Here is a 57,671-nt window from a genome sequence, read left to right as displayed (position 1 = left end):
TCTGGCGATCTGGTTTATTTTAACCACCCTCAAACCTGACTGGGCCAATAATGCCTTGAATAATAGTCACGTGCCAGGCCTGTCACCCACTCTAAACCTCAAAGAAGCGCCTGCAAACAACATTGCAGCGCAAAGTAGTTATCGCAAGGCAGCACAAAAAGCGATGCCTTCCGTGGTGAATATCTACACTTCAAAAGAAGTCCAGCGTTCGCGCAACCCGTTATTGAATGATCCTAGTCTACGACGCTTTTTCGGCGACCAAGGTCAGAAATCAGAACGCCAGTCCAGTCTGGGCTCGGGGGTCATTGTCAGCTCGGAAGGCTATATCCTGACCAACAACCATGTGGTTGAATCCGCAGATGAAATTGATGTTGCCCTCGCCGACGGACGTTCAGCGGCAGCAAAAGTCGTCGGAACGGATCCGGAAACTGATCTGGCAGTCATCAAAATTAATCTTCCTGATCTGCCAGCAATCACTCTGGGGCATCCTGACGACGCCCAGGTCGGCGATGTGGTTCTTGCCATCGGTAACCCATTTGGCGTCGGTCAGACCGTGACGATGGGTATAGTTTCAGCGTTAGGACGTAACAATCTGACTGAAAATGCGTTTCAGAATTTTATTCAGACAGATGCAGCGATCAATCCTGGTAACTCGGGTGGTGCTTTGGTCGATATTAACGGTAACTTACTCGGCATCAATACCGCAATTTATTCACAAACAGGTGGCTCGGTAGGCATAGGCTTTGCAACACCGATTTCCACGGTGAAATCGGTGATGGAATCGATCATTAGCCAGGGTCAGGTGGTACGCGGCTGGATCGGTGTAGAACCACAGGAAATCACGCCTGAATTAGCTGAAAGTTTTGGCATCAAACAAAAATCTGGCGCGATCATCGCTGGCGTAATCCGTGGTGGCCCAGCAGATAAAGCAGGCATGAAGCCTGGTGACATTCTGGTCTCCATCGATGGTAAGCCGGTCAATGGAACGCTGGAGATGTTTAATTTAGTGGCGCAACTCACGCCTGGCAATAAAGCCAAAATTACTGTTTTAAGAAACAATCAAGAACCTACCTTGCAAGTATTGATAGGCAAACGTCCACCATCACGTCGTGAAGAATAAAACAAAATGCATCTGATTGATCTGCAAGCGTTCTTGTCGGAGCTATCCGAAAACAATAATCGTGCGTGGTTTGTGATGAACAAACCACGTTACGATATTTTGCGTGCCGAATTTTTGCAACTGGTGACAGAGCTAATCACCGGTATTCAAAAATTTGATGCTGCTATTACCGGCTGCGAACCTAAAAAAGCGCTGTTTCGAATTAATCGTGATGTGCGTTTTGGGCACGACAAATCGCCATACAAAACCACGTTTTCCTCCTCGATTCTGCCTAGCGGTCGCAAAAAACCCAGTGAAGGCGGCGGCCCGGCCTACTACTTTCAACTGGATGCCAACGGCAGACTATTCTTTGCCTGCGGCGAATATATGCCGCCTGCTGACCGTTTAAAAGCGATCCGTGAACAAATCATCAATGATGAAGCTGGCTTTGAAAAACTGCTCAAAGATAAAAAGTTAAAGCAAACGTTTGGTGAACTACAAGAAGAAGGTAAGCTCAAACGCCCACCAAAAGGCTATGACGCCGATCTTAAGCACATTGAATACCTGAAGCTCAAAAACTTCATGGTGTGGACTGAATGCCCTTATCAAGGTCTGGGCAGCGATGAGGTTAAGCAGACTTTGCTCAAAGCGTATCAAAGCGCTCTGCCGCTCGTACAATGGTTGCGCGGTGCTTAAGTTCATCAGCGATCAAATATAAAAAAGAGGCGGGATGTCCGATGACACCCCGCCTCTTTTTTATTCACTGAAACCTGTCAAACAATGGCTTTTAGTCGACCGTATCTGGCGCCTGCGTCACGCGCACGAAGAGCGGCGCAATCACCAAACCCAGCTCATACAACAGCCACATCGGCAGCGCCAGTGAGAACTGACTGACCAGATCGGGTGGCGTCACAATCGCGGCGATCACAAATGCGCCAACGATTACATACGGACGAATCGCCTTGAGCTTCTCAACAGAAACGATGCCCATACGAACCAGTACCACCACCACCACTGGTACTTCAAACGTCACGCCAAAGGCGAGACACATGGACATAATAAAATCCAGATAATTTTCGATATCCGGTGCCATGTGGATAGAGGTTGGTGAAAACGCATTGATAAACTTAAAAACGCGGCTGAAAACGATGAAATAACAAAATGCCACACCAGTCAAAAATAGTATCGATGACGAAATCACCAGCGGGGCGATTAGACGCTTTTCATGCGCATACAAGCCCGGCGCAATGAACGCCCACACTTGATACAGTATCCACGGCAATGCCAGTAAAACCGCCAGCAACATGGTAACTTTCATTGGCACCATAAAAGGCGAAATCACACCAGTTGCAATCATTTGCGAACCGACCGGTAAAGAGTCGACCATAGGCTGCGCCAGAAAATCATAAATCGCAGAAGGCCCTGGCCATAACATCAACAATGCGGTGGCAATGGCCAAGCCATAGCAGGCCTTGACCAGACGATCACGCAATTCAACCAGGTGGGAAATAAAACTTTCCTCAACGCCGGGTTCAATTTTATCGCTCATGCGAATACCACCCAAAAAAGAGAACGCTGGGACATAGACTGTGACATCAAATGGAATTAATAGAAACTGACAGGCGCGCGCGATTTAGCGCGGTGGCGCGCCATGCGTGCGGAACCTGAAACAATGTGATTGCGCTGACCGTGGCGATTTTTGTACCAGCTTGGAATGGCAGAAGTTTTAGCCAGTTTTTTGCGGCGAAACTCTTTTGCCTTACGCGCCAGTTGCTCGGTACTGACACAGGAATTGCTATAGGTCGAAGACGAAATAGAATTTTCTTGTCCTATCGTACGCAATTCATCGGTCGTTTCATTCCATGATTGCGACACCGATTGTTCAACATTGTGCGCAGCTTCCTGCACGTCTTTTTGCATCTTGCGCAATTCGTCGAGCTCTATTTCTTTACTGACTTCTGCTTTGACATCGTTGATGTAGCGTTGCGCGCGCCCCAGCAACGTGCCTGCCATGCGGGCAACGCGCGGCAGTTTTTCCGGACCGATCACGATTAAGGCAACCACACCAATCAGGGCGAGTTTGCTGATACCTAAATCAATCATCGTGTTTATCCGCTAGATAAGCACCGGGAACACTGAAAAGCACCTTTGAACAAATCACTGTTTGGATTTTTCTTTGGCGTCAACATCAATGGTTTTTTCAGCATTGGCTTGCGCAACAGGTGCTTTTTCTTCTTCACCCTTAATGCCGTCCTTAAAGCCTTTGACTGCTTTGCCAAGATCGCTACCGATATTGCCCAACTTTTTGGTGCCGAATACCAAAATCACAATGACCAGAACCACCAGCCAATGCAAACCACTAAATGAACCCATGATGTACTCCTGTTGATGCTAATGAAAGCAATGCTCTCATCAAAATTTAATTAGCGTTGTCCACGCCACGGTTGAGAGCCGCCAATGACGTGCATATGCAAATGATACACCTCTTGTCCACCGTCCGCGCCCGTATTAATCAAGGTTTTGTAGCCGCCGTTATAGCGACCATCCGCCTGCTGAATGGGTGCACAACCGTGATCTGACGCCAATTTGGGGGCGAGCGCCAGCATTTTTCCTAAAACCGCCTGATGTTCAGCTTGTGCAGAAGACAAGGTATCCAGATGGATTTTCGGGATTACCAGTAAATGCACAGGCGCTGCCGGATTAATATCTTTAAACGCCAGCAATTCATCATCTTCGTAAACAATAGACGAAGGAATTTGCTTAGCCGCAATTTTACAGAAAATGCAATTATCCACGTTTTATCCGTTTTCAATAAGCAAAGAAACAACTCATTTAGCTTGGCTCAGGCTGCTATTCTGATCGAGAGGCTTTTTCTTCCAGACCAGAAAGGCCTTCACGTCGCGCTAACTCATCCAATACTTGCTGCGGGCGCAGATCATACTGGGCTAACATGACAAGCGAATGAAACCACAAATCAGCACATTCGTACAAGACCTTAGAATGATCACCCGAGACGCGTGCGTCTTTAGCAGCCATCACGGTTTCGGTTGCTTCTTCGCCGATTTTTTTCAGAATCGCATCATCGCCTTTGGCAAATAAGCGCGCGACATACGATTTGTCTGGGTCACCACCATTGGCGAGCTTGCGACTTTCGATGATTTCTGCCAGTCGCTGCAAAACTTGTTCTTGAGTAGCGCTCATTTATAAATGCTTTCCGGGTCTTTCAGCACGGGGTCAACGGCTTGCCAATCACCATCATTGAGGCTACCTTCAAATTTTTGAAAAAAACACGAATGGCGACCTGTGTGACAAGCGATGCTGTCGGTTTGCTCTATTTTCAGCAAAACGACATCCTCATCGCAATCGAGGCGAATTTCTTTGACCTTTTGTACGTGACCGGATTCTTCGCCTTTGTGCCACAATTTCTTGCGCGAACGGCTCCAGTACACGGCTTCACCCAATTCCACTGTTCTGGACAGGGCTTCGCGATTCATCCAGGCAAACATTAACACATCGTTGCTACTGGCCTCTTGTGCGATCACAGGCACCAGACCTTGATCGTCCCACTTCACTTTATTTAACCACTTAGCGGCACTCATACCAACCTCATAGGAATATGTTGCGCTGCCATAAATTGCTTTGCTTCGCCAACCGTATGTTGACCATAATGAAAAATACTGGCCGCCAAGACAGCGTCAGCCCCACCTATTTTTATCCCATCGGCCAAATCTTGCAAACTACCAACGCCGCCTGATGCAATAACCGGAATAGACACGGCGTCTGAGATCGCACGTGTAAGTCCTAAATCAAAACCAGAACGGGTGCCATCTTTGTCCATGCTGGTCAGCAAAATCTCGCCAGCGCCAAGGCGGGCCATGTTTTGCGCCCATTCAACGGCATCCAAACCTGTTGCATTACGTCCACCATGGGTAAAGACTTCCCATTTTCCTGGTGCGACATTTTTGGCATCAATGGCAACCACAATGCATTGTGAACCGTATTTCGATGCAGCGTCCGCGACCAGTTGTGGATTGGTCACGGCAGACGTATTGATACCCACTTTGTCGGCACCTGCATTCAATAAGCGGCGCACATCAGCCACGGTGCGAACACCGCCACCGACCGTCAATGGAATAAATACCTGCGAAGCGACCGCTTCAATGATCGGCAAAATCAGATCGCGTCCATCGGATGAGGCGGTGATATCCAAAAATGTGATTTCATCGGCACCTTGCGCATCGTAACGACGCGCAATTTCGACAGGATCACCAGCATCGCGCAATTCTTGAAAATTTATTCCCTTCACCACGCGACCAGCCGTTACATCAAGGCAAGGAATAATGCGTTTAGCTAAACTCATTCGGCTTCTTCTTCGGAATAGTACTCGGTAGCGTCGTCGCTCAGTTCGTCTGCACGATCTTGCGCCGTCAACAGGTCCAGTGTGCCTTCATAAATTGAACGACCGCAGATCACGCCTTCGATGCCTTCACCTTGTACTTCACACAAGGCTTCAACGTCGGCCAAATTATGCACACCGCCAGAAGCAATCACGGGAATACTGACCGCTTGCGCCAATTTGACAGTCGCCTCAATATTCACGCCACCCATCATGCCGTCGCGGCCAATATCAGTATAAATAATTGCCTCAACGCCATAACCTTCAAATTTTTGCGCGAGGTCGATCACTTCATGGCCGGACAATTTGCTCCAACCATCGGTCGCTACTTTGCCATCTTTGGCATCAATACCGACGATGATCTGACCAGGAAATGCGCTACATGCATCTGCCAGGAAGCCTGGGTTTTTGACCGCGGCTGTACCAATAATGATGTATGACAAGCCGTCATCCAGATAACGCTCGATAGTATCAAGATCACGAATCCCACCACCTAACTGCACCGGAATTTCTTCGGTATCAGTTTCTTCGGCGTAGTCACGCACAGCCTGAATAATTGCCTTCACTGCCGCTTCATTTTTTGGCTTGCCAGCAAATGCGCCATTCAGATCAACCAGATGCAGGCGACGTGCGCCTTGCTTGAGCCAATGGCGAGCGGTTTCAGCCGGATCTTCAGAAAACACGGTGGCTTGGTCCATATCACCTTGTTTGAGGCGTACGCAGTGACCATCTTTCAGGTCGATAGCAGGGATGAGCAACATGATGTAAAAGAAATATAAGCGTCTAAAAGACAGTAAAAAATCAAAAAAGCCAAATGTGATTCAAAAAAATACAAATGCTGCGCCAGCTAAGGCGCAAAACTTCGATCAGGGATTCCAGTGTACAAAGTTTTTATACAGTTGCAAGCCAGCCTGGGCACTCTTTTCAGGATGGAATTGCGTGGCAAAAATATTGTCGCGCGCCACTGCACAAGCGAATGGATGACCGTAATCGGTGATGCCTACCGTATGCTGCGCATTTTCAGACTGCGCAAAGTAGCTATGCACAAAGTAAAAATACGCCTCGTCAGGTATATCTTGCCACAAAGCGTGAGACCGCGATTGTTGCACGCGGTTCCATCCCATTTGCGGGACTTTAAAACGTGAGCCATCGGCCTGCAGCTGACCATCGAGTCTGAAACGCACTACCTTACCAGGCAATAAGCCTAAGCCTGGTGTATTGCCTTCTTCACTCAGATCAAACAACATTTGCTCACCGACACACACGCCAAACAGTGGTTTGTTCCGCGCAGCATCCAAAACCGCTTCTTGGACACCGGAGTCGCGCAAACTGCTCATGCAATCTGGCATTGCACCCTGACCAGGCAAAACAATGCGATCAGCGCTTTGAATGTCGGCGACTTCGCCGGAAATCAGTACATTGGCCTCAGGCGCGACGGCGCGCAGGGCTTGCGCTACTGAGCGCAAATTTCCCATACCGTAATCAACAACAACAATTTTATTCATCATAATTTACCCCGCATCAACCTTACCATCCAAGCTTCATGATTATGTTGTGACAGAGTCTGAAAACACAAATTAAAGACTACCCTTAGTAGATGGAATAGTACCAGCAGCGCGGGCATCAAGCTCTGTTGCCATGCGCAAAGCACGGCCAAAGGCTTTAAACACGGTTTCGCATTGATGGTGGGCGTTGTCGCCACGCAAATTATCGATGTGCAATGTCACCAATGCGTGATTCACAAAGCCCTGAAAGAATTCGCGCGTCAAATCAACGTCAAAACCACCAATCATGGCGCGGGTAAATGGAATATGGTATTCAAGACCAGGGCGACCAGAAAAATCGACAACGACGCGCGACAGCGCTTCATCCAAAGGAACATACGCATGACCATAGCGACGTATGCCTTTTTTATCACCCATGGCTTTGGCAAACGCTTGTCCCAAGGTAATACCAACGTCCTCTACCGTATGGTGCGCATCAATATGCAAATCACCGACGGCTTCGATATCAAGGTCAATCAGACCATGACGGGCAATCTGATCCAGCATGTGATCCAGAAATGGCACGCCAGTATTGAGCTTTTGTTGACCGGTGCCATCCAGATTGATGGCAACACGAATTTGTGTTTCGTTGGTATTGCGGGTAACCGCCGCAATGCGTTGAGTTGAGTTATTCATTTTGATGACATAGAAGCTGCAAACGCAGCAAGAAATAAATCATTCTCTTCCTGAGTACTGACGGTGATACGGAGACAGTTCTCTAGCAGAGTATGCATTTTACCCACATTTTTAACTAAAATTTTGTGATTCAACAATTTGACAAAGACTTGTTCAGCGTTTGCAACACGTATCAGCAAAAAATTTGCTGCCGAGGGAAATACTTGCACGCCAGACATCGCGCTCAAGGCTGCTGCTAACTGACTACGCTGCGCGCGTAATGCGGCTGCCTGTGCATCCAGCACTTCAACTCTTTGTAAAACAAATTCTGCCGCTGCTTGTGTTAAGACATTGATATTGTAGGGTGGGCGCACTTTTTCAAATTCATTCATCAAAGCATTGTTGCCCGCCATATAACCCAAACGTATTCCTGCCAGCCCAAGCTTGGACACGGTGCGCATCACGACAAGATTATCAAACTCTGCCAGTCGTGACATAAAACTCGTTTGCGCAAACGGTTGGTAAGCTTCATCAACGACCACAACGCCGGTATTGCCTACGGCGTGCAAAATCTCAACCATGTCATCCGCATCATACAAGGTGCCGGTTGGATTGTTCGGATAGGCAAGATAGGTGATCGCAGGCTGATGTTCGGCAATCGCTGCCAGCATGGCGTTTTTATTGAGTGTGAAATCCGCATTCAAAGGAACGCCGATAAATTCCAGCCCCGCAAATTTGGCAGACATCGCATACATCACAAAACCCGGCACAGGCGCGAGTACTTTGGCACCTGGCTTTGCGCAAGCGACCGAGATCATGGCGATCAATTCGTCGGAACCATTACCGACAATAATTTCATGTCCGGCTGGTACGCCTAACTTTTCAGCAATGATGCTTTTGAGATTCGTATAAGAAGGAACAGGGTAGCGATTCATCGCGACCTGTGCCAAATGATGCGCTAAGTCTTGCTGCAATTCTGATGGCAACACAAAAGGGTTTTCCATTGCGTCGAGTTTCACAAAACCGGCAGAATCCGGCACGTGATACGCCGACAGACTGGCGATTTCAGGGCGAATAATATTCGTTAGCGTCGTTAAATTCGTTACGTTGCTGCTACTCATTCCATATACTCCAGGCAGTACGGCATATCAAAAACGGAAAGCCTATAAGTTTAGCTGGCGATATGCAGTCAACACTGCATACTCCCCCCCTACATTGTTTTATGCAAGCGCCACTGCTGGCGCAATATTTGGGTGCAAACTCAGGCGTTTCTCTATCATCGCGCAATAATCGGGATTTAACTCAAAACCGACAAAATCACGCCCACAACGTTTTGCTGCGACGGCGGTGGTTCCGCTGCCCATAAAGGGATCAAGTACCACGCCGCCTGGTGGGCAAGAGGCCTTGATCATACGTTCGATAATTTCGAGCGGTTTTTGGGTTGGGTGTTCTTCACGTTCGGCATGCTCTCGATGCAAGCGTGAAACACTCCAGACATCTTTAGGGTTGAAGCCTAGCTCCAACCATTTTGCGCCTTCAAAAATTTTCCGGCTGCGCGCTTTTTTAGTAGCGGCATCATACGGAATCCGTATCGCATCCAGATCAAAATAATAATCTTTGGCTTTGACAAAAAAACCTATCGTGTCATGCACCGAAGAATACTTACGCACGCTGCCCCCCATCGACGGTACGCGCCTGTCCCAGATAATTTCGTTCATCATCGTCATGCGCTGTTTGAGCAAAACGAATACCTCAGGTGAATAGCGCCAGGTCAAAAAGATATACAGGCTGCCGTTTGCTTTGAGCTTAGGTAAAGCAGCATCTATCCATTGCGCCATCCATTCCAGATAGGCTGCTGACTCCATTTTATCGGAATCATTGCCATAATCTTTGCCCAGTCCATACGGTGGATCAGCAAGCAATAAATCGATGCTGGCATCAGGCAACCGCGCTAAGCCATTTAACGCATCTTCGCAAAAAATCTGATTGCGCCAATCTGCATTCATGCGCATGGACTCATAGAAATTTTCATTTCAGCGTATTCATTTCAGGCGCAGTTCAGCGCTACGGGCATGGGCTTGCAAACCTTCGCCGTACGCCAGCTCGGCAGCGACTTTACCTAAAGTTTGCGCACCTTGTTCACTGACAAAAATCATCGATGAGCGCTTTTGGAAATCATACACACCAAGCGGTGAAGAAAATCTTGCAGTACGTGAGGTTGGCAAAACATGATTAGGGCCGGCGCAGTAGTCACCCAGCGCTTCGGATGAATAGCGGCCTAAAAACATCGCACCTGCATGACGAATTTTATCTGCCCATTGCTGTGGATTTTCAGCAGAGATTTCTAAATGTTCAGCAGCGATACTATTGGCGATTTCGCAGGCTTCATCCATATCGCGCACCTTGATCAAGGCACCGCGGTTAGCCAACGAGGTACGTATTACTTCATGACGTGGCATGGCTGGCAACAGTTTAATGATGCTGGCGTGAACCGCTTCCAGATAAGCCTCATCAGGGCATAATAAAATGGATTGCGCCAATTCATCGTGCTCAGCTTGCGAGAACAAATCCATCGCTACCCAATCAGGATCGGTGGTGCCATCGCACAACACCAGAATCTCTGAAGGTCCGGCAATCATATCGATACCGACCGTACCAAACACGCGGCGCTTAGAAGCAGCCACATAAGCATTGCCCGGGCCAACAATTTTATCGACTTGCGGGATCGTTGCAGTGCCGTAGGCCAAAGCACCCACTGCTTGCGCACCGCCGATAGTAAATACACGATCAACGCCAGCAATTGCGGCAGCAGCCAATACCAATGGATTTTTAACACCATCCGGTGTCGGCACCACCATGATGATTTCTTGCACGCCAGCGACTTTCGCCGGAATCGCGTTCATCAATACCGATGAAGGATAAGCCGCCTTGCCACCAGGCACATAGATACCAACACGATCTAAAGGTGTGACTTTTTGTCCCAAGACCGTGCCATCGGCTTCGGTATAACTAAAACCACCGGAACCGCATTCTCGTTTTTGCACTTCGTGATAAGCACGCACACGCTGCGCCGCGGTTTCTAATGCGGCACGACGTTCAGGACTTAAGGATTGCAACGCTACCTGCATTTCGGATTGCGACAATTCAAGCTCAGCGATACTGGCCGCTTGCAGACGATCAAAACGGTTAGTCGCTTCCAGTACGGCGGTATCGCCGTTGGCTTTGACGCTGGCCAATATCTGTGCAGCGGCGCGATCGATGGCTTCATCTTCGCTCGCTTCAAATGCCAGCAATGACGACAATCTGGTAGAAAAATCTGCATCTGCAGAATCGAGGCGGGTAATCAGTGAAGCCATGCTTATCTCTAGAAATTAGGTATTCAGTTTGGAGGCGCGATCAAATGCTTCCAGAATCGGTTGCAGACGCTCACGCTTTAATTTCAATGCTGCCTGATTCACGACCAGACGCGAAGAAATATCCATGATGTGTTCGACTTCGACCAGATTATTCGCCTTGAGCGTATTGCCAGTACTAACCAGATCGACGATGGCATCCGACAAACCGACCAACGGAGCCAATTCCATTGAACCATACAATTTGATCAAGTCAACGTGTACACCTTTGCTGGCGAAATGCTGACGTGCAGTTTCGGTGTACTTGGTTGCGACGCGCAAGCGCGCGCCTTGACGCACGGCTTTGGCATAATCAAAGCCAGCGGAGACAGCCACTGACATACGGCATCGGGCGATATTCAAATCAATAGGCTGATACAAACCTTCGCCACCATGCTCATGCAATACGTCTTTACCCGCTACGCCAAAATCAGCCGCGCCGTATTGCACGTAAGTTGGCACATCTGACGCACGCACGATGATCACCCGTACTGCAGGATCATTGGTTGCCAGAATCAGCTTACGCGATTTCTCCGGATCTTCGGTCACGCGTATGCCTGCAGCTTCCAGCAATGGCAAGGTTTCTTCAAAAATACGGCCTTTGGATAATGCCAATGTCAGTTGTGTCGTCATTATTTTACTCGTTGAATATTGGCACCCACTGCCGACAACTTGAGTTCGATACGATCGTATCCGCGATCTAAATGATAGATACGATCAATCAGTGTTTCACCCTCAGCCACCATGCCTGCAATCACCAAGGATGCTGACGCGCGCAAATCTGTCGCCATTACTGGTGCACCGACCAATTTTTCCACGCCATTAACAATCGCAGTGTGACCATCGATTTCAATTTTAGCGCCGAGGCGATTCATTTCCTGGACATGCATGAACCGATTTTCAAAGATCGTTTCGGTAACGCGGCTATTGCCTTGGGCAATACAGTTCATCGCCATGAATTGCGCTTGCATATCGGTTGGAAAACCTGGGTATTCAGTGGTGCGGAAACCCACAGCTTTTGGACGTGCACTCATTTGCGCGCGGATCCAGTCTGGTCCGGTGGTCAGCACCACGCCAGCTTCGCGCAGCTTATCCAAAGCGACATCCAGAATATCGGTGCGTGTGTGGGTCACACGAACGTCACCGCCCGTCGCCGCAACGGCACACAAAAAGGTGGCGGTTTCAATCCGGTCAGAGATCACGGTGTGAGTAGCGCCATGGAGACGTTCAACACCTTGAATCACCAAACGGTCAGTACCTATGCCTTCAATCTTGGCACCCATGGCAACCAGCAAATTAGCAAGATCAGTCACTTCTGGTTCGCGTGCCGCGTTTTCCAGAATGGTCTCACCGTCCGCTAGCGTCGCTGCCATCAGCAAGTTTTCAGTACCAGTTACAGTAATCATATCGGTAACGACTCGCGTACCTTTGAGACGAGTCGCTTTAGCATGGATATAGCCAGCTTCAATGCTGATTTCTGCACCCATGGCTTGCAAGCCTTTGATGTGCTGATCAACCGGACGCGAACCAATACCGCAACCACCTGGCAAAGACACTCTGGCTTCGCCAAAACGTGCCACCAATGGCCCCAATACAAGGATAGATGCACGCATGGTTTTCACCATATCGTACGGCGCTTCGAGTTTATCAATCGCATTGCCGCGCAAGGTGGTGACACCATCTTCTTGCGTAACACTGACGCCCATCTGACGTAGTAATTTGAACATGGTGCTAACGTCTTGTAATGAAGGGACGTTATGTAACACCAATTCATCCGAGGTCAGCAAGGCCGCGCACAAGATAGGCAGCGCAGCATTTTTTGCACCGGAGATACGAATATCGCCGTTCAGGCGGGAACCGCCCGTAATCAGTAATTTGTCCATTATGCTTGGTACTCTTCAGGCGTCAGGGTTTTCATCGATAAAGCGTGGATTTCTTCGCGCATGCGATCACCCAACACGGCGTACACCAATTGATGACGCTGAATCGGACGCTTACCGGCAAATGCGGCGGAAACGATGACGGCGTTGAAATGCTGGCCGTCGCCTTCGACTTCCAGATGGGTACATTCCAGGCCAGCTGCAATGTAATTTTTAATTTGTTCAGGGGTAGGAAACACAGCTTTTCTTTCTAAAACTAAATTAGTGACGTAACTTATAACCACGCTTCAGCATCTGCAGTGCAATTGTCGCCAGCAGAATAAAGAACACTGTGACTATCATTAAGCTATGCAAAGGATCGACATCGGACTTGCCAAAGAAACCGAAACGGAAGCCATCGATCATGTAAAAAAATGGATTGAAACGTGACAGTGTCAACCAAAATGGCGGCAAGGAATGAATCGAATAAAACACTCCCGACAAAAAGGTCGCAGGCATAATCAGGAAATTCTGAAACGCGGCTAACTGATCAAATTTTTCTGCCCAGATACCAGCGATTAAGCCCATAGTACCCAGCATGGCAGCACCTAGCAATGCGAACAGGATAATCCACAAAGGTGAGTAAAAACTCAGATTCGCAAACCATACCGTCACAATAAAGACGCCAGCACCAACTGCCAGTCCACGCAATATCGCAGCCAAAACATATGCGCCAAAAATTTCCCAGTGCGATAGAGGTGGCAGCAAAACAAAAACCAGATTGCCAGTGATCTTAGACTGAATCAAGGATGACGATGAATTCGCAAATGCATTTTGCAAAACACTCATCATTACCAGTCCAGGTACCAGGAAAGCGGTATAGCGAACGCCCGGATATACCTGTACATGATCTTCCAGTACATGACCAAAAATCAGCAAGTACAACAATGCAGTCATGATTGGCGCGGTAATCGTTTGCGTTGCGACCTTCCAGAAGCGTAACACTTCTTTGTACAACAGCGTATTAAAACCAGTCATATTCATCATATTCAGCCTTCCATAATTTGCAGGAAGACATCTTCCAGATCCGCTTGCAACAACTGCAAATCGTCGATCACACAACCCGCCAGACGGAACTCACTTAACATCGATTCGACGTGGGCATAATCAGTCACTCGCAAAATAAATTGATGCGGATTGGACGGTGTTTCGTGAGTGATAATTTTGTCACGCAAAGAAGCTGGCAAAGCAATATTACCGCTGTTCGCCAAAGTAACGCGCAATTGTGAGCCTGAGATGCGCTTAATCAGGGCGGCCGTAGTATCGAGTGCCACCACTTTTCCCTGCTTGAGCATTGCAATACGATTGCACAAAGCCTGCGCTTCTTCCAGATAATGGGTGGTCAGCACGATAGTATGACCGTCACGGTTCAGACGTGCGATGAATTTCCACAAAGTCTGACGCAATTCAACGTCAACACCGGCAGTTGGCTCATCCAGAACGATAACCGGCGGTTTGTGTACGAGTGCTTGCGCGACCAGTACGCGGCGCTTCATACCTCCGGACAAGGCGCGCATATTGGTATCGGCTTTATTGGTCAGATCAAGGTTTTCCATGATCTCATCTATCCATTTGTCGTTATTTTTGATGCCAAAATAACCAGACTGCATGCGCAAGGTCTCGCGGACGGTAAAAAATGGATCAAAAACCAACTCTTGTGGCACAACACCTAACTTGCTTCGGGCATTTCTATAGTCGCTGACGACGTCATGCCCTTGCACGGTAATCGTACCAGCATCTGCCCGATTTAGTCCGGCAAGAATGGAAATCAGGGTCGTCTTACCTGCGCCATTTGGGCCAAGTAATCCGAAAAACTCACCTTCTTCAATCGACAGTGAGACCCCACCCAGTGCCTGCAAGGACTGGTAGCGCTTTTGTATATTGCTAATTTGTATGGCAGCCATATGGCATGTTTGCACTTGCGTGCTCAAAAGGAATCGGAGATAAACGAGAAACCAGTAGTTTCATCACTAAATGAATAGCGACGAAACCTTTGATTATAGGGGATTTTCAGCGTTTGAACTGAAAGCAGCTACGGTAAATGCCTTGAAAGTGGCGTGAAAATTTCCCCCTGGCAGTGAGCGTCAATGTCGCTCGGCAGGGGTGATGTGGAATTGGTCAGACAGACCATAAAGTTGTATCAGGCTGATTAAACTTGCCGGGACCGCATGAAATTGCAGAATTTTCTTATATTGTGCAGCTTGACGTTGCCATTCAATCATCGTGGCAACGGCCGATGAATCAATCTGAACCAGATTGGAAAAATCAAAATCAGACTGCCCCTGCGCAATGGCATCATTACCAGCCGCCGCAACTTCACGGGCATTTTTCTGCGAGAGCTCGCCTGCTAATTTATACACAGAAAACTTTCAGTTATTTAATTATTTAGAGGTTGACTTAACTGGTGCTGCAGCCAACTTCTTATTTTTATCCGACAAGGTTTTAATCAGGCCATCGATACCAGATTTACTGATGGTTTCACTAAAGGTACCTTTGTAAGTTTCAACCAACCAAGCACCGAGTACATTGATGTCATAAATTTTCCAGCCAGTTGCAGATTTAGCAAGGCGATAATTCAATTGAATTGGATCGCCACGGGACTGAATCACTTGTGAACGAACCTCTACCTCAGTATCTTCCGGTGCAGAACGCATAGGCTTAAACTCGACGCGCTGATCTTTGATCTGGGAGATTGCTCCAGAATAAGTGAATACCAGCAAAGTACGGAATTCTTTGGTCAGTTGCTGCTGTTGATCAGGTGTGGCCTCTCTCCAGCTCTTACCTGCAGCCAAGGAAGTCATACGCTGAAAATCAATGTACGGCAAAATTTTTGACTCCACCATGTCGTACACCCGTTTTTGATTTCCCGCCTGAATTTCTTTGTCGTTTTTTGCCAGATCTAAGATTTCCTGACTGATGCGTTTAACCAGCACATCAGGTGCTTCATCTGCTGCAGCCGCTGGCGAAGCCAGCGTCAAGCTTACCAATGCCAACACAAAAATTTGTGTGAAAAGGTTTTTAATTGATGTCATTAATTTCATTTTTTTTCCATATCCAGCGATGATCAACATTTGCCATCGCTTACATTGTTGCTACCTATATAAAATACAAGCGTATCTGTGGCATTAATTTTTTAACACTATCGACACCCAGACGGAATTATTCGTCAGGATGAATTTGATTTTCTCGTCGTTGCAAATAGGCATCGCGGATAAAGACATATTGATCCAGTGCTGCGTCTTCAATCAAAGAACCTGCATCAAGGATGTTTGCGCGTTTATCGACCAGTCGCACCACCGTGCCTGTATTACGTATATATACCGGCTTATAATACGACCAGGCATCGCCATAATAATCCAGCGGCGTTGCAATGGCATCACGCACGGTACTTGGGCCTAAGATTGGCAACACGAGATATGGACCGGAGGTGACACCCCAAACACCCAAAGTTTGACCAAAATCTTCTTTATGTTTGGTCAATCCAGCTGGAGAACCGATATCAATCAAACCACCAAGACCAAAAGTTGTATTCAATCCCACACGTACGATGCTGGTAAAACTTTCCGCGCCTTTTCCTTGCAGCAAGCTATTAAACGCACTCCAGACATCGCCGATATTACCAAAAAAATTGCCTACTCCAGTCTGCACAAATGTTGGTAAAACATCGTGGTACACCTGCGCCACCGGTTTTGCAACCGCACGGTCAATCGTGTCATTAAAATTGTACATGACGCGATTGAAGCCTTCGAGCGGATCACGCGGGTTTTGACCAATATTGGTTTTGACCGCAATGGCATCAATCGTCTTATCAGCCTTATCTTTGATCTTAGTCACTGTGGTAGTACTACAGCCTGTCGCCAGAATACACATAGTGAGTGCCAACATCTTACAAAGATGGGGCAGGGAAATTTTATTCATTTGGTGTTTCATTTTTTATCATCCGAACTACTGTCTGCCGCTTTGCTGAATAAAAACTGACTGATCAGATTTTCCAGCACCACGGCTGACTGCGTCATTTTAATTCTGTCACCAGCGACCAGATTATTGGTATCTCCGCCAGCTTCCAGACCAATGTATTGCTCTCCCAACAATCCTGCCGTCAAAATCTTGGCAGAACTGTCTTTTGGAAATTTATAACGCGTATCTAAGCGCAAAGTAACAGTTGCCTGATAGGTCTTGTCATCAAATTTGATATCAGCTACACGACCAACGACAACCCCTGCGCTTTTGACTGCTGCGCGTGGCTTGAGACCGCCGATATTATCGAAGCGGGTTACTACATCATAGGTCTTATCCAAAGAAAGTGAACTCATATTCCCGGCCTGAAGCGCTAAAAACAGCAGTGCTGCCGCCCCAAGGACAACGAATAAACCCACCCAAAAATCTAAAGATTTTTTTTGCATTATTTTTCCTAAAAAATCCGCTTCCTTATACTAAAAAGGAAGTTAATGTTATCGCTGCAAAGAGCGTACTAGCATTATTGCGCTCTATAAACTCATTCTATTTTTACTGAAACATCCATGCAGTCAGCAAGAAATCTAGCCACAATACCAACAAAGATGAAATCACCACGGTGCGAGTAGTCGCTCGGGCCACGCCCTCGGGCGTCGGCTGTGCCTCATATCCCTGGAACAACGCCACAAACGTGACCGCAAAACCAAACACGATACTCTTTATGACACCATTACCAATATCTTGCCAAACCTCAACCCCAGCCTGCATTTGCGACCAAAATGAGCCTTCATCGACACCGATCAATTTCACGCCAACGATATAGCCACCAATCACACCCATAGCATTAAAAATCGCCGTCAGGATAGGTAATGCAATCAAACCGGCAATAAAGCGTGGAGACAACACCCGCTGTATCGGATCAACCGCCATCATTTCCATCGCCGCCAATTGTTCGCCGGCTTTCATCAGACCAATTTCAGCTGTTAATGAAGTCCCGGCGCGACCGGCGAATAATAAAGCGGTCACTACCGGACCTAATTCACGCGTCAGTGACAAGGCGACCAGAAGGCCCAATGCCTCTTCCGACCCATAACGATTCAGCGTGTAATACCCTTGATAACCAAGAACAAAACCAACAAACAGACCGGAAACCGCAATAATTACCAGCGAATAATTACCGATAAAATGAATCTGATCGGTAATCAGTCGTGGTCTGCGCCATAAACCTGACGCACTCCGCAAAATTAAAAAGAAACAGCGTGTGGCATAGCCAAGATCATTCGCTGATTCACGTACCCAACGTCCTATGCGTTCAAATATCATGCCTGCCCTTTCAAACCCAAGTCATCCAATAAAGTTTTGCCTGGATAATGGAAAGGAACGGGGCCATCAGCTTCTGCATGGACAAATTGTTTGACATAGGGATCTTCAGACTCACGCATCTGCGCTGGAGTTCCTTCTGCCACGATTTTTCCTTGCGACAAGAAATAGACGTAGTCAGCGATCGCAAAAGACTCATTCACATCATGCGATACCAGAATCGATGTTGATCCCAGCGCATCGTTCAGATTTCGAATCAGATTGGCCGTGACACCCATAGAAATCGGATCTAAACCAGCAAAAGGTTCGTCGTACATCAATAATTCCGGATCAAGTGCCACCGCGCGCGCCAATGCTACCCGACGCGCCATACCACCAGAAATTTCAGATGGCATCAAAGTGGAAGCATTTCGCAATCCAACCGCCTGCAACTTCAGCATGACGAGATCGCGCATCATCGATTCTGACAAATTGGTATGCTCACGCAGCGGAAAGGCGACGTTATCAAAGACACTTAGGTCCGTTAATAATGCACCGTGCTGAAATAACATGCCCATTTTTCTGCGCATGCCATACAAAGCTTGATTATCCATATCCTGGATTGGCTGGCCGTTCACACTCACAGTGCCTGATTGCGGACGTATTTGTCCACCGATCAAACGCAGGATAGTGGTCTTACCAGAACCTGAGCCGCCCATGACGGCAATGACTTTACCACGTGGGAAATCCATACGCAGCCCAGACAAAATTGTCCGGGCTCCGTAACCGAATTGCACATCGCGAATTTCAACAAGATTTGGCACGTATGAGAATTTTATGTTGCAAAAGCTAGATTGTAATGCAGATCAGAAAAGGAAGTTGTTACAACAAGTATATCAAAATTATAATAAATCTTCACCAATTCAAAATAAATGAAAATTTCCGAATTAAATATTGAAAATTGCCATTAATTTAAATTTAAATTCAAAATATTTTTTGCAAAGCACAAATAATTAATGAACTCAAAGTCATTAACTTTCAAGATTTTGATAATATTCAAAAAAAATAGCTGATTTCCGCTTCTTTCCGGAAATCAGCTATTGATAAAAACAGCGCAAACAATGTCAAAATTGACAAATTAGAAGGGGTATTTAACGCGGCAAGACTGAGCTACCCATCAAATACGTATCAACTTCACGCGCGCACTGACGACCTTCACGAATGGCCCACACCACCAAAGATTGACCACGACGCATATCACCAGCAGCAAACACTTTATCGACGTTAGTTTTATAGCAGCCAACACCTTCTGTGGTCGCTTTTGCATTTCCGCGCGCATCCTTATCGACTCCAAATGCATCTAAAACTTGTTGAACTGGCGAAACAAAACCCATCGCCAGCAATACTAAATCAGCTTTCATTTCAAATTCAGAATCCGGAACTTCCTGCATTTTTCCGTCTTTCCATTCCACGCGACAAGCAATTAACTTATCAACCTTACCAGCTTTGCCTTCCAAACGTTTAGTCGCGACCGCCCAATCACGCTCACATCCTTCTTCATGCGAAGACGAGGTACGTAACTTCGTTGGCCAATACGGCCAGACTAATGGCTTGTTTTCTTGCTCTGGCGGTTGCGGCAACAATTCAAACTGCGCCACCGATTTTGCGCCATGACGATTAGATGTACCAACGCAATCGGAACCTGTATCGCCACCGCCGATGACCACAACATGCTTGCCGGTTGCCATAATCTGATCTTTTACTTTGTCGCCCGCATTGACCTTGTTTTGCAAAGGCAAAAAGTCCATCGCAAAATGTACGCCTTTGAGCTCACGACCTGGCACAGGCAAATCACGTGGTGTTTCTGCACCACCAGCAATAACAACAGCATCAAATTCTTTTTGCAAAGTTTCCGGAGAAATTGTTTCTTTTGACCAGTTTGTTACTGACGCTGGAAAATCTTTACCAACAAATACACTGGTGCGGAACGTGACACCCTCTGCTTGCATCTGTTCAACGCGGCGATCGATGTGTGATTTTTCCATCTTAAAATCAGGGATACCATAACGCAGCAAACCACCGACACGGTCATTTTTTTCAAACACGGTCACATCATGTCCGGCACGCGCCAATTGTTGTGCAGCGGCCAGGCCTGCAGGTCCAGAACCAACGATGGCTATTTTTTTGCCGGTTTTGTTGGTTGAAACTTTCGCCGTTACCCAACCATTTTCCCAGCCTTTATCAATGATGTAATGTTCTATTGATTTGATACCAACGGCATCCTCATTGATACCTAAAGTACATGCTGATTCGCATGGTGCAGGGCAAATGCGTCCGGTAAATTCCGGAAAGTTATTGGTCGAATGTAAAACTTCCAATGCTTGCTTTACATCACCGTGATACACCAGATCATTCCAGTCAGGAATGATGTTGTTGACCGGGCAGCCGTTATTGCAAAAAGGAATACCACAATCCATGCAGCGTGCTGCCTGAACTTTTGATTGCGCGTCATCCAGATGCACTAAAAATTCTTTGTAATGTTTTTTACGCGATTGCGGCGCTTCGCTGGCTTCCTGCAAGCGCTGATATTCCATAAAACCGGTTACTTTACCCATAATCTGACCTCAATATCGTTGCGGGCTGACAGCCCTAAAATCATTTTCTAATGTCAGCCGTGATACCACTCCCGGCTGACAATCGATGTTTTTTAAGCTGCCTTTTCTAAAGCTGACGTTGCCTGTTTTGCGGCGTACATTTCAGCCAAAGCGCGTTTGTATTCGGTAGGGAAAACCTTGACGAATTTAGCACGGCTGCGTGCCCAGTCATCCAGCAAATTGCGGGAGCGGGTACTACCAGTATGCTTGAAATGGCGCTCAATCAAACTACGCAATATCGCTTCATCAGTTTCAGGCTCACCACCACGCAGACGACTATGCCAGATTGCTTTGTCAACCGTCGCCGCCTGTACGTCGCCTGCCAAAACGGGCTCCAACGTTACCATGGACATATTACATTTAGCTTCAAATTCGCCGTCCGGGTCGTAGACATACGCGATCCCACCCGACATACCCGCAGCAAAGTTGCGACCAGTATTGCCCAATACAATCACGGTGCCACCAGTCATGTATTCACAGCCATGATCGCCAGTTCCCTCAACAACAGTGACAGCACCAGAATTTCGTACCGCAAATCGTTCACCAGCGACACCATTAATGAACGCTTCACCTGCAATCGCGCCGTATAAAACCGTATTACCACAGATAATATTGTCAACGGCCCAACCACGGAACTCAGTGTTTGGACGGATAATGATACGACCACCAGACAATCCTTTACCCACATAGTCGTTGCCTTCGCCAACCAGGTCCAACGTCACGCCTTGAGCCAGGAATGCGCCTGCGGATTGACCAGCGGTACCTTGCAGCTGGATGTGTATCGTGTCATCAGGCAAACCTGCATGGCCATATTTTTTCGCTACTTCACCCGACAACATCGCACCGACTGTGCGGTTCAGATTTTTGATTGGCGAAATAAACGATACTTTTTCGCCCGTTTCCAAAGCAATTTTTGCTTGGGCAATCAGTCTGTTATCGAGCGCCTTTTCGAGCCCATGATCCTGCGCCTCAACATGACGAATTTCTGTATGCGCCGTGGTTTCTGGTTGATGGAAAATTCTCGAGAAATCTAAGCCCTTCGCTTTCCAATGCGTGACCGCTTTGGATTTATCTAACAAATCGACACGACCGATCAATTCATCGTAAGTTCGCACACCCAATTGCGCCATGATTTGACGCACTTCTTCCGCAACAAAGAAGAAATAGTTCACCACATATTCTGGCTTGCCAGAGAACTTGGCGCGTAAGACCGGATCCTGTGTTGCAACACCAACCGGGCAAGTATTGAGGTGACATTTACGCATCATGATGCAACCTTCAACCACCAATGGCGCCGTCGCAAAACCGATTTCATCCGCACCCAACATAGCAGCAATCGCGACGTCACGACCAGTTTTCATCTGGCCGTCGGCCTGCACACGGACTCGACCACGCAAGCCATTCAACACCAGCGTTTGCTGGGTTTCAGACAAGCCCAATTCCCATGGTGTACCAGCATGTTTAATTGAAGACAAGGGCGAAGCACCAGTACCGCCATCATGACCTGCAATGACCACGTGATCCGCTTTAGCTTTTGAGACACCTGCCGCAATCGTACCGACGCCCACCTCTGATACCAACTTCACAGAGATAGACGCTTTGGGATTAACGTTTTTCAAATCATGAATCAATTGCGCCAGATCTTCAATCGAATAAATATCATGATGTGGTGGTGGTGAAATCAAACCAACGCCTGGAACTGAGAAACGCAGTTTCGCAATGTATTCAGATACTTTGTGACCTGGCAACTGACCGCCCTCACCTGGTTTCGCACCTTGGGCCATTTTGATCTGAATCTGATCAGCAGAAATCAAGTATTCTGCAGTCACACCAAAGCGACCAGATGCGACCTGCTTGATGCGGGAGCGCAAAGAGTCACCTTCTTGCAAAGGAATATCGACCTCGATTTGCTCACGACCGATCACTGAGGCCAGACTCGCGCCTTGCATGATAGGAATGCCCTTTAATTCTTGCTGATAACGCGCCGGATCTTCACCACCTTCACCCGTATTGGATTTGCCACCAATGCGGTTCATCGCGATCGCCAGGGTTGCGTGTGCTTCGGTACTGATAGAACCCAAAGACATCGCGCCAGTCGCAAAGCGTTTAACGATTTCTTTGGCGGGTTCAACCTGATCCAAAGGAATCGCTTTGGCCGGATCGATTTTAAATTCAAACAAGCCACGCAGCGTCATATGGCGCTTGGATTGATCGTTGATGATCTGCGCATATTCTTTGTATGAGTTGTAGTTGTTAGCGCGAGTCGAATGCTGCAATTTTGCAATTGCATCTGGGGTCCACATATGATCTTCGCCACGAATACGGAATGCATATTCACCGCCAGCGTCGAGAGCATTTTCCAGAACAGGATCAGCACTGAATGCCAGTGTATGCAAGCGCAAGGCTTCTTCTGCGACTTCAAATACACCGATGCCTTCAACGTTGGAGGCGGTGCCTTTAAAGTATTTTTCAACCAGCGATTTGTTCAACCCAATCGCTTCAAAAATTTGCGCGCCGCAGTAAGACATGTAGGTCGAAATACCCATTTTCGACATAACTTTCATCAGACCTTTTCCGACTGCTTTGGTGTAGTTGTAAATCGCTTTTTCAGCAGAAATATCACCTGGCAAAGATCTTGCCATGTCTGCCAGAGTTTGCATTGCCAGATATGGATGTACCGCTTCAGCACCATAACCTGCCAACAGAGCAAAGTGATGTGTTTCACGCGCAGAGCCAGTTTCGACGACCAGACCTGTTGTTGTGCGCAAGCCTTTGCTGACCAGATGTTGGTGCACAGTGGATGTCGCTAACAAGGCCGGAATCGCAACAAAATTGGCATCCATCTTACGATCAGTGATGATCATGATGTTATGGCCGGATTTGACCGCATCGACTACTTCTGCGCAGATGGAAGCCAGACGCGCTTCGATACCATCTTTGCCCCACGCAATCGGGTAGCAGATATCGAGTTCATAGGATTTGAACTTGCCGCCCGTGTTGGCACTGATGTTACGCAGCTTAGCAATATCATCAAAATTTAAAACCGGTTGCGCGACTTCAAGGCGCATAGGCGGGTTGATATTGTTTGTATCCAGCAAGTTTGGTTTAGGCCCGATAAATGAGACCAAGGACATGACCATTGCTTCACGAATCGGGTCGATCGGTGGATTGGTCACCTGTGCAAATAACTGTTTGAAGTAGTTGTACAGGGGTTTGAGCTTGTTGGACATGATCGCCAGTGACGAATCATTCCCCATAGAACCAATTGCCTCTTCACCAGTGGTTGCCATTGGTGTCATGAGGAACTTGATATCTTCCTGGGTATAGCCAAACGCTTGCTGTCTGTCGAGCAAGGTAGCCGCTTCTGGCTGAGTATCTGCTTCGCCTTTGAGCTCGTTTAATTTAATCCTGACAGATTTGATCCATTGCTTGTAGGGTTTAGCATTAGCGTAAGTATCTTTGATTTCTTTATCATCGATAATACGACCGGCTTCCAGATCAATCAGGAACATTTTTCCTGGCTGCAAACGCCATTTTTTGATGATTTTGGACTCAGGAATCGGCAAGACACCCGATTCAGAAGCCATCACAACCAGGTCGTCGTCAGTGACGATGTAACGCGCTGGACGCAGGCCGTTACGGTCCAGCGTACCGCCGATCTGGCGACCATCAGTAAATGCCATCGCTGCAGGTCCATCCCATGGTTCCATCATCGCTGCGTGATATTCGTAGAACGCACGACGGTTTTCATCCATCATGCCGTGATTTTCCCAGGCTTCCGGAATCATCATCATCATGGCTTGAGCGATTGGATAACCGGCCATCACCAGCAATTCAAGCGCGTTGTCAAAACTCGCGGTGTCTGACTGGCCTTCAAAAATCAATGGATATAATTTTTGCAAATCGTCGCCCAATACGGCCGATTTCATCACGCCTTCACGGGCGCGCATCCAGTTGAAATTGCCTTTGACGGTATTGATCTCACCATTGTGCGCAATCATGCGGTATGGGTGAGCGAGTGGCCATTCTGGGAAAGTATTGGTAGAAAAACGTTGATGCACCAGCGCCAGCGCAGAAACGCAGCGTTCATCTTGTAGATCTTTGTAGTAAACACCAACTTGATCCGCCAGCAACAAACCTTTGTAGACAATAGTGCGTGCTGACATCGAAGGTACGAAGTATTCTTTGCCGTGAATCAGTTTCAGGGCTTCAATTGCGTGCACTGCGGATTTGCGGATCACATAAAGTTTGCGTTCCAGCGCGTCGGTCACCATGATGTCAGGACCACGGCCGATAAAGATTTGACGTATCACCGGCTCTTTTTCACGCACGGTCGGCGACATCGGCATCTCACGATCGACTGGCACATCACGCCAACCTAGCACGACCTGACCTTCAGCACGGACTGCACGTTCGATTTCCTGTTCGCACGCTAAACGGGAAGCGTGCTCTTTTGGCAAAAAGATCATGCCAACGCCGTATTCACCTGGCGGCGGCAGTTGTACCCCCTGCTTCGCCATCTCTTCACGATAATACTGGTCTGGAATCTGAATCAGAATACCAGCACCGTCACCCATTAAGGCATCTGCACCAACCGCACCCCGGTGATCGAGATTTTTCAAAATCAGCAAACCTTGTTCGACGATGGCGTGATTTTTTTTACCTTTGATATGCGCAATAAAACCGACACCACAGGCGTCATGTTCGTTGGACGGATCGTATAAACCTTGGGCTTGCATAGCTATCTCCAGAGTGCAAAATTGAAAGTCTGAGATGGAGAATAGTGCAGCGCAAAAGAAACATCAACACAAATAAAATAGGGTCAGAGTAAGTTAATTTAATCTGGAATTTTCAATTATTTTTATTAGGGTCAGAGTAAAATAAATTAGAGAAAATGCGATAACCTAGCGCACTAAATTATTTACCTCAATCCGCATTAAGCACTAACAGACTTACGCGGGCGACCAGGCCGGGCTGGCTCTACTCTGCGCTCACTCAATTTTGCCATTTCAATTTTGAATGCAGCGGAACCGAGCAGCCACCCTTTATTCGTCGATTCCGACAGTAAATTGATTTCTTTTTTTGAAAGGGACGCCGCGATCATCTCTTTGTAGTTTGCTTCGCGCTGGAAAGGCGTGTTGCCCAACGCCCAAAAAATAGGGTGATCTGAAACCAACATATCCGTTCGTTGGCCTATGTGATGTTGATAACTGGACCACGGATAGTCAGCGGCATCTGAGACCAGACCCGAACGCACAGGGTTGGTTTCCATATAAACACTACACGGTAAAAAATATGTCTCGGCCTGAATCACGGTAGCCTTAAATCTCCCTTGCCACAAACTACCGGAACGTTGGTATTTTCGATTGAAGTAGGGAACGTAATAGCGTCCTATATATTGCATCATTCTGCTCAAGCCCTGCTCGTCTGAGGGCGTTAACGCAAAATGCATATGGTCGGGCATTAACACATAAGCGTGGACTGCCAACTTGAATTGTCTTGTCGCCTGCAATGCAATGTTCAGAAAATAGCGGTAATCCTCTTCATCTGCGAACAAAGCAATACCCTCATGGCTACGCTGAATTACGTGATGCAAAGAATGAGGAATTACCAAACGAGGAAGTCTTGCCATACCAATTAACCTAAAAAGTACTAAAGTAAAAGAACATCAAACAAAAATAATTCAGCATCTTCAAAAATTTGCTTCGAAAGAGTTAATTAAAAAACATAACGAGTACCCACTATTGAGGTTTACCTGTGTTTATTTGAAAAAAATCAATCACTTACGTAAAAACACGCATCAAAAGATGGAGTAAAGCCTCTATAATTATTGCCCGATGGAAATCGGAATTCGCGGCGTATGGTTTCAATAATTTATATTATCTAAGCACCTGATTATCGCGAATATCATCAGTCAATGCACCCAAAGATGGATCAACCAAAGCACCGAAATTTTACGGAAAAAAGATGGATTCTTTCACTAAACGATTATCTGTAGGAAAACGACTGGGCTTAGGATTTGCCTTGGTTCTTTTTTTGTCACTTATCACAACTATCATTGCATTAACTCGCCTGAGCAATGTGGCTCATGCGACCCAGGAATTATTAAACGATCCATTAACCACTGAACGTCTGGTGAGTGACTGGTATCGCAACATCCATACTGGCGTGCGTAGAACCAGCGCCATTGCGAAAAGTTCAGATCCATCTTTGGCTTCATTTTTCAAAGAAGACCAGGAAGAGTCTACCCGCACTTCTGCTGTTTTACAAAAAAGCATTGAATCTCATTTAAATTCAGAGCGAGAAATAGCTTTATTCAAATCAATTTCCGAATCACGCAAAACATATCTGGATGCGCGTGAAAAGGTCGTCACATTCAAAAAAGCAGATAAAGCCGAAGAAGCGAATCAAGCTCTGGAACAAGATTTCTTACCTGCCTCAAAAATTTACGTAAAAAAAATCGAAGAACTTCTTCAATTGCAACGCGAGCAGATCAATCAACACGCCGCAGAAATTCAATCAACCTATGAGACTAGCAGAATTTTACTGATCGTCTTGTCCGTTATCGCTGCTTGTCTTTCTGGCCTTTGTGGCTGGCTAATCACAACTTCGATTACCAAACCTCTTGCTGAAGCGACCAATATTGCAAAAAAAATGGCGCAAGGTGATCTGACAGACACTGTTAGCATCCATCGTGAAGATGAAATCGGCGAATTAATGGCCGCAATCAATGGTATCAGCGTCGGCCTCAGTCATGTCATTGCCGACGTCAGACAAGGAACGGAAGCAATTCATGTTGCTGCCAACGAGATCGCTTCTGGCAATGCCGATTTATCTTCACGCACCGAATCTCAAGCTAGCTCACTAGAAGAAACCGCTTCTTCCATGGAAGAGCTGACTTCGACGGTAAAACAAAACGCTGACAATGCAAAACAAGCAAATCAATTAGTCGTTACGGCGTCTGGCGTTGCATTGAAAGGCGGCGATGTGGTTGACCAGGTGGTAACAACCATGGGATCCATTAAGGAAAGTTCTTACAAAATCGTTGATATTATTTCTGTCATTGACGGGATTGCTTTTCAGACCAATATTCTCGCACTTAACGCGGCTGTAGAAGCTGCGCGTGCAGGCGAGCAAGGCCGGGGATTTGCTGTCGTAGCGTCTGAAGTCCGGAATCTGGCGCAACGCAGCGCCTCAGCAGCAAAAGAAATTAAGCACCTGATTGATGATTCTGTTGGCAAAGTCGAACACGGTAGCACGCTGGTCGATCATGCAGGGCAGACGATGAAAGAGATTGTTACCAGAGTTCAACACGTTGCCGACATCATGGCAGAAATTACGTCTGCCAGCCAGGAACAAAGTTCTGGCATCGGGCAAGTGAACATTGCAATCAATGAAATGGATGAAATGACGCAGCAAAACGCCGCTTTGGTAGAACAAGCAGCCGCGGCCGCTGAAAGCATGCGCGAGCAATCAAGCAAGCTGTCTCACGTGGTCGCGCAATTTAAAATTGCAGAGCAAGGCTACGTGCAAACTCAAGCTCAAACTGCGGTGATGTCAGCGACAAAAGCAGCTCCAGCAACATTACGAGGAAAGTCCGCCAACAAAGTTCTTCAACTGGGTGCAACCACCAAAGTCGGCTCAAGAACCAAGCATACGGCTAAACCGGTGAGCAATAACAACGACTGGGAAGAGTTCTGATACGACAGAAGAGTTTAGTGATACGTTAAGCTTCTCTGCTTTGCACAAGAACAAAAAGCACAATCTACACTAAGCTAGATTGTGCTTTTTTTCTTTCCGGAAGTCAGACTTACAAGTAAGCGCCAGCCAGTTCTGTTTTTTGCGCTTTCAAGCGAAATGCGCTCAATGCAATAGAAGCATCTGGCACTTCGCGCACTTCAGGTTGCGCGCTCATCAATTCAGAAATACGGCTCTTCAATGCTTTAGCCTGCGTCGCCAATTTGAAATGAGCAGGGCGTGTCGTTTGAACGATACTCCAGCGTACGATAGGTGCGTTCAAGGTGCCATCCAATAAAGCGCGATCGCGCAGCCATTTTTCGAATGAACGTGATGGCAAATCACTTTCTATCCAAATCAAATTATCGGATGTCATCTTCTTATTGTCAGAAGGGCGAACCAAAATTTCGTAAATCATTTCCAGACTCCTTGAGAAGGGATTCTTCGCTACCCGAAAAGTACTGGCAAAGATCCATTGAAGACAAAAACGAAGGAGAGTGGACTTCCGTTGACATGAAAAGTTACAAAAACCCAAAAAAATTTTAATTATTTTTGTTTTTTTTAGTAAAAAATATGAATTTAATTAATAAATAGATATTTAATTGCTTATTTATTACATTTTAATTGCTAGTCGTTTGTTTCTTTTGTGAATGAATTTGTAAAAAAATGTGTTTTTAGGAGCCTTAACTGGTTATTGTAGAACCGAGGGGGGGAAGAAAACTCTTGAGTGTCACGCGATTGCAATTGCAGGTTCGGCCGACAGCCTTGACGACATATTCAATGTCGTAAAAATGGTGCCGCTGTCGAGTGGCACCATTTTTGTGTTGCGGCAGTATTGAAAAACCAAATCAATCTGCTTGAAAGCATTTCAGTCGGCCACATCAGTGTGTGACCAGCCTTTCAGGTGAGGGCAGCACCATGACGTTAGAAACTCCCCCACGACGCTCCGGAACTTTTATCAGCCTGCCCCGCAGGCTAATTTGCATATCCGATGATGCATACACAGTTCGCTCAATTCAAACGTGCAGATTCAAGAACAATACTTAACCTGCCAAAGCGGGCACTAACTTCATCAAATTTTTGTTGTTTCTGTTTATCAGTCAACTTAGCGTCATTCAAATTGCTGCGCAATATGCTGAACAGAGTTAAATCAGCAATTGGCTTCAACTGGGCATCATTCGAACGTTGAAATCCGGATAAATCCAGAATATTTTTTAAAGTTTCGCGTTGGCTAGTTGCACTCTTAGCTTTGCCATAATTGATAAAAAAATCCTCTATGCGGGCTTTAGTCGCAGGGGGCAAATCTTTTTTATATAACAGAGGATCATTAGGAATTAATGGAGAGGACCAGACAACGCGAATTTTTTTTGCTTCTCCAGGTGCCTCTTTCGTCATCCTATCTAATTCTTCAGAGTTATAGGTAGCGACATCAACCTCGCCCTTCGTCACAAAAGTAAAATTTTTCTGATGATTACCAATAATTACTTTCTTAAAAACCTTAGCTGGCTCAATCTTATTTTTTGAAAACAAAAAATAAGCAGGCACTAGGTATCCTGAGGTAGAGCTGGGGTCACCATCAGCAAAGGTATAAACACCTGGCTTGGCTACGATTTGGTCAAAATTGCTAATAGGACTCTTCGCGCTAGCGATTAATAATGACTTATAACCGCGGGATCCATCACTTTTGACCATCTGCGCAAAGATGGTCGCTTTGCCATCTTCCACAGCCTCCAGCGCTACCTTATTGCCCAACCAAGCTATTTGGACCGTGTTGTTTTTAAAGCCATCAACAATCTCTTTATAATTTGAAGAGATCACCGTCTGCACTTCCATTCCTGTGCTTTTGGATAGATCATTTAATAAAGGTTGCCAACGTTTTTTGGTATCTTCGACGGTCGTGGTCACGATCAAACCAACTGTCAGCTTTTCCGCAGAACGCGCCATCGGCATTAGTGCGAAGAAAGAAAACATCATCACGGAAATTTTTTTGGCAATCATAAGACCTCATCGTAAAAAAACAAGCGCATCAGCTATCACAGACTCAAGACGCACTCACAATAATCAAAACGGATAATGATGGGAACGATGCGTGGAAACTTGGCCAGCCAGACCACTAATATCATTAGCAAAAGCAAGACAAGAAGAACTAGTCCGGCGTGGCAGCGATAATCAAAAATATTGAAGCCAAATTAACTGACTTCTTCAGATTTTAATATATTAAACCACGCCAGATATCTTCGCATGCATAGATCGACAAAATCAATTTTTATTTTGCCCCACTATTTTTCCAGCTGGTCGGGGAAGTTCCTATCACCAGTTTAAACGCCCGTAAAAATCCAGCCTGACTAATATACCCGACTCGCTCAGCAACGAGTTTTAACGGAACACCTTCGCGTATCAGCGCCAGCGCCAGTGTGATGCGCCAGCGAGTCAGATAGTTGCCTGGTGAATCTCCTACTTCTTTCTTAAACGCCGAGGCAAAGCTGCTACGCGACATACCTGCGTGGCGCGCCAGCACCTCCAGAGACCAATCTCTGGTCGGTTCTGCATGAATCGCTGCCAGCACTCTACTGATCTGAGGGTGAAGCAAACTACGAAGCAATCCGGGTGTGCCATCTGGATTCGCCAAAACGATACGTAACACATCGATCAATAGCACTTCAAACAAGCGATCAAGTACTTCCTGGCGACCCGGTTTGGAGTCAAACGCTTCATTAAATAGTAATTCAAGCAGATTGCCTGCCCCTTTGAGAGAACTGAGCGGACATTCAAAACGTTCAGGCAATGCCAGCAATATCGGATTAAAGGTTTTGTGTTCAAAACGCATAGAGGCGCATACTAAATCCGCGCCGCGATGTGGATCAGGATGAAACCAATGTTGCATAGGCCGCGAATAAAACACCAACGTCGGTTCATTTAATGTGACGGCATAACCAGTTTCATCCTGCAATCGAGTACTACCGGCCTTCAGTAAATGCAGAAATCCAGTACCCATTTCATCAGTAAAAGTCACGTCATTGCACAGATTGCCAGAATAAAAGAGCTGCGCCTGCGCCTTAAAGTGGGCAAGTAATGGCGTGAGAGGGTCTTCAGTCATTTTGGACGATTCGCATGTTTTTTAATACTTTTGTTTAACAACCGTCTTTTAGTATAGCTTATTCTTTGTCCTGTCGCTCAAGCCGAGAGATAACTGACTAAAGGAAATCACCATGACATACATTACCTCTTTATCGATTGAACAAGCAGATCCAACTACTGCCGCTACGCTCGACGCAGTCAAAGCACAAATCGGGATGATTCCAAACTTATTTGCCACTTTGGCAAAATCACCGACTGCCTTAAATAGCCTGCTGGGACTAAACCAAACCATTGGTGCCGGTAGCTTATCTGCGAGCGAACGCGAAATCATTGCATTGGCAACTTCACAAGCAAATAGCTGCCAGTATTGTGTCAGTGCGCATAGTTTGCTGGGTAAAAATGCCGGATTGAATCCACAACAATTGATCGCTGCCCGCACGGCACAACCAGGTACAGACCGCGCTGCAGCCATCGCCAGCTTCACCAAGGCCTTAGTAGAACAACGTGGTCACGTCGCTATCGAAACACTCGATCAATTGAAAGCGAGTGGTTTGACCGAGGCAGATTTATTAGAAATTATCGCCAATGTGGTCGCTACGACGTTCACCAATTACACCAACAATGTCGCCCGAACAACGATCGATTTCCCGGTTGTTGGCCTGGAATTGGATGCTTAAGGCTTCCCGCATAAAGGCATTTTTAAATCTTTAGGAGCATCATCATGAACATGTTTAAACACGCAATACTTGCAGTAACCAGTCTGTTTGCTTTCTTGCTTTCAGCGCCCAGCTTTGCTGACAGCATCACCAATAATGTCGTCGGCGCTGGCGGATACGATTTGACTACCTATTTCAGTCAAGAAAAGCCGCAACGTGGCAACGGTCATCACCTGACTGAACTCAATGGCGTCACTTACTTATTCGCAACAGACGAAAACAAAAAAGTGTTTGAAGCTAATCCCGAGAAATTTTTACCTCAATACGGCGGTTATTGTTCGTTTGGTGTTTCAGTCAACAAAAAATTTGTTGCAGATCCAGAGCAGTTTGATATTGTGAACGGCAAACTGTATTTGAACCTGGATGCAAAAATTCGCTCATTGTGGCTACAAAACATGTCAGACCGTATCACTGATGCAGACAAAAATTGGAAAACTATTGCCAATAAAAAACCATCAGAACTGTGATCTGATCGTATGTTCATGGATGAATAGGCTGACATGCTTATTCATCCGTCTTTGCATCCACAATAGAAAAAACTCTTCATAGGGACGGCAACACCATGGCCACTATTCCGCTGACGCCGCTCGATAGCCTGTTAAAAGAAGTGCGTTCCTGTACCTTATGCAAAGAACATTTACCATGTGTTCCGCGCCCTGTTCTGCAAGCACATCAAGATGCAAAAATTTTGATTGCCGGACAAGCACCAGGTAACAAGGTACAGCGAACGGGCATACCGTTTGATGATGCGAGCGGTGAGCGCCTGCGCGAATGGATGGGTATAGACAAAGAAATTTTTTACGACGCAAAACGAATTGCGATTTTGCCTATGGGATTTTGCTTTCCAGGGACAGGCAAATCAGGCGACTTACCGCCGCGTAAAGAATGTGCGCCACAATGGCGCGAGCAAGTCTTGGCTCTGCTGCCGAAGATTGAACTGACGTTAGTGATAGGACAATATGCGATGGCATGGCATCTGCAAGATGACAGCAAAACCAATGTCACTCAACAGGTCTTAGATTGGAAGAAAAACTGGCCGCACTTATTACCACTGCCCCACCCAAGTCCACGAAATAATATCTGGCTCAAGCAAAACCCGTGGTTTAGTGAACAGGTATTGCCAGTCCTAAAAGAACAGGTCGCTCAAATTTTAAAAACATCATCGAGCGCCAGCTTTATTCGTGCAAAGTCTGAACGTGAACAGCGAAGTTCTTCACACAATATCTTTAAACAATAACTTCGCTAACCGCCTCGACCTGCTCAATCAAGCATTTCCAGATATTATTGGCAAGCAATCTGGACTACCGTGCTGCTACCCACCAAACCTGTAGCATTGCTCACCGTACACGTCTGACCGCTTGGTTGAACCGAAACCGTCACATTGTAAGAAGCGCCTACCGCAAGCGGGGTCGGGAAAATAAAACTGCCACCGCTACTTTTGTACGTGTCTGTGCCATTATTTTGCAAAGTCACGGTTTTTCCTGAAGCAAGACCAGTGACATTGCCGTACACATAATTGTTACTGGAAATGTTGATCGTGCAGTTGACTGCAATATTGGTGACGTTAGAGCTATTGAAGTTACTGATACTGCCAGCTCCATTGGTCACGGTACAAGTTTGATTGATAGGTTGCGTGCTCACAGTCACGTCATACGCCGCACCCGCTGACATTGTTTTAGCAAACGTAAAATTACCGTTAGTATTGACGGTTAATGAGTCTGTTCCGTTATTCAACAATGTAACCGAGGTGCTACCAGCAAGTCCGTTCACGGTACCACCTACGGTCCCTTCAAACGTGCCGCCACAGCCAGTTAATGAGCCTACTAAACCCATGATCATTACATTCACCAACGCGAATTTCAGGTTTTTCATATTCTTCTATTGCCTTTTCAAAATGAATGCTCTCGCAATGAGTATCGCACACGATGAGCTACATAATTTTATGTCTAGGTCAATGCCACGTTTGCGTTCTAGTAATTTTGAGCGTCATGATATCCAACATACTGTTCATTTTTACTGCGATTCAATACTAAAAATCAAGAAACAAACTGTTCGCAACTGTATTCAGATGTAGCCACACAAACGTTCCTTACCAGAAGACTCCTACATGGCGGCAGAGTTCCACATTGCTGTCAAAGATATGTCGTTATCATCAATTGAATCACACCCGGCGCGGCGTTAGCACATTCAAAATCAATTGAATTTGCTTGTCGCTGATCGTAGGTTCAGACTGAGAAGAAAAACCAATGAATGCCCAGTAAGTCCATTGTCCTAATGTCGCCGCTTCTTCTGCTTGCCAGCCTACGTCTCGAAGTAATTTGCTTAAGTAGTTGATCCTTTGCTCGTCGACCCTTGCCTGCACTTCTTTCACCAGGGGATGCGACATAGACCACGTGCGTATGGCTTTTGCCAAACGCAAATCAGACATGGACGCACCGGTAATCCAGCATTGTAATTTAGCATTGGCGTCTCCCGTCATGCTTTCTACAAAAGCGATTGCCTGTTGTGTGTCACTACGCTCCCATTCTTCTATCAAGGCACAATGATAATCATCGAGATTCTTGAAATGCCAATAAAAACTACCCTTGGTGACGCCTAATTCTTCGGCAATACTCATGATGCGCAAGCGCTCGGGGCCTTGCGTTGCAAGTAGCTGTAAGCCAGCATTCAGCCAGGTCTGACGGTTATTTTTTTCTTCCATTTTCTCACCATACCGAAAGGTATTGACAATTGCAAGCGTGGGTGCGAATATCACCATACCTAGCAGTATGGTAAAATTTCCCGGCGAAAATATTTTGCAGCAATGACATTTGCGACTATGCAAGCTGGGCTGGTGTTTTCACTCAAAAAGGATCACAACATGCTACAGCTGATCGCTCCCAATATCTGGCATATACAACATGCTTTTACCTCGAATGGTTTGCCAGTCTCGTCCCGGATGACTGTCATACGTTTATCAAACGGTAACCTGTGGCTGCATTCACCAGTCGCTTTGTCATCGACATTGAAGGCGGAGCTGGATGCCTTAGGCAAAGTAGAATTTATCGTTGCACCGAATAAATACCATCATTTGTTTGTTGGCGATTATCTCCATGCATATCCAGCCGCCCGTTTGTACGGCGCACCGGGCTTATCCAAAAAACGCCCTGACCTCAAAGGCATGCAGGAATTAAGCCCCCATATTGAACCTGAATGGCAAACTGATCTGGAACAAATTTTCTTTGCCGGCATCCCGGTGGGTAACGAAACAGTATGGTTTCATCGCGCCTCGGGTACATTGATACTGACGGACTTGTGCCAATGGTGGCAAGGTGATTTGAGTTTTTCTGCAGCAATGTACGCGTCACTGACTGGTGTGCGCAAGCAACTGGCGGTTCCTAAAACGATACGCTGGATGACCAAAGATAAGCCAGCCGCACGTGACTGCGCCAACAAAATTCTGGCATGGCCGATAGAGCGTATCGTGGTGGCACATAATGCGATTATCGAAAAAAATGCCCGCGCATCTCTGCAACAGGCATTGTCATGGTTTGAACATTAAACTGACGCTAGGTTAAACCTTGTACATCGACCTTACTTTCAATTCTGCGTTGAAGATGTCGATGTCATTGCAGAAGTATTCATGATAGAGCGACCGGGCGTTGCTTCGTTCGCTCGTACTGAAATTGCGGGAAAAAACTTCGCCCGCAAATTCATAAACGGCGTTTCGACCAGTCGATATAGCAACCAACCACCGACAATAGCGACGCCCATCACAATGCTGATACCAAGCGGTGCATTGCAATCGATATTCCAGGCTTTGAGTGGTGCGACCAACAGCTTAAAAATCGGCTTATGTGCAAGGTAAATCGCATACGACCACAAGGCCAGACGCTCTGCACCTGGCACACGAATTTTATACAACAGCGATGTAGTGCTGAGTGCTGCCAACGTCAATAAGGCAAAACTCCAGGACAGCATGCTAAAGCCAAACGTCATCAGATAAAAATTAAAACCATCGATATCCGTTTGGAAATTATTCAACATCAGATATGCCATGATAACGAAAGCAGTCGCTCCAAGCGCCAGTAACAGGTTCCCCTGGCGGGTGATTTTTTCATATAGCGCAGTATGATAATTCTTGAGCAAGGCAATGGCGACACCTGGCAATAATTCGTCAAAGCGAGCGAAACTGGAATAATAAATGCGTACCGCATAGTCCACGTCATTCATGGATTGTCGTCCATACTCTAACCACGAATAGCCTCTGAAGCTCATACCGGCAAGTATCGCAGCAATCAGAATTCCCCACGCAAGTTTGAGCGATTTTTTATACCCGGCAATCATCACCGCCACCAGCGGCAGAATCACATAAAATTGTTCTTCAACACACAGCGACCACGAATGAGAAAATGTCTCACCAAAATGCAGACCTATATTTTGCGTGAAACTTAAAAATCGCCATATCGGGGCGGTTGCAGATCCTGCTAACTCAGCCGAAAACACAAAATACAGCGCCAGCACCACATAGTAGTTAGGCAGCGTGCGCAATAAACGTCGCGCAAAAAACGTCTTCAGCGATAAACCTTCGCCCCGCGCAAATGCAGAAATTACCTGATTGCCAATGAGATATCCGCTCAGCACAAAGAATAAGTCCACACCCATCCAGCCAATATCAGTCAGGAACCCAAACGTGGGTTTGTGGCTGACCACCACACCATAATGCGACATCAGCACCAAAGAAATGGCTAATGCGCGCAACGTATCGAGACCATTGAGCCTACTTACGGCGTTAAGACTATTGTTCATTTTTATAATTTTAGAAAAACGGAGGGGGAAATGTTGCCCTAGATAACTGAAAGAGTAAGTGCGATAATGTAATGCTTTTCTGGCAAGCGTAGTAAAGAATTTGAAGCGTCTGGCTTCAAATTTATACTTTCATTTTCACACTAAAGATAGAGTTTGCTTACATTGTAAAGCAACGCAAGAGTAAGGCCCCCGGATAGACACTAGCATCACCATAAACATTACCTGATGATCAAAAAAAGAATCACCGGATTATTGCTCACTTTACCAAGTTTGATCGTGCCGGTACGTAACTCGTAAAATCCGCCGAAAATTAAAGCGATTCCAAATAAAGACTTAAGCAATGGAGAACGCAGCCGCGATTCATCTTCTGGATTAGTGGTAAATTTTTTAAAAAAATTTATTCATGTTAATGCTTTAAAGTGAACGCCTTAATTGCGTCGATAACCGCCTGCGGCTGATCCTTCTGTATATAGTGCCCGCTATGTCCTATTGCCTGTATATGGTCAACGCCAACCAGCGAAAGCCAATCGTTCTGGTGGCGCAAAGTCATTGTTGAAAAATCCCCCGACTCCTCCAACTTGAACTCGGTTCTGACCAGAACCCGTGCGGGAACAGTCAGTGCCTGCTCCAGATGCAGACGATCCATACACAGGTTACTCTCGTCTAATTCTCTTTTCTCGACTGCGCTGAACAAAGTATTGCGGATCACACGCATCACAGCAAATGAATTTGGAGCCTCGCTTTGCATGAGCTGCAAGTGCATTGGCAAAGTCGCATCAACCAAAACGATGCCAGCGACTTCATCCGGATACAACTTCGCAAACGCAAATTGATAAAGGCCGCCCAATGAATGGCCGACCAAGAGATAAGGGGGTTGAAATCCGGCTTCACGCAGTAATTTGCGCTCTTCCTCAGCAATAGTGCATGGGTCACGTGCACGATCCGTCGACTGACTTGCGCCATAACCGGGCCGGTCGTAGGCAAATACCCGATGGTCACGTGCTATCACAGGCAGAACTTGTTGCCAGACATGGCGATTGTCGCCGAGACCCGACTGAAATACTACGGTGGGAGCTCCTTGGCCGAGTGTCGTGTAAGACATGTCATTCAATTGAGATGAGTTGGCCTGATCGATATACAAGCCTGAACATCCCGTACTAGAAAGTATCAAGAAGACAGCAGCGATGCTTAAGGTGAAACGCCACATAAAGGTCGGTTTATGCATCGTATTTCCTTTCTGCGTTTTGTAAAAAAGTCAGCCAATTAAGAGGTGCCCTATCAAGACAAACCCTTGTCTAAGTTCGTTGCCGAACAGACGCCGCGAGGTCATTTGCGGAATCTGTAAACCAGAAAAAAAACTGAGGCACAACAGATGTCGGATATCAAAATCAAAAACTATTTTAACTCACGTTTGTGGTCGGAACGGTTTGGCTTTTTAGCGTTTTTTATCTCTTTATCGACACTTTACGGATGCGCTTCCTCCACCATTTCTACTCCTGAATCCGGACTTTCATTTGCAATACCAAGAACTTGGTCAGCGCCAACGGTGACGGGTAACGATACGTTGATGCAGTGGTGGCTAAAGTTTCATGATCCGCTACTTGACATGCTGGTGAGCCAATCGCTCAAAAACAATCTGACGATAAAAACCGCCCAGACGGCGCTGCGTCAGGCCTGGGCACAGCGTGACATTGCAGCAGCGGCACTACTGCCAACGCTGAATGGATCTGCTTCAGCGCAACGCAACAGATCAAATGGCATTGGTAGTAGCAATTTATTTCAAGTAGATGCCACAGGGAATTGGGTGCCAGATATTTTTGGCGCTGCACGCAGTGGCCGAAATGCCGCTGAAAATGCTGCGCTATCGAGTAATGCCAGTCTTGGTGACACGCAGGTAATGATTGCAGCCGAAGTGGGATTGACCTACATCAGCCTGCGCGACGCCCAGACCCGCTTTGCCATTGCACAAGAAAATCTGACGAATCAGGAAGAGACACTGCGCATTACACAATGGCGCCAGCAAGCTGGATTGGTGACGGCGCTTGAAGTGGAACAGGCACGTGCCGCTGTTGAGCAAACCAGAGCTACGCTGCCGTTATTACAAATAGCCATTTCACAGAACCAACATGCCTTGGCACTGTTGACCGGGCAGCCACCAGCAATGCTGGAAACCATATTATCGACAGTACAAGCGGTACCACAGGCGGACAGCGAGCTGCCGATTAATATACCTGCGGAAGTTTTGCGCCAACGCGCCGATATAAAAGCGGCTGAATACAATGTTTTAGCAGCCAGGGAACGTATCAATCAGGCAGAAGCAGCACACCTGCCTGGCTTTTCTCTGGGTGGCTCAATTGGTCTGAGTGCATTGAGTACTGGCATGCTTACAAATGGATCGTCGGTGATCAGTTCATTGATTGCCGGGGTAAGCCTACCAATCTTTGATGGTGGAGCAAGACGCGCTCAGGTAGCGCTCCAACAAGCCGTATCCGATCAGGCACAACTAGCGTATGAAACCGCCGTGCTGACTGCCCTGTCCGATGTAGAAAACGCCTTGCTTGCGTTAAACAACGACCAGCAGCGCCTGCGCAGTCTGGGCATTGCCAGCGAATCCGCCGCCAGTGCATCGCATCTGGCTAACCAGCGCTACAGCAGTGGGCTGGTTGATTTTCAGGTGGTATTGCAAACCGAGTTGACCCAACTCCTTACTCAGGATGCGTTTGCCAGCGCCAATGCGCTTGTCAGCAGTGATCAGATTCGACTTTACAAGGCACTCGGTGGTGGATGGCAAGCTAACAGTGAGAAGAATATTGTAAAAAACATGGCACCTGAAATACCAACAATAAATCAGTCTACCTTGATCGCAACGCCATGAAACCTTCCTTTCCAGTTATAAACCTGGCGCCGGATAATGCTCTGCTGTTAGCGGCGCCATCGACGAATAAAACCGCACCCGAAAAGGCATCGGGAAAGACTGTTCCAGTTGCACCTGAAGCACCTGATGCACCTGCTACCCCAACAGCATCAACGCCATCGCCTAAAGCGTCAGCGACGATAGATATCAACACGCTGCTTAACGAGCCGGGTTTAAAGCACTGGTATCTTCGTCCCTTGGTCTGGTCTGGCACATTGCTGGTGATCGTCATTGCAGGCATGATTTGGTGGTGGATGGCACGTAATGCGCAAAACGCGCTACCGGTCTACAACACCCAAGCAGCGACGCGTGGCAACATCACCTTGACCGTGACCGCCAACGGTACGCTACAACCTATTCGTTCAATTAACATCGGCAGCGAACTTTCTGGCACTGTGCTCAAGGTCAATGTTGATGTCAACGATATCGTTAAAAAGGGCGAAGTGCTGCTGGTGCTCGATCCGGCGAAACTGAATGACCAGATTTTGCGCTCCACTGCCACGCTGGATGCGGCGAAATCCAAAGTTGAACAGACTTCGGCCACGGTCAGAGAAGCCACAGCAAGTATGGCGCGGCTCAATGAGGTCGCCATCCTCTCGGCGGGTAAAGTGCCCTCCAAAGCCGAACTCGATACCGGCCGTGCAACGCTGGATCGCGCCAAAGCCGACGATCTCAGTGCGCAGGCGGGGGTGAACGATGCAAAAGCCGCACTATCAACGGATCAGATCACACTCTCCAAGGCCTCCATTAAAGCCCCTGCCGACGGCATCATACTGACTCGCACCGTCGATCCCGGCAATGCGGTAGCAGCCTCGCTACAAGCAGTCACCTTGTTCACATTAGCCGACGATCTGAGCAAACTACGTCTGTGGGTGTACGTTGATGAAGCCGACGTCGGCGCCGTCAAGGTCGGGCAGAATGCGACGTTCACCGTCAGCGCTTATCTGAGCCGTAAATTCCCGGCCAAAATCACCCGCGTTGGCTTTGGCTCAACCATTACCGATGCTGTTGTCACTTACCTCACATATCTTGATGTCGATAACACCGATATGAGTCTGCGCCCGGGAATGACGGCAACAGCTTCGATTATCGCCGCGCAGCGCAATAACGTGTTGCTGGTTCCAAACACGGCATTGCGCTTCATGCCAGGCACTGCGGCAAGCGCAACCAAACCTGGCATGGCGTCGAGTCTGATTCCACACATTCCAGGCAACACCAATCGCAAGTCAGCCGCGGCTGGTGCCAGCACGGCACTCGCCAAGCAATTATGGGTGCTGCGTGACAAAGTAGCAGTTGCTGTAGCGGTCACACCGGGCATCAGCGACGGTCATATGACCGAAATCACAGGCGGTGATTTGCAGGCGGGCATGCTGGTCATTACCGATCAAACTAGTACCAAAGCTAAATGAACAGTGCCACTCCCCTTATCAGTTTGCGTGGCGTGACCAAGCGCTACGGCAGTGGTGCGGCCGAATTGATGGCATTAAAGGGAATCGACCTCGATATTCAAGCAGGAGAATTTGTCGCCATCAGTGGCCCCAGTGGCTCTGGCAAATCGACTGTAATGAATATTCTGGGATGTCTCGATACACCAAGTAGCGGGCAGTATCTATTCAAAGGTGCCCATGTTGAAGCGCTGTCACGCGACCAGCGCGCGCGCCTGCGCCGCCAGTATCTTGGTTTTGTCTTTCAGGGATTTAATCTGCTTGCCCGCACGTCTGCGCAGGAAAACGTTGAACTACCGTTACTGTACCGTGGTGATAGCGCCAGCGTGCGCCGGGTTGCTGCAACGGTGGCGCTTCAGTCCGTTGGGCTCGGCGGTTGGGAAAGCCATACCCCATCCGAATTATCTGGTGGCCAACAACAACGCGTCGCCATCGCTCGCGCTATTGTCACCCAACCGGATGTGGTACTAGCAGACGAACCCACCGGTAATCTCGATACCCAGCGCAGCCATGAAATCATGGGATTGCTGATGGCACTCAACCGCGATCACGGCATTACGGTACTCATGGTAACGCACGAACCTGACATGGCAGCCTATGCCCGACGCATGGTGATGTTCGTTGATGGGCGCATCGCCAGGGATGAAATTAATCTGCATCCAGCGACAGCGGCACCACCATCCCTGAGTCCCAACGAAAGCACCTGATGCTGTTTTCCGTATTCATCCTCGCACTACGGTCGGTGCAGCGCAACTTACTGCGCTCGTTTCTGACTATTTTAGGTATCGTCATTGGCGTATCCGCCGTCATTACCATGGTGACGCTGGGTAATGGTGCGACACAAGCAATCAATACCCAAATATCCAGTCTGGGGGCGAATCTGTTGATTGTCAGCCCCGGTCAACGCGGGCCCGGTGGCGGTGGTTCGGGTGCAGGCAGTGCTGGTATTCCTCACTTTACGGATGCCGATGCAGACGCGATTGCCGCGCAGATCGGCGGTGTAGCACAAGTAGCGCCTTTAGGCCGTGCCAGCGTCACCGTCATTGCGAACGGCCGCAACTGGATTACCAGTGTATCTGGCAGCACCAATGAATGGTTTAAAACCGGCAACTGGACGCTGGCCAGCGGACGCGAATTCGATCCGGATGAACAACGCGCAGGGTCCGCCGTGTGCATCATCGGTGAAACAGTACGTCGCGAAATTTTTGGTGGCACGCCGGGCAAAACAGGCTTAGGAGAATTATTGCGTGTCAAACAATTTTCCTGCAACGTCATCGGCATTTTAGGTAGCAAGGGACAGAGCGGCATGGGTGATCAGGATGATACCGTCGTGGTGCCATTGAATACACTACAGCGCCGTGTAACAGGGTCACATCGGGTCGATATGTTGATGGTCTCCATGCAAGAAAACGCCGATAGCGCACCACTCAAAGCAAGCCTGCGTCAGCTCATGCGCGAGCGCCGGAAATTGGCTGAGCACGATGATGACAACTTTAATATTTTCGATACGCAACAGCTCGCCGAAACACTCTCCAGCACCATGGGTGTGCTGACCAGCCTGCTGGGTGCCGTGGCTGCAGTGAGTCTGTTGGTGGGTGGCATAGGAATTATGAACATCATGTTGGTCAGCGTCACCGAACGCACGCGTGAAATCGGCCTGCGGCTTGCAGTCGGTGCACTGGAAAAGGAAGTGCTTTTGCAGTTTCTGATTGAAGCCATGGTGCTATCGGCGCTCGGCGGCTTAGTGGGTGTCGTGATCGCCACTATCGCTTCGTATTTTTTGGCCGGGCTGATGAAGGTGCCTTACGCGTTCGATCCCACCATCAATCTGCTTTCATTGGTATTCTCAGCGGGCATTGGAATACTTTTCGGCTATTTTCCGGCACGCAATGCCGCTCGCATGGATCCTATCGTTGCACTACGACATGAATAATTTTTACTCCGCCTCAGGCTGAATCTTGAACCGCCTTGGCACGGATGAATTGATGACAAAACACAAGTAGCCCGCTGACTGCCGCAATCGTCACACACAAATACCCCAGCGGTGGTGCATCGAAGCGAAACAATGCGCTCATGTATGGCACATACAATGCCAGCCCCAACATCAATAACGCGAACCCAACCACACTCCACAACGCCGGGTTATGCAATCGCACCGATTGAAGCAGCGGCAATGACCTCGACCGATTAATAAAAATCAGCCAGATATCGCCGACAATCATGCTACTAAAAGTCAGCGCTCGTGCTTGAGCGACAGTCAATCCGGCCCATTGCGCCGACAGATAAACCGCCAGCAATACCACTAACAAAATCACACCTTGTTTTAACCCCAGCATCAACAATTCAGCATTAAATATTTTTTGATCGGTGCGTCGAGGAGGTCTGTTCATGACATCAGCTTCTTCCGGTTCCGCTTCAAAAACGATAGAACAAGTCGGATCGATCATCAGTTCAAAAAAAACGATATGTACAGGGAGCAAGATCAATGGCCATCCCATCATGACTGGCAGCATCGACATGCCAGCAATCGGGATATGGGCAGCAACCACGAACACAACTGCCTTGCGGATATTATCGACAATACGCCTGCCGAGCGCGACGGCAGCGACAATGGCATTAAAATCGTCATCCAACAGCACCAGTGCTGCCGACTCGCGCGCGACGTCGGTGCCGCGCCCGCCCATCGCGATGCCAATATGTGCCGCCTTGAGTGCGGGTGCATCGTTGACGCCGTCACCGGTCATTGCAACGACTTCACCGTTGGCTTTAAGTGCTGTGACCAATCGCAGTTTTTGTTGCGGTTGTAAGCGGCAAAACACATTGACCTGCGCCAAGCGCTTTTGCAGTTCCACATCGTCAAGCGTATCGAGATCCACTCCTGTCATGACGGCACTTCCATTGGCGATGCCGCATTGGCGGGCAATACTCATCGCAGTGGCCGGATAATCGCCAGTCATCATCACGACACGAATACCCGCCGTATGACATTGTGAGATTGCCGCACTGACGCTGGGTCGAAGCGGATCAGCCAGCGCGATCAAACCAAGAAACTTGAACTCAAAATCATGCTGAATATCTGGCAGCGCATGTTGCTGAAAACTCGCTTTAGCGACCGCCAGGACGCGCAATCCCTGATCTGCGACCTGATCGACCTGTGCGTTAATTCGCCGCGTCTCATCGTCTGATAAATGGCACAAATCAATAATCGCTTCCGGCGCCCCCTTAGCAGCAATCACATAATCGACGCGATCAGGAGAATGCCAGACCCGCGACATTGCCAGCAATTGCGGCGACAGCGGATATTCTTCCACCAATGTCCAAAGATCATGAATATGCTCCGTACCAGCGAGTGCGGTACGACCTGCTTCCTGAATCGCTTTTTCCATCGGATCAAAGGGGTCGCGTTGACTCGATAGCATAGAAAATTCCAGCGTTTCGTGAAAAATTTCTAAAAAATCCGCCGGTGTTTTCACACTTGAATCACCAAAAACATAGGTCTGGTCTTCTACGACAATCTGCGCTAAAGCCATGCGGTTTTGTGTCAAGGTACCCGTTTTATCAACGCACAATACGGTTGCAGCGCCCAGCATTTCAATCGCAGCAATGCGGCGTATCAGCACTTGCTTTCTGGCGATCCGCCACGCACCAAGACCCAGAAAGATAGTCAAAATCAACGGCAACTCTGCTGGCAACAGTGACATCGCCATCGTCAAACCTGCCAGAATACCGTTCAGCCAATCGCCACGCGTAACGCCGTACCATATCGTCAGTACTAAAACCAGAACAATGCTGGAAACAGAAATAACCCTGACCGCATGCGCTGTCTCATTTTGCAAATGACTGGGTTCCGCTTCCAGCGTGAATAATGCTTTGCCAATACCACCAAGAACAGTTTTAGCACCGGTCGCCTCAACCCGCGCTTTCCCCTTACCCTGCACCACTAGCGTCCCCGAATACAGGTACGGGTGATCATCGCCGCCAGGTGCCGCAAATCTGGGCATCGCTTCGCTGCCGGGCACCTTGCGCACCGGGATGGATTCGCCGCTTAACAAGGACTCATCAATCGTCATGCCCAAGCTGTCGAGCAAAAATAAATCAGCCGGTACGCGATCACCTTCGGTCAAAAAAATGATATCGCCGCGTACGACTTCTCGACCGGGTATACGCTTTTGCTCGCCATCGCGCAACACCAGTGCGTGTGGGCTGGACAAGTCACGCAATGCTTCCAACGCACGTTCACTCTTGCGTTCTTGTACAAAACTCATGCTCATAATGATTACCACTGAGCCCAACAAGATAGCGGCATCCTGCCTGCTGCCCAACACCAGATAAATGCTGCCGCAGGCGATGAGCAAGATAAACATCGGTTCACGCACGATAGCCCAGGCTATCCCCAGCAGTGAGCGCGGCCTGGCGGTGGGCAATTCATTCACCCCGTCACTGAGCAGACGACGCTGCGCTTCCGTTGTGCTAAGCCCAGTTTGTATATTCGTGGTGTCTGACATGTCGTTTCCTTCAATCACGTAGCCTCGGAGGCTTTATACACTACTTAAATGTACATTTTGTGTCGGTGCACTAACGCGCTATTAGCAATGTTTGAATGCAAGATCTGATCGTACTTAGCTTCCACTCTGAAAGAATCTTGTTAGAACCCTGAATTTAATCCGCTTTGTAGTTCATTCATACTTTGTTGGGATATGTCTGCGTTGGCTGCCCATCATTCACCTCGGGCGCTTTTTTTAACTGAGGTGACAATCGTCGACGAACACAATTTGATGCCGCCACCCAAATCCATGCGGAACCAATACTAAAAGTATTATTTTTTAGTACCGTACAGTGAGTATCATATTTCAAAAAAAACAATGATACAGTTTGAAGTGTCATTGCTTCCAAACAATTCCGAGTTAGTCCAATGATGAGAACAGTCATTGCTATTGCTGTCGCTCTGTTTTAATAAAGGTTATGCGAATGAACAAGCGACGGGCAGCTGCTGGGATTCACGATTGTTATCCAATGGTGTAAATAAAATTACAGCCATTTTTTCGGCTCTCGAAAGAGTTTATTTGCGGAGCAATTTTCTACTGGAGTTAATATTTTATGAAAAAGTTTTTTAGTATGTATGCTGCGTCTATATTTTTTTTGGGCGTATCAATGACAGCGATGAATAATGCAGAAGCACAATCTGTATCGGAGCGTAATGGATTCATTGCAGAAAATCCTTTCATATTCATAAAACGAGCATTTCTTGTTCGGGACAATGAGAAAGAAATTGTAGAAGAGATTGAAAGTGCGAGTACTTCGATTGCTCGATTTGCAATGGAATTAATGGAAACTAAAGCAAATTCTTCCAAAGACTCTCTGAAGCAAGTACTACCTGGTTCACGCGAGCAACTACGTTTACTTCCGGAAGCAACAAATGGAAGGGACCTGTATATTTACTCAGTCTTTTATTGCTGGAAATTGATCGATCCCGATCAATTACAGGTACAGATTGAATGGGGTGATATTACTACGCCGCAACGATATACGGACTCCTATGTGTTCCTGAGAAAAGGCTCCGAATGGTATTTTTCTAGACACGGTGACTTAATCCCTTTTCGCTACTCCCTTAAAGGCTATGAGTTCAAACGACCTTGCTCAAATTGAGCATTTGAAAGTTTATGCTAGCGTTTAAAAAATTTAAAAATCGAGCGCGTTCGGATGTAATTAGTAAGTAAATAAAATTACGCCCATTTTTCGGCTCTCGGAAGAGTTTAATTTGGGAGCAATTTTCTACCGGAGTTGATATTTTATGAAACAGTTTTTTAGTGTGTATGCTGCGTCTATATTTTTTTTGGGCGTATCAATGACAGCGATGAATAATGCAGAGGCACAATCCGAAACACAGCGTAATGGATTCGTTGCAGAAGAGCCTTTCAAAGTCATAAAAAAAGCGTTTATTGTTAAGGACAATGAGAAAAAAATTGTAGCAGAGATTAGAAGTGCGAGTACTTCGATTGCTCTATTTGCAATGGAATTAATGGCAACGACAGCAAATTCTTCCAAAGATTCTCTGAAGCATGTACTACCCGATTCACGCGAGCAACTACGTTTACTTCCGGAAGCAAGCAATGGAACAGATCGGTATGTGTACTCAACTTTCTATTGCTGGAAATTGATCGCTCCCGACCAATTACAGGTACAGATAGAATGGGACGATATTACTACTCCGCAACGATATACAGACTCCTACGTGTTCTTGAGAAAAGGCTCGCAATGGTATTTTTCCAGACACGGCGACTTAGTCCCTTTTCGCTACTCCCTTAAAGGCTATGAGTTCAAACGACCTTGTTCAAATTAAGGTTTTGTCGCACTAACTTTTAAGTTGTGACATCAGTCATGCTAACCGCTTTAAAAAAATGGCGATACGACATGCTTGATAGACGTTGTTGCACGGATGAGCAGCCAATCGAGTGAAGTGCCGATTTTGATAAATCGAAGCTGTTGATGCCCAATAAACATATCGCCAAAGGTCGGCACGATATACTGAAAATGGAATACCAGGTGAAAAACTGAGCGGAGTATGACGCTGGACTGAGGCGGCGTGTAAGACATGCCGTTCAATAGGGATGAGTTGGCCTGATCGATATACAAGCCTGAACATCCCGTACTAGAAAGTATCAAGAAGACAGCAGCGATGCTTCAGGTGAAACGCCACATACAGGTCGGTTTATGCATCGTATTTCCTTTCTGCGTTTTGTAAAAAAGTCAGCCAATTAAGAGGTACCGCGTCAAGACAAACCCTTGTCTAAGTTCGTTGCCGAATAGACGCCGCGAGGTCATTTGCGGAATCTGTAAACCAGAGAAAAAAGGCTGATGCACAACAGATGTCGGATATCAAAATCAAAACCTATTTTAACTCACGTTTGTGGTCGGAACGGTTTGGCTTTTTAGCGTATTTTATCTCTTTATCGACCCTTTACGGATGCGCTTCCTCCACCATTTCCGCTCTTGATTTCACACTTTCATTTGCAATACCAAGAACTTGGTCAGCGCCAACGGTAACGGGTAACGATACGTTGATGCGGTGGTGGCACTACTGCCAACGCTAAATGGATCTGCTTCGGCGCAACACAACAGATCAAATGGCGTTGGTATCTACTCTCATTTTAGTTGGGGAGATGATCCTCTCGTGTTTCCACCTAGAGGGATGTGTTCATTCACATCGTGAGCGAATATACCGCTTAGTTTCATACGCTTCTCTACATTGAAAGAACCATCCATTAGCAATCAGCAATTGAAACTGATATTGCAGGTGATGAGGTCGCACTAAGCTTAGTGGCTTGGTCATTCAAGAATGACCAATTCCTTACCGTAATGGAAGGTAAATGTGTCTGCATGCGGCATCGGAAAGTAAATCTGTCTACACGCAACGCTCAATCCGCATGACGTGATGTAAGTTAATGAAATCATGAAAAATTCCGCACGCTTTCTTACACCCATTTTGAATACCGTGTCGGATTAATTCGTATTTTCTGGGTGCGCCCTTACGTTCTGACAGTTGGTGACAATCATATCGCTTTTTGTCCATGGTCTGTTGGTAACACGCGTCCACTGGGCAAGGAAGTACGAGGGCAAGTCTACTTCAACCTTTCGCGATACCGGCTGGGTGTTTCTCCCATCATTTGTCTAAATGTTTGACTGAAACTACTCGCACTTGAAAAGCCAGTGTCATGTGCAATATGAGCAATCTGGTCCGCAGACATTACCAGTCGTTCAGTCGCCTTAATAATGCGGGCTCGCTGGACAAATTCGGACCAACCCATGTCGAATTCCTCGGTAAATCGGCGTGACAGTGTTCGTTCGGACGCCAACGCGGCTCTCGCTACATCAGAAAAATTCAGAGTCTCACCCAAATTGGCCAATGTGAATTCGACTGCTCTGCATAATTCGGCAGTTTGTGCCCGAGGAAACCATAAATCTTCCACCAAATTACTGGCTTCATTGACGACGTGTGCCAATGCAGTAAAGAATGACTGGGAATGATCATCCAGTTTTGCTTGACTCTCATTCCAGCGCGTTGCGTAGTTTGTCATTTCTGTGATCAGTGCAGTGACCCGAAATACCTGGCAATGCAGGGATGGCACGGAGATGCAGTCACGCGAGAACAGTACCGAAGCTGAGGTGCTTGCAGCGCTGGTCCAAATGCGTATCGGAATACCTGCCTGAATTAGTGCTGCGCGGTGCGGAGGCAATAGCCAGCACCTTTCATTCACCTCCAAATGAAAGGTGCCGCTTGAAGCGTATAGCAAATAGGTTTGCGCGAAGCTTCGTTCTCCGGTATCAAATGCTTCATCAAATTGCTTGTGGTAGGCAAAGGAAATCATGCGCGCAGTTTTTCTTCAGGTTATTTTTGTAGATTGTAAAACAAGGTGATATCGCTCAGTGGATTTACTGCTTGATTGCGCATGCTCCTGCAACAATGACCGTCGGCTGAAGTTGTCGCAACAGGCTCGCCGTATCAAACAACGCCCAATGCTCGGCGATCTGGCCTTCAACTATCCGAAATGTTCTGTATTGTGTTACTTCAACCGCATTTCCGGTGGCAGCTATATCGCGGAATTGTCCGGAATGCAGCGCCGTGATCTTGAGCCGGATAACGACTATGTCGTCCTGTTCGGTACATTGCTCAATCGTATGTTCTGCCTGGCTAAATGCGCCTGCGAAAATTCGCACCATGGTGGCGTGACCGGTTTGATCAGCGGGAATATAGGCGTGATCAACAAAACTGGCGCTGACAAACCGTTCAAGCACATCCGGACTTGCTTCGGTCCAAATGGTTCGCATGAAATCTGTTACGAGGCGAACGTTGGGACTGGCATGTGGCGGGATCATTGTCGTGATTGACATAGAGTTCTTTCAAATAAATTAGGTTAAGAACTCACATGATAAAAATACTTGCAACCGTGCGATAGGCTGGTTAGGCCAATTGTTATCGGTTTTACGCCAATCATGGACAAAAGCCGAAGGTCTGCTGCAAAGGTTCCGTCGCATTAACTTTTAAAAAGGCGAGTTTAAGCCGTTACGACTTTTTATATTATCGCTGGACGGACTACGCCTGCCAATGCATAAAACTGGTCTGCAAATGACATGTTCTTACATCCGACCAGATTCAGTTGTCCTTTGCGTAGCATATGCATAAGTTCAATTCCCGCCAGAATATTTCTGGCGGCACGAAATGACTTGAACCCAAGCATCGGACGTGTCATACGCTTGATCCCACGATGATCTTGCTCAACCATATTATTGAGATATTTGACCTGCCGTACAATAATGCTCAGTCCTTTGTCTTCGATGATCTGATCAATCGCTGCTTTATTTGCACCGCTCTTATCCATGGCGATCTTTCCTGGCAAGCCATTGAGAAGCATGGCTTTGTCGAAGAAGCGCATGGCAGCAGTTTTATCGCGTTTAGCAGTTAAAAGAAAATCGACGGTTTGTCCCTCTTTGTCGACGGCACGATACAAGTATTTCCATTGTCCATTGATCTTGATATAGCTTTCATCCATTCTCCAGCTGCTACCAACAGGGCGTTTATATTTTCTGAATATTTTTTCGATCAGAGGTAGAAACCGGATTGCCCAGCGGTTGATGGAGGAATGGTCAACAAAGGCGCCTCGTTCTTGCATCATTTCTTCGAGATGGCGGTAGCTGAGTGGGTAAGCTGCATACCAACGAATACAGACGGCTATAATTTCTAATAGAAATCGCATTCGCTTCGTATCCAGCATGGCGTAGCATCAATTTAAAAAAGGTGCTGAGCAAAACCGATTTCACTTTTAAAAAGTTAATGCGACGGAACCGCGTTGACTGACGTCAGAAGTGCTGCGACTAAAAGAATGAGGGATTTTATATTTTTCATTTAAGTGCTTTTGTAGCCTAAAAAATAGTGATTAGATTTTCGACTAACAAAATCGATAGTGCCACCGTTAGTATACCGTCAATTATTTTTTCTGAAATTTAGTTTAATTTTCCATTCAAAAATAAAATCAATTTCTCGACTTTATAGTTAATGCGCCGACCATATTCTGTTGCTAGAAAAGTTTGATCATTACCTTCATTGTTTTTCCATTTTTCCAACACATTCATTGCAACTTTAAATTCACCATTTTCAATTAGCAATACAGCAGTCCAAACTGGAAACTGAGGTAGTGCATATCGCGGTCTCGAAACCGGAAATCGTTTTGTTTTGTATAAGCTGGGGGAATTGAGCAAAAAATTTGCTGCTCCTGAAACCGTTCCAAATATTTCTAGTATTGGAGCCGCATAGTGATCATATACATCAATTAACTCTTCACGGATATGTGCCAAAGTATAATTATTCCCTTGTATTGCTAGATCTTTGAGATTGCTATTCTCCTCCCATCGAATGCCGGAAGGGCTAAATCCCAAGATAGGAACGGCGGATTGTTTTGGCCAATCATTTGTTGGCAATGAGCAATCGTCCAAACCGAGCTGTAGTGCGAGATCAGCGGCATAACTAGAATATATAAACATTTTTGAAACAATCGACCAGTGGTCTGGAGCCAATGTTGGATATAACGTTATGAACATTGTTGTCCTTAACGTCGATGATAAATCCTTGTCCCAAGTTACTAAATCTGGCGTAGCTTTATCTATATTTAAATTTATAAAATCATAACTACTCATTACATCACTTAACATATTGAAAAGCGGTAAGTTTTGTTTTTCCTTGAAATTCATTAATTTAGACATAATACGAAAAACCTATTTTTTATATTTTAGGGTACATGAACTTACGCAGTCGGAATATGCTCCAACTTCTTGCGACGTTGAAAATAAGTCGGCAGCCATTACCGTTGAAGAACCAACTATTCCGGCAACAATTGTAGCTCCTTTGGCAACATATTTCATATAATTTGCCATTGCTCTGCCTCCTATGTCTGCCACAATTGAAACCCCTCTGGAAGCGATTGAAGAAATTTCTGCGCTATCCGCACCCCCGTCTGGTCAATATTCGGTGCGCGTCAACAAACAACGCCATTCCAATTCGATGCGTCGTATCTTCCGTAGCGCTTTTGTGATACGATAATTTTATTCGTAATACTATTCATTTTAGTATTCATTTTAGTATTCATTTTAGTATTCAAAAATTGACTTTCTCCTATAGAAAAAAGCTGATTTTTTCTATTCATAGAATTTTGAAAGCATCGTGGCTAAAATCCAAAACATTGAAAGATTGCAACATTTTCTCAAGGCAGGACCTGCAAAAACGCCGTCCATTCTGAGAGAACTTGACATCAGCCAACCAACTTTCTCTCGTCTATGGGCAACTGTACGCGACGGGGTGGTGTTGGGGGCGGGTAAGGCGCGACAGTATGCTCTGAGACGTCACGTCCAAGGAGTCGATGTCCCTATTCCTATTTTCCGTGTATCCGAGGAGGGAGGGCTTGCACCCATTGGATACTTGGACGTTCTTCAAGGCGATTTTTACGCCACGATTCCCTTGGAGGGGAGCGGTTATGGCGTGTTTAGGGGTATGCCATTTTTTACCCGAGACCTCCGTCCTCAAGGATTTTTGGGGCGCATAGAGCCGGGAAGAAACCGGGACTTGGATTTACCAGACAACATCCTACATTGGACGGATGAACAGGTATTGAAATACATTTCTCGGCGCAGTGAAAATGCAGCAGGAGACCTCATTCTAGGGAACGAGTCATATACTAGGTACATTGAGTCTTTTGCCACGCTAGAGAAACAAGTTATACCGGCTAAGGAGCGCGCTGTGCGTTACCCTGGGATGGCGGACGACTCCATGCAAGGCGAGCCTCCGGGCTCATCCGCAGGTGGTGAGCAGCCCAAATTTACTGCCATGATTCGTCGCGAAGATGATGGGATGTTGGTTGAGCACGTCATAGTTAAATTCTCTCCGCAAGTTGATACTCCTTCCGGACGACGTTGGGGAGACTTGCTCATATCTGAGCATTTGGCATTACAAGTTCTGGCGCGCAATGGTATTGCCGCAGCAAAATCCGCAATTCTTGAATTGGGTTCTCGGATTTTTTTGGAGGTTGTTCGGTTTGATCGAGTCGGGTTGAGAGGACGGCTTCCGATAGCTACTTTCTCCGCATTAGATGGTGATCTGGGGATGATGGATCAGAACTGGACAGCTGTCGCCCGTGAGCTTGGCCGACTCGGAGAGCTTTCTGGAAAAGACATTATTACCGTGGAAATACTCGACCTTTTCGGTTCACTCATCGGCAACACTGATAAGCACCATGGAAATATCGCAGTTTCATGGACATTTGAACGCAAGCACCGATTGCTGAATGCATATGACATGCTTCCAATGCTATATCGTCCCAATTCTCACGGTGAGATTATTGAACGAGACTGGCTACCAGTCTACATGGGTCGAGTGGAGTTGAGGCATCTATCGAAGTGTTATGATATGGCGCTTCAATTTTGGCAGGACGTAATCAACGATCCTCGTATATCTGAAGACTTCAAAAGAGTCGCGGATCGCCATGTGAAGGCTATCCAGCCATTTGCTCCCGCTGCGGGGGTTCTGTCGCAATAAGCCGTCGCTGTTAGACTACCGATCCGACCAAATTTCTGATTCATGTAATGATAGACGCGCTACGTAAGATCATCAAGCGAATGCATTATCCGCTCGAAGTGATGCTGACCTGCGTGTGCTGGTACGCAGCCTATCCGCTGAGTCTTCGCCATGTTGAAGAAATGATAGCGGAGTGTGGTGTATTCGTTGATCAATCAACGGTCAGCCGCCGGGCGATCCGATTGCTACCGGTACTGGAAAAGATATTCAGAAAGTACAAGCGCCCGGTCGGTAGAAGCTGGCGGATGGATGAGACTTATATCAAGGTCAAAGCTGTCTGGAAATACCTCTATCGTGCAGTGGACAAGGAAGGCAAGACGATTGATTTTCTTCTGACTGCCAATCGGGACAGGGCAGCAGCCAAGCGTTTTTTTGACAAGGCCATAGCAGCGAACGGCACACCTGAAAAAATCACGATGGATAAAAATGGCGCGAACAAAGCGGCGATTGACGAGATCAACGCCGACATGGAAATAGCTATGGTGGTCCGTCAGATCAAGTACCTCAATAATATTATGGAACAAGACCATCGTGGAGTGAAGCGAATAACAAAACCAATGCTCGGATTTAAATCGTTCCAATCTGCTAAAAGCATCCTAGCTGGTATCGAACTCATTCACATGATTCGCAAGGGCCAACTGATGATGGAAGGCGCAGGTGATTTGTCGTTTGCCGACCAATTTTATGCTTTGGCAGGAAAAATCCGTCCTATTTAATGAAGGGCAGAGTCCGCCTGCAAAAAATTCGCCTTGGACTCGCTATTGCAACAGAACCCGGCCATTCCATTAGAACCCGGGGTTTATGCGGGCCTCGCATTCGCCTGAAATTCTCATGGTTTCAACTGGCAACTTGGTAAAAGGCGATGGTATTGTTAAATCCAAAGCTTGCGCGAAAGATTGATTTTACGAAAGTATCTGATATGAAAAAAATAATATTGATTGTAGGATTTTTTTTAGTTGGAGCCCTTGTCTATCGCTACATGATGCTGAATGATCTTCCTGTCGCAACGATGATAAAACAGGATGCTTCTGGCAAATCGAGTGTCGTTAATGCGAACAAATGGTTTTCGGTGAAAACAAATGAACCATCGGTAAAAGCGGGGCAATCCTCTGAAAAATCAGATGCTGTAAAAATAGCGCTTCAATTTGGACAAACTCGTAATTTAAGAGCGTTTGTTGCTTTTGCCAAAACAAAGGCTTCAGACGGTGGCTTGTTTCTTTCCAAAAATGCTTTAGTTGAATGTTTGAAGCGGCCTTTAAACAAGGAAATAGAAACATCGCCAGCTTTGAAATATGATCCCTCAGAAAGCAATCTTCTTGTGGCAGAAAGACAAAAAGCATTACTATTTATGCAAGAACGTTGTTATGGTTTCTCCCCAGATGAAGCCATGGCCGAATTGGACAAAATTAAAAATGACCCGGGTGTAGCGCTCGATCCTTTGCTGCAGTTAAATAAAAAGTTGAGTTCCGCAAAAGATGATGACCAAAGGAAATCAATTTCCGCAGAAGTTTTTAATTCTCAAAATCCTGTATTGATTGAAACGTGGGGAATGACCAGTACGCTTTCTAATTCACTCAATGATGGCAAAGAACCGACGGAAAAAGACAGGAATATTTACGGTTTGGCTTGGCGTTTGGCTGGCTGTGATTTAGGTCTTTCGTGCGATGAGCAAGATATAGAAGTTCAATCCTCCTGTTACTACTTCGATATTTGTGAAAAAAATAAAATTGATATGCTTAAAAAAGTGGCATCAATTGATAAGGAGAACGACATCAACTTTAACGATGTGGTCATAATGAAGGATAAAATTGTGAACGCGGTTAAAGCAAAACGTTCTGATGTTTTCTTTCATTAAATGAGAATGGGCTTACCAGGCAAAATCCTGACTTCAGGTCCGAGCCTAATTAATTCGGTTTGTCGCAATAACTTTTTAAAAGCGAAATCGGTTAAGCTCAGCACCTTTTTTAAATTGGTACCAAGCCATGCTTGACGCGAAACGAATGCGATTTCCATTAGAAATGATAGCGGTCTGTATTCGTTGGTATGCAGCTAACCCACTTAGCTGCCGCCATCTCGAAGAAATGATGCAAGAACGTGGTGCCTTTGTCGACCATTCCGCGATCAACCGCTGGGCAATCCGGTTCCTTCCCCTGATCGAAAAAACATTCAGAAAATATAAAAACCCTTCGTTTCGTATCAGGCATGGCTTATCACTAAATCGATAAACCCTCATAAAAATCATATTATGATCTATAATACATTTTTTATGAGGGGATTCACGTATGCCTAAAAAGCTCTTGAACGTGGATACGGTGCCAACTTTGGTACGTGAGCGCCTGAGCACGTGGGGGCGCTGCATCCACACGCAACGCTTACGTCAACGCATAACGGCCGCCGACTTGTGCGTGCGAATGAGTATTTCTGAGGCTACCTTGCGCCGCATGGAACGAGGCGACCCAGGTACAGCTGCTGGCGCTTACCTCGCTGCATTGTTGATTTTGGGCGTGTTTGAGGATGCTATACCTGTGCTAGCACCCGCCCTGTGGTCCGACTCTCCCCAACGTAGAGTAAAGCTCAGCCGACAAGAACGAGGAGGCGAAGTAGATGCTGAATACTTCTAAGCCCTTATTCATTTATTTGCAACGTCCAGACAACGGAGAGTGGGTCACGGTCGGACGCTATCTTGCTGACCCCGTCGCAGGCTCGGGTAGATTCAAGTACGCCCCCAGTTATGTCGATGCAGGCCACACGTGGGCGATTGACCCGGTCAACTTACCTTTCCGGCCGGAGGACGAGCGGCCAGCGACACGCTACAATGGTCTGCACGATGTCCTGCGAGATGCTTGTCCGGATTCATGGGGCCAGGCGCTGCTTCGGCGCGAGCACAATCTGCCAGAAGGCACACCTTTGGCACGCTATCTGATTTTGGCCAATAACGCTGACAGGTGGGGAGCGCTCGCCGTAGGAGTGCCAGCGGGCACCAAGCATTACTCGCACTGATTCCGATTTTTTTGATCCGAGTGGTCAGGTGTGTTTAGGTAAATAAATTCATCACAAGTCGGCCTCGGTAGCATAGCGGCAAGTAAATATACAACCAAGACAATCCATGAGACTGTGAAGCGTAATCCAAATAGCGTCGAAGGGCGCGACATCAACCAAGCAAAAGAAAATGCTGACGCAAGAAAACACAAAGATAAAATATCCCGATAACTCCCGTAATACATTCGATCAATAAAATAGCCACCAAAATTTTCAATTATCCAGTTGGCAACCAATGGAAACGTCACAGCAGCAATAGTGGCTAACCACCAGAAAAATAATTTACAACGCTTCATGGGCGCTCGATTTTGAGTAGGTGTCATGTGTTAAATTTCGGAGCCTGTAAGAAATTCTGTGTAAATGCCACGGAACAAATTAGTGATCGTATTTTTGAATGCGGTCACCAAACTCAATCATAAAACGATTTAACGCCATACGCCAATTTTGAATAGGCATTGTCCAT

Annotated in this window: 60 protein-coding genes and 1 pseudogene (1 of these 61 running past the window's edge); 20 read left to right on the top strand and 41 right to left on the bottom strand. The window is 46.9% G+C overall.

Annotated features, from left to right (window positions below; translation table 11 throughout):
• Together H8K32_RS13380 and H8K32_RS13375 are read left to right on the top strand one after the other, a co-directional pair.
• Window positions 1–1,120, top strand: the 3' portion of a protein-coding gene (locus H8K32_RS13380) for a Do family serine endopeptidase (RefSeq protein WP_186913045.1). It extends 44 nt beyond the left edge of the window; only the last 1,120 of its 1,164 coding nucleotides appear in the window; its start codon lies off the left edge, out of view; its stop codon occupies window positions 1,118–1,120.
• 6 nt (window positions 1,121–1,126) lie between these two features.
• Entirely contained in the window at window positions 1,127–1,795 is a 669-nt protein-coding gene (locus H8K32_RS13375; RefSeq protein WP_186913044.1) for a DUF2461 domain-containing protein, read from the top strand.
• 91 nt (window positions 1,796–1,886) lie between these two features.
• Here H8K32_RS13375 and tatC read toward each other — a convergent pair whose 3' ends face one another.
• The 27 genes from tatC to H8K32_RS13240 all read right to left on the bottom strand — a co-directional run bounded on the left by tatC (window position 1,887) and on the right by H8K32_RS13240 (window position 26,504).
• Window positions 1,887–2,648, bottom strand: coding sequence for a twin-arginine translocase subunit TatC (gene tatC, locus H8K32_RS13370; protein WP_186913043.1), 762 nt, complete (start codon window positions 2,646–2,648; stop codon window positions 1,887–1,889).
• Between the two features lie 56 nt (window positions 2,649–2,704).
• On the bottom strand, window positions 2,705–3,202 hold the full coding sequence (gene tatB, locus H8K32_RS13365) for a Sec-independent protein translocase protein TatB (RefSeq protein WP_186913042.1): 498 nt from the start codon (window positions 3,200–3,202) through the stop codon (window positions 2,705–2,707).
• 54 nt (window positions 3,203–3,256) lie between these two features.
• On the bottom strand, window positions 3,257–3,472 hold the full coding sequence (gene tatA / locus H8K32_RS13360; RefSeq protein WP_186913041.1) for a Sec-independent protein translocase subunit TatA: 216 nt from the start codon (window positions 3,470–3,472) through the stop codon (window positions 3,257–3,259).
• A 50-nt stretch (window positions 3,473–3,522) separates the two neighbouring features.
• Window positions 3,523–3,894: an HIT domain-containing protein gene (locus tag H8K32_RS13355; RefSeq protein ID WP_186913040.1), complete on the bottom strand. Its 372-nt coding sequence runs from the start codon at window positions 3,892–3,894 to the stop codon at window positions 3,523–3,525.
• A gap of 55 nt (window positions 3,895–3,949) precedes the next feature.
• Window positions 3,950–4,300 carry a phosphoribosyl-ATP diphosphatase gene (locus tag H8K32_RS13350; RefSeq protein ID WP_186913039.1) on the bottom strand — a complete coding sequence of 117 codons (351 nt, stop codon included), beginning with the start codon at window positions 4,298–4,300 and terminating at the stop codon, window positions 3,950–3,952.
• The gene (gene hisI / locus H8K32_RS13345) at window positions 4,297–4,698 is read right to left on the bottom strand and encodes a phosphoribosyl-AMP cyclohydrolase (RefSeq protein WP_186913038.1); all 402 of its coding nucleotides are present in this window, start codon (window positions 4,696–4,698) and stop codon (window positions 4,297–4,299) included. Before hisI ends, H8K32_RS13350 begins: the two co-directional genes overlap by 4 nt.
• Window positions 4,695–5,459, bottom strand: coding sequence for an imidazole glycerol phosphate synthase subunit HisF (gene hisF, locus H8K32_RS13340; protein WP_186913037.1), 765 nt, complete (start codon window positions 5,457–5,459; stop codon window positions 4,695–4,697). The genes hisI and hisF overlap by 4 nt, the downstream gene beginning before the upstream one ends.
• Complete coding sequence (gene hisA, locus H8K32_RS13335) at window positions 5,456–6,256, bottom strand: 1-(5-phosphoribosyl)-5-[(5-phosphoribosylamino)methylideneamino]imidazole-4-carboxamide isomerase (RefSeq protein WP_186913036.1); 801 nt, start codon at window positions 6,254–6,256, stop codon at window positions 5,456–5,458. The genes hisF and hisA overlap by 4 nt, the downstream gene beginning before the upstream one ends.
• A 105-nt stretch (window positions 6,257–6,361) precedes the next feature.
• The gene (gene hisH, locus H8K32_RS13330) at window positions 6,362–7,000 is read right to left on the bottom strand and encodes an imidazole glycerol phosphate synthase subunit HisH (protein ID WP_186913134.1); all 639 of its coding nucleotides are present in this window, start codon (window positions 6,998–7,000) and stop codon (window positions 6,362–6,364) included.
• 72 nt (window positions 7,001–7,072) lie between these two features.
• Window positions 7,073–7,675, bottom strand: a complete 603-nt coding sequence (hisB, locus tag H8K32_RS13325; protein ID WP_186913035.1) for an imidazoleglycerol-phosphate dehydratase HisB — start codon at window positions 7,673–7,675, stop codon at window positions 7,073–7,075.
• A complete protein-coding gene (gene hisC / locus H8K32_RS13320; RefSeq protein ID WP_186913034.1) occupies window positions 7,672–8,775 on the bottom strand; it encodes a histidinol-phosphate transaminase in 1,104 nt (367 codons plus the stop codon). The genes hisB and hisC overlap by 4 nt, the downstream gene beginning before the upstream one ends.
• A gap of 99 nt (window positions 8,776–8,874) precedes the next feature.
• Window positions 8,875–9,660, bottom strand: a complete 786-nt coding sequence (locus tag H8K32_RS13315) for a DNA-methyltransferase (protein WP_186913133.1) — start codon at window positions 9,658–9,660, stop codon at window positions 8,875–8,877.
• A 36-nt stretch (window positions 9,661–9,696) separates the two neighbouring features.
• Window positions 9,697–11,010, bottom strand: a complete 1,314-nt coding sequence (gene hisD, locus H8K32_RS13310; RefSeq protein WP_186913033.1) for a histidinol dehydrogenase — start codon at window positions 11,008–11,010, stop codon at window positions 9,697–9,699.
• 15 nt (window positions 11,011–11,025) lie between these two features.
• Entirely contained in the window at window positions 11,026–11,679 is a 654-nt protein-coding gene (hisG, locus tag H8K32_RS13305; protein ID WP_186913032.1) for an ATP phosphoribosyltransferase, read from the bottom strand.
• On the bottom strand, window positions 11,679–12,929 hold the full coding sequence (gene murA / locus H8K32_RS13300) for a UDP-N-acetylglucosamine 1-carboxyvinyltransferase (RefSeq protein ID WP_186913031.1): 1,251 nt from the start codon (window positions 12,927–12,929) through the stop codon (window positions 11,679–11,681). Before murA ends, hisG begins: the two co-directional genes overlap by 1 nt.
• A complete protein-coding gene (locus H8K32_RS13295; protein WP_186913030.1) occupies window positions 12,929–13,165 on the bottom strand; it encodes a BolA/IbaG family iron-sulfur metabolism protein in 237 nt (78 codons plus the stop codon). Before H8K32_RS13295 ends, murA begins: the two co-directional genes overlap by 1 nt.
• Before the next feature lie 22 nt (window positions 13,166–13,187).
• Complete coding sequence (locus tag H8K32_RS13290) at window positions 13,188–13,943, bottom strand: ABC transporter permease (RefSeq protein WP_186913132.1); 756 nt, start codon at window positions 13,941–13,943, stop codon at window positions 13,188–13,190.
• An 11-nt stretch (window positions 13,944–13,954) separates the two neighbouring features.
• On the bottom strand, window positions 13,955–14,869 hold the full coding sequence (locus H8K32_RS13285; protein WP_186913029.1) for an ABC transporter ATP-binding protein: 915 nt from the start codon (window positions 14,867–14,869) through the stop codon (window positions 13,955–13,957).
• 180 nt (window positions 14,870–15,049) lie between these two features.
• Window positions 15,050–15,325 carry an STAS domain-containing protein gene (locus H8K32_RS13280; protein ID WP_186913028.1) on the bottom strand — a complete coding sequence of 92 codons (276 nt, stop codon included), beginning with the start codon at window positions 15,323–15,325 and terminating at the stop codon, window positions 15,050–15,052.
• A 21-nt stretch (window positions 15,326–15,346) separates the two neighbouring features.
• Window positions 15,347–15,997 (bottom strand): MlaC/ttg2D family ABC transporter substrate-binding protein, encoded by a 651-nt coding sequence (locus tag H8K32_RS13275; protein WP_186913131.1) that lies wholly within the window; start codon window positions 15,995–15,997, stop codon window positions 15,347–15,349.
• A 127-nt stretch (window positions 15,998–16,124) separates the two neighbouring features.
• Window positions 16,125–16,868, bottom strand: coding sequence for an MlaA family lipoprotein (locus H8K32_RS13270; protein WP_390311853.1), 744 nt, complete (start codon window positions 16,866–16,868; stop codon window positions 16,125–16,127).
• Window positions 16,869–16,891: 23 nt separating this feature from the next.
• Window positions 16,892–17,368: an outer membrane lipid asymmetry maintenance protein MlaD gene (mlaD, locus tag H8K32_RS13265; protein ID WP_186913027.1), complete on the bottom strand. Its 477-nt coding sequence runs from the start codon at window positions 17,366–17,368 to the stop codon at window positions 16,892–16,894.
• Window positions 17,369–17,471: 103 nt separating this feature from the next.
• Window positions 17,472–18,242 (bottom strand): lipid asymmetry maintenance ABC transporter permease subunit MlaE, encoded by a 771-nt coding sequence (gene mlaE / locus H8K32_RS13260; protein WP_186913026.1) that lies wholly within the window; start codon window positions 18,240–18,242, stop codon window positions 17,472–17,474.
• Complete coding sequence (locus tag H8K32_RS13255) at window positions 18,239–19,042, bottom strand: ATP-binding cassette domain-containing protein (RefSeq protein WP_186913025.1); 804 nt, start codon at window positions 19,040–19,042, stop codon at window positions 18,239–18,241. The genes mlaE and H8K32_RS13255 overlap by 4 nt, the downstream gene beginning before the upstream one ends.
• Before the next feature lie 327 nt (window positions 19,043–19,369).
• Complete coding sequence (locus tag H8K32_RS13250; RefSeq protein ID WP_186913024.1) at window positions 19,370–20,833, bottom strand: glutamate synthase subunit beta; 1,464 nt, start codon at window positions 20,831–20,833, stop codon at window positions 19,370–19,372.
• Window positions 20,834–20,925: 92 nt separating this feature from the next.
• A complete protein-coding gene (locus H8K32_RS13245; protein ID WP_186913023.1) occupies window positions 20,926–25,611 on the bottom strand; it encodes a glutamate synthase-related protein in 4,686 nt (1,561 codons plus the stop codon).
• 197 nt (window positions 25,612–25,808) lie between these two features.
• A complete protein-coding gene (locus H8K32_RS13240) occupies window positions 25,809–26,504 on the bottom strand; it encodes a transposase (RefSeq protein WP_186913022.1) in 696 nt (231 codons plus the stop codon).
• Window positions 26,505–26,839: 335 nt separating this feature from the next.
• Here H8K32_RS13240 and H8K32_RS13235 point away from each other — a divergent pair, with 335 nt between their 5' ends.
• Window positions 26,840–28,573 (top strand): methyl-accepting chemotaxis protein, encoded by a 1,734-nt coding sequence (locus H8K32_RS13235; RefSeq protein WP_186913021.1) that lies wholly within the window; start codon window positions 26,840–26,842, stop codon window positions 28,571–28,573.
• A gap of 109 nt (window positions 28,574–28,682) precedes the next feature.
• Here the strand turns inward: H8K32_RS13235 and H8K32_RS13230 are convergent, their stop codons facing one another.
• From H8K32_RS13230 to H8K32_RS13220, 3 genes are all read right to left on the bottom strand, one after another.
• On the bottom strand, window positions 28,683–29,027 hold the full coding sequence (locus H8K32_RS13230; protein WP_186913020.1) for a hypothetical protein: 345 nt from the start codon (window positions 29,025–29,027) through the stop codon (window positions 28,683–28,685).
• Window positions 29,028–29,620: 593 nt separating this feature from the next.
• Window positions 29,621–30,607 (bottom strand): phosphate/phosphite/phosphonate ABC transporter substrate-binding protein, encoded by a 987-nt coding sequence (gene phnD, locus H8K32_RS13225; protein WP_186913019.1) that lies wholly within the window; start codon window positions 30,605–30,607, stop codon window positions 29,621–29,623.
• 268 nt (window positions 30,608–30,875) lie between these two features.
• Window positions 30,876–31,706: an AraC family transcriptional regulator gene (locus tag H8K32_RS13220; RefSeq protein WP_186913018.1), complete on the bottom strand. Its 831-nt coding sequence runs from the start codon at window positions 31,704–31,706 to the stop codon at window positions 30,876–30,878.
• 112 nt (window positions 31,707–31,818) lie between these two features.
• On the opposite strand from H8K32_RS13220, the gene H8K32_RS13215 reads away from it, so the two are divergent.
• The 3 genes from H8K32_RS13215 to H8K32_RS13205 all read left to right on the top strand — a co-directional run bounded on the left by H8K32_RS13215 (window position 31,819) and on the right by H8K32_RS13205 (window position 33,640).
• A complete protein-coding gene (locus H8K32_RS13215; RefSeq protein WP_186913017.1) occupies window positions 31,819–32,364 on the top strand; it encodes a carboxymuconolactone decarboxylase family protein in 546 nt (181 codons plus the stop codon).
• A 44-nt stretch (window positions 32,365–32,408) separates the two neighbouring features.
• Window positions 32,409–32,870 (top strand): YHS domain-containing (seleno)protein, encoded by a 462-nt coding sequence (locus H8K32_RS13210; RefSeq protein WP_186913016.1) that lies wholly within the window; start codon window positions 32,409–32,411, stop codon window positions 32,868–32,870.
• Window positions 32,871–32,965: 95 nt separating this feature from the next.
• On the top strand, window positions 32,966–33,640 hold the full coding sequence (locus H8K32_RS13205; RefSeq protein ID WP_186913015.1) for a uracil-DNA glycosylase family protein: 675 nt from the start codon (window positions 32,966–32,968) through the stop codon (window positions 33,638–33,640).
• 44 nt (window positions 33,641–33,684) lie between these two features.
• On the opposite strand, the gene H8K32_RS13200 is transcribed toward H8K32_RS13205, so the two are convergent.
• Window positions 33,685–34,275 carry a hypothetical protein gene (locus H8K32_RS13200; protein ID WP_186913014.1) on the bottom strand — a complete coding sequence of 197 codons (591 nt, stop codon included), beginning with the start codon at window positions 34,273–34,275 and terminating at the stop codon, window positions 33,685–33,687.
• Between the two features lie 289 nt (window positions 34,276–34,564).
• Complete coding sequence (locus H8K32_RS13195) at window positions 34,565–35,104, bottom strand: TetR/AcrR family transcriptional regulator (RefSeq protein ID WP_186913013.1); 540 nt, start codon at window positions 35,102–35,104, stop codon at window positions 34,565–34,567.
• 159 nt (window positions 35,105–35,263) lie between these two features.
• Between H8K32_RS13195 and H8K32_RS13190 the strand changes: the two genes are divergently transcribed.
• The gene (locus H8K32_RS13190; protein ID WP_186913012.1) at window positions 35,264–35,944 is read left to right on the top strand and encodes a DUF4336 domain-containing protein; all 681 of its coding nucleotides are present in this window, start codon (window positions 35,264–35,266) and stop codon (window positions 35,942–35,944) included.
• 38 nt (window positions 35,945–35,982) lie between these two features.
• Here H8K32_RS13190 and H8K32_RS13185 read toward each other — a convergent pair whose 3' ends face one another.
• Together H8K32_RS13185 and H8K32_RS13180 are read right to left on the bottom strand one after the other, a co-directional pair.
• Window positions 35,983–37,191 carry an acyltransferase family protein gene (locus H8K32_RS13185; protein ID WP_186913011.1) on the bottom strand — a complete coding sequence of 403 codons (1,209 nt, stop codon included), beginning with the start codon at window positions 37,189–37,191 and terminating at the stop codon, window positions 35,983–35,985.
• A 406-nt stretch (window positions 37,192–37,597) separates the two neighbouring features.
• Window positions 37,598–38,416 carry an alpha/beta fold hydrolase gene (locus H8K32_RS13180; protein ID WP_186913010.1) on the bottom strand — a complete coding sequence of 273 codons (819 nt, stop codon included), beginning with the start codon at window positions 38,414–38,416 and terminating at the stop codon, window positions 37,598–37,600.
• Between the two features lie 147 nt (window positions 38,417–38,563).
• On the opposite strand from H8K32_RS13180, the gene H8K32_RS13175 reads away from it, so the two are divergent.
• The 4 genes from H8K32_RS13175 to H8K32_RS13160 are packed head-to-tail and all read left to right on the top strand — an operon-like array spanning window position 38,564 to window position 43,483.
• Entirely contained in the window at window positions 38,564–40,066 is a 1,503-nt protein-coding gene (locus H8K32_RS13175; protein ID WP_186913009.1) for an efflux transporter outer membrane subunit, read from the top strand.
• On the top strand, window positions 40,063–41,514 hold the full coding sequence (locus H8K32_RS13170) for an efflux RND transporter periplasmic adaptor subunit (protein ID WP_186913008.1): 1,452 nt from the start codon (window positions 40,063–40,065) through the stop codon (window positions 41,512–41,514). Before H8K32_RS13175 ends, H8K32_RS13170 begins: the two co-directional genes overlap by 4 nt.
• Window positions 41,511–42,257 carry an ABC transporter ATP-binding protein gene (locus tag H8K32_RS13165; RefSeq protein WP_186913007.1) on the top strand — a complete coding sequence of 249 codons (747 nt, stop codon included), beginning with the start codon at window positions 41,511–41,513 and terminating at the stop codon, window positions 42,255–42,257. The genes H8K32_RS13170 and H8K32_RS13165 overlap by 4 nt, the downstream gene beginning before the upstream one ends.
• Window positions 42,257–43,483, top strand: coding sequence for an ABC transporter permease (locus H8K32_RS13160; protein ID WP_186913006.1), 1,227 nt, complete (start codon window positions 42,257–42,259; stop codon window positions 43,481–43,483). Before H8K32_RS13165 ends, H8K32_RS13160 begins: the two co-directional genes overlap by 1 nt.
• Before the next feature lie 13 nt (window positions 43,484–43,496).
• Here the strand turns inward: H8K32_RS13160 and H8K32_RS13155 are convergent, their stop codons facing one another.
• Window positions 43,497–46,055: a cation-translocating P-type ATPase gene (locus H8K32_RS13155; protein ID WP_186913005.1), complete on the bottom strand. Its 2,559-nt coding sequence runs from the start codon at window positions 46,053–46,055 to the stop codon at window positions 43,497–43,499.
• A 592-nt stretch (window positions 46,056–46,647) separates the two neighbouring features.
• On the opposite strand from H8K32_RS13155, the gene H8K32_RS13150 reads away from it, so the two are divergent.
• Together H8K32_RS13150 and H8K32_RS13145 are read left to right on the top strand one after the other, a co-directional pair.
• A complete protein-coding gene (locus H8K32_RS13150; RefSeq protein WP_186913004.1) occupies window positions 46,648–47,196 on the top strand; it encodes a hypothetical protein in 549 nt (182 codons plus the stop codon).
• A 145-nt stretch (window positions 47,197–47,341) separates the two neighbouring features.
• Window positions 47,342–47,890 carry a hypothetical protein gene (locus tag H8K32_RS13145; RefSeq protein WP_186913003.1) on the top strand — a complete coding sequence of 183 codons (549 nt, stop codon included), beginning with the start codon at window positions 47,342–47,344 and terminating at the stop codon, window positions 47,888–47,890.
• Window positions 47,891–47,940: 50 nt separating this feature from the next.
• On the opposite strand, the gene H8K32_RS13140 is transcribed toward H8K32_RS13145, so the two are convergent.
• From H8K32_RS13140 to H8K32_RS13120, 5 genes are all read right to left on the bottom strand, one after another.
• A complete protein-coding gene (locus tag H8K32_RS13140; protein ID WP_186913002.1) occupies window positions 47,941–48,213 on the bottom strand; it encodes a hypothetical protein in 273 nt (90 codons plus the stop codon).
• Window positions 48,214–49,169: 956 nt separating this feature from the next.
• Window positions 49,170–49,916 (bottom strand): helix-turn-helix domain-containing protein, encoded by a 747-nt coding sequence (locus H8K32_RS13135; RefSeq protein WP_186913001.1) that lies wholly within the window; start codon window positions 49,914–49,916, stop codon window positions 49,170–49,172.
• A gap of 64 nt (window positions 49,917–49,980) precedes the next feature.
• Window positions 49,981–50,439 (bottom strand): ester cyclase, encoded by a 459-nt coding sequence (locus H8K32_RS13130; protein WP_186913000.1) that lies wholly within the window; start codon window positions 50,437–50,439, stop codon window positions 49,981–49,983.
• Between the two features lie 182 nt (window positions 50,440–50,621).
• Window positions 50,622–51,320: an IS6 family transposase gene (locus tag H8K32_RS13125; RefSeq protein WP_186912999.1), complete on the bottom strand. Its 699-nt coding sequence runs from the start codon at window positions 51,318–51,320 to the stop codon at window positions 50,622–50,624.
• A 229-nt stretch (window positions 51,321–51,549) separates the two neighbouring features.
• Window positions 51,550–52,305, bottom strand: coding sequence for a hypothetical protein (locus H8K32_RS13120; RefSeq protein WP_186912998.1), 756 nt, complete (start codon window positions 52,303–52,305; stop codon window positions 51,550–51,552).
• A 184-nt stretch (window positions 52,306–52,489) separates the two neighbouring features.
• Between H8K32_RS13120 and H8K32_RS13115 the strand changes: the two genes are divergently transcribed.
• From H8K32_RS13115 to H8K32_RS13090, 7 genes and pseudogenes are all read left to right on the top strand, one after another.
• On the top strand, window positions 52,490–52,642 hold the full coding sequence (locus tag H8K32_RS13115) for a hypothetical protein (RefSeq protein ID WP_186912997.1): 153 nt from the start codon (window positions 52,490–52,492) through the stop codon (window positions 52,640–52,642).
• 120 nt (window positions 52,643–52,762) lie between these two features.
• Window positions 52,763–54,130, top strand: a complete 1,368-nt coding sequence (gene yjjJ / locus H8K32_RS13110; RefSeq protein WP_186912996.1) for a type II toxin-antitoxin system HipA family toxin YjjJ — start codon at window positions 52,763–52,765, stop codon at window positions 54,128–54,130.
• Window positions 54,131–54,177: 47 nt separating this feature from the next.
• The gene (locus tag H8K32_RS13105) at window positions 54,178–54,885 is read left to right on the top strand and encodes an IS6 family transposase (RefSeq protein WP_186912995.1); all 708 of its coding nucleotides are present in this window, start codon (window positions 54,178–54,180) and stop codon (window positions 54,883–54,885) included.
• Between the two features lie 152 nt (window positions 54,886–55,037).
• Complete coding sequence (locus H8K32_RS13100; RefSeq protein WP_186912994.1) at window positions 55,038–56,024, top strand: hypothetical protein; 987 nt, start codon at window positions 55,038–55,040, stop codon at window positions 56,022–56,024.
• Window positions 56,025–56,151: 127 nt separating this feature from the next.
• Window positions 56,152–56,355 (top strand): annotated as a pseudogene (locus H8K32_RS20410) (IS6 family transposase); the annotation flags it as partial.
• A gap of 96 nt (window positions 56,356–56,451) precedes the next feature.
• Window positions 56,452–56,790: a hypothetical protein gene (locus H8K32_RS13095; protein WP_186912993.1), complete on the top strand. Its 339-nt coding sequence runs from the start codon at window positions 56,452–56,454 to the stop codon at window positions 56,788–56,790.
• Window positions 56,774–57,169: a HipA N-terminal domain-containing protein gene (locus H8K32_RS13090; RefSeq protein WP_186912992.1), complete on the top strand. Its 396-nt coding sequence runs from the start codon at window positions 56,774–56,776 to the stop codon at window positions 57,167–57,169. The genes H8K32_RS13095 and H8K32_RS13090 overlap by 17 nt, the downstream gene beginning before the upstream one ends.
• On the opposite strand, the gene H8K32_RS13085 is transcribed toward H8K32_RS13090, so the two are convergent.
• Complete coding sequence (locus H8K32_RS13085; RefSeq protein ID WP_186912991.1) at window positions 57,157–57,531, bottom strand: hypothetical protein; 375 nt, start codon at window positions 57,529–57,531, stop codon at window positions 57,157–57,159. The genes H8K32_RS13090 and H8K32_RS13085 overlap by 13 nt on opposite strands.
• Window positions 57,532–57,671: the final 140 nt, after the last annotated feature.

The sequence above is a fragment of the Cognatundibacterium jejuense genome, from assembly GCF_014284255.1.
In the GTDB taxonomy this organism is placed as follows: domain Bacteria; phylum Pseudomonadota; class Gammaproteobacteria; order Burkholderiales; family Burkholderiaceae_D; genus Undibacterium; species Undibacterium jejuense.
This window is presented reverse-complemented; position numbering and strand designations above follow the sequence as displayed.

Excerpts from the sequence above, each read along its gene's own strand:
- H8K32_RS13375 (WP_186913044.1), top strand. The coding sequence starts at position 1,127 with ATGCATCTGATTGATCTGCAAGCGTTCTTGTCGGAGCTATCCGAAAAC.
- tatC (WP_186913043.1), bottom strand. The coding sequence starts at position 2,648 with ATGAGCGATAAAATTGAACCCGGCGTTGAGGAAAGTTTTATTTCCCAC.
- tatB (WP_186913042.1), bottom strand. The coding sequence starts at position 3,202 with ATGATTGATTTAGGTATCAGCAAACTCGCCCTGATTGGTGTGGTTGCC.
- tatA (WP_186913041.1), bottom strand. The coding sequence starts at position 3,472 with ATGGGTTCATTTAGTGGTTTGCATTGGCTGGTGGTTCTGGTCATTGTG.
- H8K32_RS13350 (WP_186913039.1), bottom strand. The coding sequence starts at position 4,300 with ATGAGCGCTACTCAAGAACAAGTTTTGCAGCGACTGGCAGAAATCATC.
- hisI (WP_186913038.1), bottom strand. The coding sequence starts at position 4,698 with ATGAGTGCCGCTAAGTGGTTAAATAAAGTGAAGTGGGACGATCAAGGT.
- hisF (WP_186913037.1), bottom strand. The coding sequence starts at position 5,459 with ATGAGTTTAGCTAAACGCATTATTCCTTGCCTTGATGTAACGGCTGGT.
- hisA (WP_186913036.1), bottom strand. The coding sequence starts at position 6,256 with ATGTTGCTCATCCCTGCTATCGACCTGAAAGATGGTCACTGCGTACGC.
- hisH (WP_186913134.1), bottom strand. The coding sequence starts at position 7,000 with ATGAATAAAATTGTTGTTGTTGATTACGGTATGGGAAATTTGCGCTCA.
- hisB (WP_186913035.1), bottom strand. The coding sequence starts at position 7,675 with ATGAATAACTCAACTCAACGCATTGCGGCGGTTACCCGCAATACCAAC.
- hisC (WP_186913034.1), bottom strand. The coding sequence starts at position 8,775 with ATGAGTAGCAGCAACGTAACGAATTTAACGACGCTAACGAATATTATT.
- H8K32_RS13315 (WP_186913133.1), bottom strand. The coding sequence starts at position 9,660 with ATGAATGCAGATTGGCGCAATCAGATTTTTTGCGAAGATGCGTTAAAT.
- hisD (WP_186913033.1), bottom strand. The coding sequence starts at position 11,010 with ATGGCTTCACTGATTACCCGCCTCGATTCTGCAGATGCAGATTTTTCT.
- hisG (WP_186913032.1), bottom strand. The coding sequence starts at position 11,679 with ATGACGACACAACTGACATTGGCATTATCCAAAGGCCGTATTTTTGAA.
- murA (WP_186913031.1), bottom strand. The coding sequence starts at position 12,929 with ATGGACAAATTACTGATTACGGGCGGTTCCCGCCTGAACGGCGATATT.
- H8K32_RS13290 (WP_186913132.1), bottom strand. The coding sequence starts at position 13,943 with ATGACTGGTTTTAATACGCTGTTGTACAAAGAAGTGTTACGCTTCTGG.
- H8K32_RS13285 (WP_186913029.1), bottom strand. The coding sequence starts at position 14,869 with ATGGCTGCCATACAAATTAGCAATATACAAAAGCGCTACCAGTCCTTG.
- H8K32_RS13275 (WP_186913131.1), bottom strand. The coding sequence starts at position 15,997 with ATGACATCAATTAAAAACCTTTTCACACAAATTTTTGTGTTGGCATTG.
- mlaD (WP_186913027.1), bottom strand. The coding sequence starts at position 17,368 with ATGCAAAAAAAATCTTTAGATTTTTGGGTGGGTTTATTCGTTGTCCTT.
- mlaE (WP_186913026.1), bottom strand. The coding sequence starts at position 18,242 with ATGATATTTGAACGCATAGGACGTTGGGTACGTGAATCAGCGAATGAT.
- H8K32_RS13250 (WP_186913024.1), bottom strand. The coding sequence starts at position 20,833 with ATGGGTAAAGTAACCGGTTTTATGGAATATCAGCGCTTGCAGGAAGCC.
- H8K32_RS13245 (WP_186913023.1), bottom strand. The coding sequence starts at position 25,611 with ATGCAAGCCCAAGGTTTATACGATCCGTCCAACGAACATGACGCCTGT.
- H8K32_RS13240 (WP_186913022.1), bottom strand. The coding sequence starts at position 26,504 with ATGGCAAGACTTCCTCGTTTGGTAATTCCTCATTCTTTGCATCACGTA.
- H8K32_RS13235 (WP_186913021.1), top strand. The coding sequence starts at position 26,840 with ATGGATTCTTTCACTAAACGATTATCTGTAGGAAAACGACTGGGCTTA.
- H8K32_RS13230 (WP_186913020.1), bottom strand. The coding sequence starts at position 29,027 with ATGATTTACGAAATTTTGGTTCGCCCTTCTGACAATAAGAAGATGACA.
- phnD (WP_186913019.1), bottom strand. The coding sequence starts at position 30,607 with ATGATTGCCAAAAAAATTTCCGTGATGATGTTTTCTTTCTTCGCACTA.
- H8K32_RS13220 (WP_186913018.1), bottom strand. The coding sequence starts at position 31,706 with ATGACTGAAGACCCTCTCACGCCATTACTTGCCCACTTTAAGGCGCAG.
- H8K32_RS13215 (WP_186913017.1), top strand. The coding sequence starts at position 31,819 with ATGACATACATTACCTCTTTATCGATTGAACAAGCAGATCCAACTACT.
- H8K32_RS13210 (WP_186913016.1), top strand. The coding sequence starts at position 32,409 with ATGAACATGTTTAAACACGCAATACTTGCAGTAACCAGTCTGTTTGCT.
- H8K32_RS13205 (WP_186913015.1), top strand. The coding sequence starts at position 32,966 with ATGGCCACTATTCCGCTGACGCCGCTCGATAGCCTGTTAAAAGAAGTG.
- H8K32_RS13200 (WP_186913014.1), bottom strand. The coding sequence starts at position 34,275 with ATGAAAAACCTGAAATTCGCGTTGGTGAATGTAATGATCATGGGTTTA.
- H8K32_RS13195 (WP_186913013.1), bottom strand. The coding sequence starts at position 35,104 with ATGGAAGAAAAAAATAACCGTCAGACCTGGCTGAATGCTGGCTTACAG.
- H8K32_RS13190 (WP_186913012.1), top strand. The coding sequence starts at position 35,264 with ATGCTACAGCTGATCGCTCCCAATATCTGGCATATACAACATGCTTTT.
- H8K32_RS13185 (WP_186913011.1), bottom strand. The coding sequence starts at position 37,191 with ATGAACAATAGTCTTAACGCCGTAAGTAGGCTCAATGGTCTCGATACG.
- H8K32_RS13180 (WP_186913010.1), bottom strand. The coding sequence starts at position 38,416 with ATGCATAAACCGACCTTTATGTGGCGTTTCACCTTAAGCATCGCTGCT.
- H8K32_RS13175 (WP_186913009.1), top strand. The coding sequence starts at position 38,564 with ATGTCGGATATCAAAATCAAAAACTATTTTAACTCACGTTTGTGGTCG.
- H8K32_RS13170 (WP_186913008.1), top strand. The coding sequence starts at position 40,063 with ATGAAACCTTCCTTTCCAGTTATAAACCTGGCGCCGGATAATGCTCTG.
- H8K32_RS13165 (WP_186913007.1), top strand. The coding sequence starts at position 41,511 with ATGAACAGTGCCACTCCCCTTATCAGTTTGCGTGGCGTGACCAAGCGC.
- H8K32_RS13160 (WP_186913006.1), top strand. The coding sequence starts at position 42,257 with ATGCTGTTTTCCGTATTCATCCTCGCACTACGGTCGGTGCAGCGCAAC.
- H8K32_RS13155 (WP_186913005.1), bottom strand. The coding sequence starts at position 46,055 with ATGTCAGACACCACGAATATACAAACTGGGCTTAGCACAACGGAAGCG.
- H8K32_RS13150 (WP_186913004.1), top strand. The coding sequence starts at position 46,648 with ATGAAAAAGTTTTTTAGTATGTATGCTGCGTCTATATTTTTTTTGGGC.
- H8K32_RS13145 (WP_186913003.1), top strand. The coding sequence starts at position 47,342 with ATGAAACAGTTTTTTAGTGTGTATGCTGCGTCTATATTTTTTTTGGGC.
- H8K32_RS13135 (WP_186913001.1), bottom strand. The coding sequence starts at position 49,916 with ATGATTTCCTTTGCCTACCACAAGCAATTTGATGAAGCATTTGATACC.
- H8K32_RS13130 (WP_186913000.1), bottom strand. The coding sequence starts at position 50,439 with ATGTCAATCACGACAATGATCCCGCCACATGCCAGTCCCAACGTTCGC.
- H8K32_RS13125 (WP_186912999.1), bottom strand. The coding sequence starts at position 51,320 with ATGCTGGATACGAAGCGAATGCGATTTCTATTAGAAATTATAGCCGTC.
- H8K32_RS13120 (WP_186912998.1), bottom strand. The coding sequence starts at position 52,305 with ATGTCTAAATTAATGAATTTCAAGGAAAAACAAAACTTACCGCTTTTC.
- H8K32_RS13115 (WP_186912997.1), top strand. The coding sequence starts at position 52,490 with ATGTCTGCCACAATTGAAACCCCTCTGGAAGCGATTGAAGAAATTTCT.
- H8K32_RS13105 (WP_186912995.1), top strand. The coding sequence starts at position 54,178 with ATGATAGACGCGCTACGTAAGATCATCAAGCGAATGCATTATCCGCTC.
- H8K32_RS13095 (WP_186912993.1), top strand. The coding sequence starts at position 56,452 with ATGCCTAAAAAGCTCTTGAACGTGGATACGGTGCCAACTTTGGTACGT.
- H8K32_RS13090 (WP_186912992.1), top strand. The coding sequence starts at position 56,774 with ATGCTGAATACTTCTAAGCCCTTATTCATTTATTTGCAACGTCCAGAC.
- H8K32_RS13085 (WP_186912991.1), bottom strand. The coding sequence starts at position 57,531 with ATGACACCTACTCAAAATCGAGCGCCCATGAAGCGTTGTAAATTATTT.